This is a genomic window from Peribacillus sp. YIM B13481 (assembly GCF_042787985.1).
Classification (GTDB): Bacteria; Bacillota; Bacilli; order Bacillales; family DSM-1321; genus Peribacillus; species Peribacillus simplex_A.
Window position 1 is genome coordinate 57,672 of sequence record NZ_JBHZPE010000006.1, and the last position, 57,238, is coordinate 114,909.

At 41.1% G+C, this 57,238-nt stretch carries 60 protein-coding genes, 2 pseudogenes and 3 riboswitches (2 of these 65 only partly in view); of the genes and pseudogenes, 37 read left to right on the forward strand and 25 right to left on the reverse strand.

The genetic code is table 11. The annotated features are described in order from the left end of the window. From ACFX4X_RS06105 to paaX, 3 genes are all read left to right on the forward strand, one after another. Positions 1-834: the 3' portion of an acetyl-CoA C-acyltransferase gene (locus tag ACFX4X_RS06105; RefSeq protein WP_377382511.1), read on the forward strand. Its footprint begins 378 nt before the window's first position; only the last 834 of its 1,212 coding nucleotides appear in the window; its start codon lies beyond the left edge, outside the window; it ends in the stop codon at positions 832-834. 56 nt (positions 835-890) lie between these two features. Beyond that, on the forward strand, positions 891-1,667 hold the full coding sequence (locus tag ACFX4X_RS06110; RefSeq protein ID WP_377382514.1) for an enoyl-CoA hydratase-related protein: 777 nt from the start codon (positions 891-893) through the stop codon (positions 1,665-1,667). An 85-nt stretch (positions 1,668-1,752) separates the two neighbouring features. Then, positions 1,753-2,634 (forward strand): phenylacetic acid degradation operon negative regulatory protein PaaX, encoded by an 882-nt coding sequence (gene paaX, locus ACFX4X_RS06115; protein WP_377382587.1) that lies wholly within the window; start codon positions 1,753-1,755, stop codon positions 2,632-2,634. 98 nt (positions 2,635-2,732) lie between these two features. Here the strand turns inward: paaX and ACFX4X_RS06120 are convergent, their stop codons facing one another. After that, a complete protein-coding gene (locus ACFX4X_RS06120; RefSeq protein WP_289320894.1) occupies positions 2,733-3,245 on the reverse strand; it encodes a gamma carbonic anhydrase family protein in 513 nt (170 codons plus the stop codon). Positions 3,246-3,325: 80 nt separating this feature from the next. On the opposite strand from ACFX4X_RS06120, the gene ACFX4X_RS06125 reads away from it, so the two are divergent. Next, the gene (locus ACFX4X_RS06125; RefSeq protein ID WP_377382517.1) at positions 3,326-4,291 is read left to right on the forward strand and encodes an NAD(P)H-dependent flavin oxidoreductase; all 966 of its coding nucleotides are present in this window, start codon (positions 3,326-3,328) and stop codon (positions 4,289-4,291) included. Positions 4,292-4,482: 191 nt separating this feature from the next. Beyond that, positions 4,483-5,109: a DedA family protein gene (locus ACFX4X_RS06130; protein WP_061465984.1), complete on the forward strand. Its 627-nt coding sequence runs from the start codon at positions 4,483-4,485 to the stop codon at positions 5,107-5,109. Positions 5,110-5,136: 27 nt separating this feature from the next. Here ACFX4X_RS06130 and ACFX4X_RS06135 read toward each other — a convergent pair whose 3' ends face one another. Next, a complete protein-coding gene (locus ACFX4X_RS06135; protein ID WP_289320892.1) occupies positions 5,137-5,319 on the reverse strand; it encodes a YjcZ family sporulation protein in 183 nt (60 codons plus the stop codon). Between the two features lie 215 nt (positions 5,320-5,534). On the opposite strand from ACFX4X_RS06135, the gene ACFX4X_RS06140 reads away from it, so the two are divergent. From ACFX4X_RS06140 to ACFX4X_RS06160, 5 genes are all read left to right on the forward strand, one after another. Next, on the forward strand, positions 5,535-6,278 hold the full coding sequence (locus ACFX4X_RS06140) for a metallophosphoesterase family protein (RefSeq protein ID WP_377382521.1): 744 nt from the start codon (positions 5,535-5,537) through the stop codon (positions 6,276-6,278). 99 nt (positions 6,279-6,377) lie between these two features. Then, positions 6,378-6,506 carry a hypothetical protein gene (locus ACFX4X_RS06145; RefSeq protein WP_284471586.1) on the forward strand — a complete coding sequence of 43 codons (129 nt, stop codon included), beginning with the start codon at positions 6,378-6,380 and terminating at the stop codon, positions 6,504-6,506. A 208-nt stretch (positions 6,507-6,714) separates the two neighbouring features. After that, positions 6,715-7,641: a cation diffusion facilitator family transporter gene (locus tag ACFX4X_RS06150; RefSeq protein ID WP_284471585.1), complete on the forward strand. Its 927-nt coding sequence runs from the start codon at positions 6,715-6,717 to the stop codon at positions 7,639-7,641. Between the two features lie 294 nt (positions 7,642-7,935). Continuing rightward, complete coding sequence (locus ACFX4X_RS06155) at positions 7,936-8,625, forward strand: response regulator transcription factor (RefSeq protein WP_061461922.1); 690 nt, start codon at positions 7,936-7,938, stop codon at positions 8,623-8,625. After that, positions 8,615-10,042 carry a HAMP domain-containing sensor histidine kinase gene (locus ACFX4X_RS06160; RefSeq protein WP_377382589.1) on the forward strand — a complete coding sequence of 476 codons (1,428 nt, stop codon included), beginning with the start codon at positions 8,615-8,617 and terminating at the stop codon, positions 10,040-10,042. The genes ACFX4X_RS06155 and ACFX4X_RS06160 overlap by 11 nt, the downstream gene beginning before the upstream one ends. A gap of 60 nt (positions 10,043-10,102) precedes the next feature. On the opposite strand, the pseudogene ACFX4X_RS06165 reads toward ACFX4X_RS06160, so the two are convergent. After that, a pseudogene (locus ACFX4X_RS06165) lies at positions 10,103-10,255 on the reverse strand (ArsC/Spx/MgsR family protein); the annotation flags it as partial. A gap of 244 nt (positions 10,256-10,499) precedes the next feature. Here ACFX4X_RS06165 and modB point away from each other — a divergent pair. Beyond that, positions 10,500-11,153, forward strand: coding sequence for a molybdate ABC transporter permease subunit (gene modB, locus ACFX4X_RS06170; protein ID WP_284471582.1), 654 nt, complete (start codon positions 10,500-10,502; stop codon positions 11,151-11,153). On the opposite strand, the gene ACFX4X_RS06175 is transcribed toward modB, so the two are convergent. Further along, positions 11,115-11,594 (reverse strand): GNAT family N-acetyltransferase, encoded by a 480-nt coding sequence (locus ACFX4X_RS06175; protein WP_284472115.1) that lies wholly within the window; start codon positions 11,592-11,594, stop codon positions 11,115-11,117. The genes modB and ACFX4X_RS06175 overlap by 39 nt on opposite strands. A gap of 116 nt (positions 11,595-11,710) precedes the next feature. On the opposite strand from ACFX4X_RS06175, the gene ACFX4X_RS06180 reads away from it, so the two are divergent. Together ACFX4X_RS06180 and ACFX4X_RS06185 are read left to right on the forward strand one after the other, a co-directional pair. Beyond that, a complete protein-coding gene (locus ACFX4X_RS06180; protein ID WP_089363742.1) occupies positions 11,711-12,202 on the forward strand; it encodes a hypothetical protein in 492 nt (163 codons plus the stop codon). Between the two features lie 198 nt (positions 12,203-12,400). Continuing rightward, the gene (locus tag ACFX4X_RS06185; protein WP_028393295.1) at positions 12,401-12,598 is read left to right on the forward strand and encodes a cold-shock protein; all 198 of its coding nucleotides are present in this window, start codon (positions 12,401-12,403) and stop codon (positions 12,596-12,598) included. A gap of 68 nt (positions 12,599-12,666) precedes the next feature. On the opposite strand, the gene ACFX4X_RS06190 is transcribed toward ACFX4X_RS06185, so the two are convergent. The 4 genes from ACFX4X_RS06190 to ACFX4X_RS06205 form a co-directional block, all read right to left on the reverse strand. Next, positions 12,667-12,834, reverse strand: a complete 168-nt coding sequence (locus ACFX4X_RS06190) for a hypothetical protein (protein ID WP_284471581.1) — start codon at positions 12,832-12,834, stop codon at positions 12,667-12,669. A 119-nt stretch (positions 12,835-12,953) separates the two neighbouring features. After that, entirely contained in the window at positions 12,954-13,391 is a 438-nt protein-coding gene (locus ACFX4X_RS06195) for a flavodoxin domain-containing protein (RefSeq protein WP_289320889.1), read from the reverse strand. Next, positions 13,363-14,415 carry a ribonucleotide-diphosphate reductase subunit beta gene (locus ACFX4X_RS06200; protein WP_061461932.1) on the reverse strand — a complete coding sequence of 351 codons (1,053 nt, stop codon included), beginning with the start codon at positions 14,413-14,415 and terminating at the stop codon, positions 13,363-13,365. Before ACFX4X_RS06200 ends, ACFX4X_RS06195 begins: the two co-directional genes overlap by 29 nt. A 46-nt stretch (positions 14,416-14,461) precedes the next feature. Beyond that, positions 14,462-16,759 (reverse strand): ribonucleoside-diphosphate reductase subunit alpha, encoded by a 2,298-nt coding sequence (locus tag ACFX4X_RS06205; protein WP_377382525.1) that lies wholly within the window; start codon positions 16,757-16,759, stop codon positions 14,462-14,464. A 139-nt stretch (positions 16,760-16,898) separates the two neighbouring features. Then, positions 16,899-17,080: riboswitch (cobalamin riboswitch) on the reverse strand. A 293-nt stretch (positions 17,081-17,373) separates the two neighbouring features. Between ACFX4X_RS06205 and ACFX4X_RS06210 the strand changes: the two genes are divergently transcribed. Beyond that, positions 17,374-18,303 carry a manganese-dependent inorganic pyrophosphatase gene (locus tag ACFX4X_RS06210; protein WP_284471578.1) on the forward strand — a complete coding sequence of 310 codons (930 nt, stop codon included), beginning with the start codon at positions 17,374-17,376 and terminating at the stop codon, positions 18,301-18,303. A 98-nt stretch (positions 18,304-18,401) separates the two neighbouring features. Here ACFX4X_RS06210 and ACFX4X_RS06215 read toward each other — a convergent pair whose 3' ends face one another. Together ACFX4X_RS06215 and ACFX4X_RS06220 are read right to left on the reverse strand one after the other, a co-directional pair. Beyond that, positions 18,402-18,548, reverse strand: a complete 147-nt coding sequence (locus ACFX4X_RS06215; RefSeq protein ID WP_155727240.1) for a hypothetical protein — start codon at positions 18,546-18,548, stop codon at positions 18,402-18,404. An 85-nt stretch (positions 18,549-18,633) separates the two neighbouring features. Further along, the gene (locus tag ACFX4X_RS06220) at positions 18,634-20,091 is read right to left on the reverse strand and encodes a SulP family inorganic anion transporter (RefSeq protein WP_377382527.1); all 1,458 of its coding nucleotides are present in this window, start codon (positions 20,089-20,091) and stop codon (positions 18,634-18,636) included. Positions 20,092-20,413: 322 nt separating this feature from the next. Between ACFX4X_RS06220 and ACFX4X_RS06225 the strand changes: the two genes are divergently transcribed. Beyond that, positions 20,414-20,596 carry a hypothetical protein gene (locus ACFX4X_RS06225; protein ID WP_284471576.1) on the forward strand — a complete coding sequence of 61 codons (183 nt, stop codon included), beginning with the start codon at positions 20,414-20,416 and terminating at the stop codon, positions 20,594-20,596. 305 nt (positions 20,597-20,901) lie between these two features. Beyond that, entirely contained in the window at positions 20,902-21,057 is a 156-nt protein-coding gene (locus tag ACFX4X_RS06230; RefSeq protein ID WP_377382529.1) for a hypothetical protein, read from the forward strand. 483 nt (positions 21,058-21,540) lie between these two features. After that, positions 21,541-21,631: riboswitch (cyclic di-GMP riboswitch) on the reverse strand. A 397-nt stretch (positions 21,632-22,028) separates the two neighbouring features. Here ACFX4X_RS06230 and ACFX4X_RS06235 read toward each other — a convergent pair. Further along, entirely contained in the window at positions 22,029-23,240 is a 1,212-nt protein-coding gene (locus ACFX4X_RS06235) for an MFS transporter (RefSeq protein ID WP_089363747.1), read from the reverse strand. 213 nt (positions 23,241-23,453) lie between these two features. Here ACFX4X_RS06235 and ACFX4X_RS06240 point away from each other — a divergent pair, with 213 nt between their 5' ends. Both ACFX4X_RS06240 and ACFX4X_RS06245 read left to right on the forward strand, forming a co-directional pair. Further along, the gene (locus ACFX4X_RS06240; RefSeq protein ID WP_089363748.1) at positions 23,454-24,761 is read left to right on the forward strand and encodes a CitMHS family transporter; all 1,308 of its coding nucleotides are present in this window, start codon (positions 23,454-23,456) and stop codon (positions 24,759-24,761) included. Between the two features lie 169 nt (positions 24,762-24,930). Further along, positions 24,931-25,563 (forward strand): superoxide dismutase family protein, encoded by a 633-nt coding sequence (locus tag ACFX4X_RS06245; protein ID WP_377382531.1) that lies wholly within the window; start codon positions 24,931-24,933, stop codon positions 25,561-25,563. 266 nt (positions 25,564-25,829) lie between these two features. Here the strand turns inward: ACFX4X_RS06245 and trhO are convergent, their stop codons facing one another. Further along, positions 25,830-26,795 (reverse strand): oxygen-dependent tRNA uridine(34) hydroxylase TrhO, encoded by a 966-nt coding sequence (trhO, locus tag ACFX4X_RS06250; RefSeq protein ID WP_377382533.1) that lies wholly within the window; start codon positions 26,793-26,795, stop codon positions 25,830-25,832. 184 nt (positions 26,796-26,979) lie between these two features. On the opposite strand from trhO, the gene ACFX4X_RS06255 reads away from it, so the two are divergent. The 3 genes from ACFX4X_RS06255 to ACFX4X_RS06265 all read left to right on the forward strand — a co-directional run bounded on the left by ACFX4X_RS06255 (position 26,980) and on the right by ACFX4X_RS06265 (position 28,667). Then, a complete protein-coding gene (locus tag ACFX4X_RS06255) occupies positions 26,980-27,954 on the forward strand; it encodes a nitronate monooxygenase (RefSeq protein ID WP_377382592.1) in 975 nt (324 codons plus the stop codon). Between the two features lie 17 nt (positions 27,955-27,971). Further along, on the forward strand, positions 27,972-28,424 hold the full coding sequence (locus ACFX4X_RS06260) for a GNAT family N-acetyltransferase (protein ID WP_377382594.1): 453 nt from the start codon (positions 27,972-27,974) through the stop codon (positions 28,422-28,424). 90 nt (positions 28,425-28,514) lie between these two features. Further along, positions 28,515-28,667, forward strand: coding sequence for a hypothetical protein (locus ACFX4X_RS06265; RefSeq protein ID WP_377382534.1), 153 nt, complete (start codon positions 28,515-28,517; stop codon positions 28,665-28,667). Between the two features lie 105 nt (positions 28,668-28,772). Here ACFX4X_RS06265 and ACFX4X_RS06270 read toward each other — a convergent pair whose 3' ends face one another. After that, entirely contained in the window at positions 28,773-29,351 is a 579-nt protein-coding gene (locus ACFX4X_RS06270; RefSeq protein ID WP_377382536.1) for a GNAT family N-acetyltransferase, read from the reverse strand. A 104-nt stretch (positions 29,352-29,455) separates the two neighbouring features. On the opposite strand from ACFX4X_RS06270, the gene pdxR reads away from it, so the two are divergent. Continuing rightward, a complete protein-coding gene (pdxR, locus tag ACFX4X_RS06275; RefSeq protein ID WP_377382538.1) occupies positions 29,456-30,847 on the forward strand; it encodes a MocR-like pyridoxine biosynthesis transcription factor PdxR in 1,392 nt (463 codons plus the stop codon). 62 nt (positions 30,848-30,909) lie between these two features. Here pdxR and ACFX4X_RS06280 read toward each other — a convergent pair whose 3' ends face one another. Next, positions 30,910-31,329 carry a MarR family winged helix-turn-helix transcriptional regulator gene (locus tag ACFX4X_RS06280; RefSeq protein ID WP_377382540.1) on the reverse strand — a complete coding sequence of 140 codons (420 nt, stop codon included), beginning with the start codon at positions 31,327-31,329 and terminating at the stop codon, positions 30,910-30,912. Between the two features lie 344 nt (positions 31,330-31,673). On the opposite strand from ACFX4X_RS06280, the gene ACFX4X_RS06285 reads away from it, so the two are divergent. Beyond that, a complete protein-coding gene (locus tag ACFX4X_RS06285; protein WP_284471567.1) occupies positions 31,674-31,802 on the forward strand; it encodes a hypothetical protein in 129 nt (42 codons plus the stop codon). A gap of 15 nt (positions 31,803-31,817) precedes the next feature. Here the strand turns inward: ACFX4X_RS06285 and ACFX4X_RS06290 are convergent, their stop codons facing one another. Next, on the reverse strand, positions 31,818-32,021 hold the full coding sequence (locus tag ACFX4X_RS06290) for a hypothetical protein (RefSeq protein ID WP_081108978.1): 204 nt from the start codon (positions 32,019-32,021) through the stop codon (positions 31,818-31,820). Between the two features lie 128 nt (positions 32,022-32,149). Here ACFX4X_RS06290 and ytvI point away from each other — a divergent pair, with 128 nt between their 5' ends. Beyond that, positions 32,150-33,193, forward strand: coding sequence for a sporulation integral membrane protein YtvI (gene ytvI, locus ACFX4X_RS06295; RefSeq protein WP_318683862.1), 1,044 nt, complete (start codon positions 32,150-32,152; stop codon positions 33,191-33,193). 346 nt (positions 33,194-33,539) lie between these two features. Here the strand turns inward: ytvI and ACFX4X_RS06300 are convergent, their stop codons facing one another. Next, on the reverse strand, positions 33,540-34,892 hold the full coding sequence (locus tag ACFX4X_RS06300; protein ID WP_317777213.1) for a hemolysin family protein: 1,353 nt from the start codon (positions 34,890-34,892) through the stop codon (positions 33,540-33,542). A 615-nt stretch (positions 34,893-35,507) separates the two neighbouring features. Here ACFX4X_RS06300 and ACFX4X_RS06305 point away from each other — a divergent pair. From ACFX4X_RS06305 to uptA, 4 genes are all read left to right on the forward strand, one after another. Then, positions 35,508-36,080, forward strand: coding sequence for a YitT family protein (locus ACFX4X_RS06305; RefSeq protein ID WP_309145520.1), 573 nt, complete (start codon positions 35,508-35,510; stop codon positions 36,078-36,080). 93 nt (positions 36,081-36,173) lie between these two features. Next, on the forward strand, positions 36,174-36,887 hold the full coding sequence (locus ACFX4X_RS06310) for a FixH family protein (protein WP_061461946.1): 714 nt from the start codon (positions 36,174-36,176) through the stop codon (positions 36,885-36,887). A 105-nt stretch (positions 36,888-36,992) separates the two neighbouring features. Beyond that, positions 36,993-37,151 (forward strand): Lmo0850 family protein, encoded by a 159-nt coding sequence (locus ACFX4X_RS06315; RefSeq protein WP_284471564.1) that lies wholly within the window; start codon positions 36,993-36,995, stop codon positions 37,149-37,151. Positions 37,152-37,314: 163 nt separating this feature from the next. Next, positions 37,315-37,944 (forward strand): undecaprenyl phosphate transporter UptA, encoded by a 630-nt coding sequence (gene uptA, locus ACFX4X_RS06320; RefSeq protein ID WP_061465991.1) that lies wholly within the window; start codon positions 37,315-37,317, stop codon positions 37,942-37,944. Positions 37,945-37,992: 48 nt separating this feature from the next. On the opposite strand, the gene ACFX4X_RS06325 is transcribed toward uptA, so the two are convergent. From ACFX4X_RS06325 to ACFX4X_RS06335, 3 genes are all read right to left on the reverse strand, one after another. After that, positions 37,993-39,324 carry a hemolysin family protein gene (locus ACFX4X_RS06325; RefSeq protein ID WP_284471563.1) on the reverse strand — a complete coding sequence of 444 codons (1,332 nt, stop codon included), beginning with the start codon at positions 39,322-39,324 and terminating at the stop codon, positions 37,993-37,995. 279 nt (positions 39,325-39,603) lie between these two features. Further along, positions 39,604-40,713, reverse strand: a complete 1,110-nt coding sequence (locus ACFX4X_RS06330; protein ID WP_061461948.1) for a histidine kinase N-terminal domain-containing protein — start codon at positions 40,711-40,713, stop codon at positions 39,604-39,606. Between the two features lie 234 nt (positions 40,714-40,947). Continuing rightward, positions 40,948-41,835 carry a cation diffusion facilitator family transporter gene (locus ACFX4X_RS06335; RefSeq protein ID WP_377382544.1) on the reverse strand — a complete coding sequence of 296 codons (888 nt, stop codon included), beginning with the start codon at positions 41,833-41,835 and terminating at the stop codon, positions 40,948-40,950. 235 nt (positions 41,836-42,070) lie between these two features. After that, a riboswitch (TPP riboswitch) is annotated at positions 42,071-42,172 on the forward strand. 106 nt (positions 42,173-42,278) lie between these two features. Between ACFX4X_RS06335 and thiT the strand changes: the two genes are divergently transcribed. Then, positions 42,279-42,860: an energy-coupled thiamine transporter ThiT gene (thiT, locus tag ACFX4X_RS06340; protein ID WP_061461950.1), complete on the forward strand. Its 582-nt coding sequence runs from the start codon at positions 42,279-42,281 to the stop codon at positions 42,858-42,860. 84 nt (positions 42,861-42,944) lie between these two features. Here thiT and ACFX4X_RS06345 read toward each other — a convergent pair whose 3' ends face one another. Continuing rightward, positions 42,945-43,472, reverse strand: a complete 528-nt coding sequence (locus ACFX4X_RS06345) for a universal stress protein (RefSeq protein ID WP_061461951.1) — start codon at positions 43,470-43,472, stop codon at positions 42,945-42,947. Between the two features lie 299 nt (positions 43,473-43,771). Here ACFX4X_RS06345 and ACFX4X_RS06350 point away from each other — a divergent pair, with 299 nt between their 5' ends. Next, positions 43,772-45,808, forward strand: coding sequence for a transglycosylase domain-containing protein (locus ACFX4X_RS06350; protein WP_377382546.1), 2,037 nt, complete (start codon positions 43,772-43,774; stop codon positions 45,806-45,808). A gap of 198 nt (positions 45,809-46,006) precedes the next feature. Here ACFX4X_RS06350 and ACFX4X_RS06355 read toward each other — a convergent pair whose 3' ends face one another. Then, positions 46,007-46,315, reverse strand: coding sequence for a hypothetical protein (locus ACFX4X_RS06355; protein ID WP_377382548.1), 309 nt, complete (start codon positions 46,313-46,315; stop codon positions 46,007-46,009). Between the two features lie 195 nt (positions 46,316-46,510). Between ACFX4X_RS06355 and iadA the strand changes: the two genes are divergently transcribed. Further along, complete coding sequence (gene iadA / locus ACFX4X_RS06360; protein WP_377382550.1) at positions 46,511-47,695, forward strand: beta-aspartyl-peptidase; 1,185 nt, start codon at positions 46,511-46,513, stop codon at positions 47,693-47,695. 53 nt (positions 47,696-47,748) lie between these two features. Here the strand turns inward: iadA and ACFX4X_RS06365 are convergent. Beyond that, a pseudogene (locus ACFX4X_RS06365) lies at positions 47,749-47,915 on the reverse strand (transposase); the annotation flags it as partial. Between the two features lie 729 nt (positions 47,916-48,644). Here ACFX4X_RS06365 and pdhA point away from each other — a divergent pair. From pdhA to lpdA, 4 genes are read left to right on the forward strand one after another with little or no spacing between them, the layout of a single operon-like run. Beyond that, a complete protein-coding gene (pdhA, locus tag ACFX4X_RS06370) occupies positions 48,645-49,757 on the forward strand; it encodes a pyruvate dehydrogenase (acetyl-transferring) E1 component subunit alpha (RefSeq protein WP_061461956.1) in 1,113 nt (370 codons plus the stop codon). Then, positions 49,757-50,740 (forward strand): alpha-ketoacid dehydrogenase subunit beta, encoded by a 984-nt coding sequence (locus tag ACFX4X_RS06375; protein WP_284471557.1) that lies wholly within the window; start codon positions 49,757-49,759, stop codon positions 50,738-50,740. The genes pdhA and ACFX4X_RS06375 overlap by 1 nt, the downstream gene beginning before the upstream one ends. 30 nt (positions 50,741-50,770) lie before the next feature. Next, positions 50,771-52,051: a dihydrolipoamide acetyltransferase family protein gene (locus tag ACFX4X_RS06380; RefSeq protein ID WP_284471556.1), complete on the forward strand. Its 1,281-nt coding sequence runs from the start codon at positions 50,771-50,773 to the stop codon at positions 52,049-52,051. Further along, positions 52,052-53,476: a dihydrolipoyl dehydrogenase gene (gene lpdA / locus ACFX4X_RS06385; RefSeq protein ID WP_377382552.1), complete on the forward strand. Its 1,425-nt coding sequence runs from the start codon at positions 52,052-52,054 to the stop codon at positions 53,474-53,476. It abuts the gene before it with no gap. 58 nt (positions 53,477-53,534) lie between these two features. On the opposite strand, the gene ACFX4X_RS06390 is transcribed toward lpdA, so the two are convergent. Next, the gene (locus tag ACFX4X_RS06390) at positions 53,535-53,747 is read right to left on the reverse strand and encodes a hypothetical protein (RefSeq protein WP_377382554.1); all 213 of its coding nucleotides are present in this window, start codon (positions 53,745-53,747) and stop codon (positions 53,535-53,537) included. A 115-nt stretch (positions 53,748-53,862) separates the two neighbouring features. Between ACFX4X_RS06390 and ACFX4X_RS06395 the strand changes: the two genes are divergently transcribed. After that, positions 53,863-55,239: an amino acid permease gene (locus ACFX4X_RS06395; protein WP_377382556.1), complete on the forward strand. Its 1,377-nt coding sequence runs from the start codon at positions 53,863-53,865 to the stop codon at positions 55,237-55,239. 95 nt (positions 55,240-55,334) lie between these two features. Here the strand turns inward: ACFX4X_RS06395 and hisC are convergent, their stop codons facing one another. Beyond that, the gene (gene hisC / locus ACFX4X_RS06400) at positions 55,335-56,447 is read right to left on the reverse strand and encodes a histidinol-phosphate transaminase (RefSeq protein ID WP_289320872.1); all 1,113 of its coding nucleotides are present in this window, start codon (positions 56,445-56,447) and stop codon (positions 55,335-55,337) included. A 171-nt stretch (positions 56,448-56,618) separates the two neighbouring features. Here hisC and ACFX4X_RS06405 point away from each other — a divergent pair, with 171 nt between their 5' ends. Next, on the forward strand, positions 56,619-57,086 hold the full coding sequence (locus ACFX4X_RS06405; protein WP_061461963.1) for an Lrp/AsnC family transcriptional regulator: 468 nt from the start codon (positions 56,619-56,621) through the stop codon (positions 57,084-57,086). 113 nt (positions 57,087-57,199) lie between these two features. On the opposite strand, the gene ACFX4X_RS06410 is transcribed toward ACFX4X_RS06405, so the two are convergent. Beyond that, positions 57,200-57,238, reverse strand: partial view of a carboxymuconolactone decarboxylase family protein gene (locus ACFX4X_RS06410; protein ID WP_289320871.1) — the end only. 357 nt of this gene lie beyond the right edge of the window; only the last 39 of its 396 coding nucleotides appear in the window; the start codon falls outside the window, past its right edge; the stop codon is at positions 57,200-57,202.

A 57,238-nucleotide genomic window follows, 5' to 3' on the forward strand; every position in this document is an offset into this window, starting at 1 on the left:
ATGGCCAAACCTGAGAGTGAATTTCCGCGGGGGTCAATGGAGCTTCAGGATACAACGATCGGATGGCGCTTCACGAATGAGAAACTTAAAGAAATGTATGGCACGGATTCGATGCCTCAAACGGCTGAAAATGTCGCCCGGCGTTTTTCGGTTTCAAGGGAGGACCAAGATCAATTCGCGTATCAAAGCCAGCAAAAAGCGAAAAAAGCAGTGGAAAATGAGCGTTTCATTAATGAAATCGTACCTGTTCGATATACGGATCGTAAAGGGAATGAAGTCATTGTCGAGAAGGATGAACACCCTCGTCCTGACACGACCATCGAAAAGTTGGAAAAACTCAAACCGATCTTTAAAGACGGCACTATAACGGCCGGTAATGCTTCAGGAGTAAATGATGGAGCCTCGGCATTACTTTTGATGAGTGAAGAAAAAGCACGGGAGCTTGGATTGAAACCTCTGGCCAAATATGTTGTAGGGGCGGTAGCGGGATTAGAACCGTCCATTATGGGCCTTGGCCCGATTCATGCCACTAAAAAAGCATTGGGCAGGGCAAGCTTGACGATTGAAGACATCGGGCTAGTGGAATTGAATGAAGCATTCGCTTCCCAATCCTTGGAGTGCATCCGCCAATTGAAATTGGATCAGGAGAAAGTGAATGTCAACGGCGGGGCAATAGCGTTTGGCCATCCGCTCGGTGCAAGCGGGGCGCGTATTTTAACAACACTTGTTCATGAAATGAAAAAGCGGAATGTACGATATGGTCTTGCAACGATGTGTGTCGGTGTCGGCCAGGGGATATCCGCCATTATAGAAAATATTGAAAATGATGGATGATGGCCCTTATTAGTTGTGCTTGCATAAGGGGCATATTTAAAAAAGGGGGAAGACACATGGCAAATGTCATTTATAAAGTGGAAAATCAAATCGGCTATATAACAGTGAATCGACCCGACGTATTGAATTGCTTCGACTATGGGACACTTTCTGAACTGCAGGAAGTCATCGATGCAGTTTATGCCGACGACGATATCCGTGTCGTCATTTTCACGGGTGCAGGGGAAAAAGCATTCAGCGCAGGAGCGGATTTGAAGGAAAGGAAGACTTTGACTGATGCGGAGGTAAGAAGGAACGTTAAATCGATTCGGGATGTTTTTAATAGTATTGCAGGGCTACCGCAGCCAACGATAGCTGCCGTCAATGGATATGCATTGGGGGGAGGATTTGAATGGCTGCTTTCATGTGACTTTGCAATTGCTGCAGAAGGTGTTTCTTTGGGGCTCACTGAAACTAGCTGGGCCATTATTCCTGGAGCAGGCGGTACACAGCGGCTGCCTAGGTTGATTGGGGAAATGAAAGCGAAGGAATTAATATTCACTGCTAAAAAATTGACTGCAGAAGAGGCATGTCGATTAGGGATCCTTTTGAAGGTAGTGCCAAGGGATCAACTTATGTCAGTCTGTGTGGAATTGGCAGCCGATATCATGAAAAATGGGCCGATTGCAGTCAAACAAGCCAAATATGCGATTACCCAAGGAATGAATACAGACTTGCAAACTGGAATGGCCATAGAGGGAAAAGCCTATGAATTGACCATCCCGACTCAAGACAGATTGGAAGCACTCCAAGCATTTAGTGAACGAAGGAAAACGCATTTTACGGGTAAATAATATTGCGGTTTCATTTTAAAAAGATATAATAATAATTATGTCTTCCGTGTGAAATTAGTAACAATGTGGGAATGAGGTGAGAAAAATAGGAACTAATACGCAATCCATGATTTTTACGATTTACGGCGATTATATCCGTAACTATGGAAGTAAAATCTGGATAGGCAGTTTAATTCGGTTATTAAAGGAATTCGGTCATAATGAGCAGGGCGTACGTGTAGCCGTTTCACGAATGGTCAAGCAAGGGTGGATTCAGTCTGAGAAGCAGGGAAATAAAAGCTATTACTTTTTGACCGATCGCGGTGTACAGCGAATGGATGAAGCGGCCAATCGCATATATAAGATGAAACCAAATGATTGGGACGGAAAATGGCGTGTCTTAATGTACACGATTCCTGAAGATAAGCGGCAATTACGGGATGATTTCCGTAAAGAGTTAATATGGAGCGGGTTTGGCAGTTTTTCCAGTGGTTGTTGGATTTCCCCTAATAATTTGGAGAAACAAATCCATCGTTTGATCGAGAAATATGACATTAATGAGTATGTAGACTTTTTCATTTCGGAGTACAAGGGCCCAAAAGAAAACCAATCGCTTGTCGAGAAAAGCTGGCATTTAGAAGAGATTGAAAATAAATATGAAGAATTCATCGAGAAATACAGCAAACAATTCATCGTACATCAAAGCATCATTAGCAGGGGGGAAATGTCCGATGCTGATTGCTTTGTGGAACGAACGAACTTGGTGCATGAATACCGTAAGTTTTTATTTATCGATCCGGGCCTGCCAAAGGAACTGTTGCCTTCAAAGTGGAACGGGAATCATGCTGCTCTTTTATTTAGCCAGTATTATCAAGTCTTGGCTGAACCAGCTAGCCGTTTCTTTGAAAGCGTATTTCAGGAAAACAATGATATATGCCGGAAAGACGAAACCTATGATGCTAAAGATCATCCTCTTATCATCAAGTGAAAAAGAGCTTCAGCCAGTTGCTAATGACGACTTGCCGAAGCTCTTTTCTACATTATTATAGTCAACTAAAGACAACGGGGAAATTCCCTTTGTGATAATTATTCAAGTATCCCTTTGAAGTCCTTTCCTTTTTGAACATATGTATCAATCGAAAGTTGGATCAATTCAAGATCTTTATCATTCAATCTGCGAACCACTTTCCCTGGCGAGCCAACAACCAGCGAACGTGGAGGTATGCTTTTCCCGGAGGAAATCAATGTATTCGCCCCGACAATGCATTCCTCGCCGATTTCTACATTATCCAATATCGTTGAACCCATACCGATAATGGATCGTTTGCCAATTTTACAACCATGTAGGATAACGTTATGACCGACAGTGACTTCGTCTTCAATGACAACTGGGCATCCTTCAAATAAATGAATGGTGGAATTATCTTGAATACTGCATTTTTCTCCTATTGTGATTGAATCTTCATCACCGCGCAGAACGGAGTTAAACCAAATGGTTGATTCTTTCCCAATCGAAATATCACCGATTAAATGAGCGCCGGGTGCAATGAAAACGGTTTCGTGAATAGAGGGTTTCTTATTATTGTACGGAATTATCATAGTCTCGCTCCTTTTGGAAAAGTCAGAATTGTTTTTCTAATGAATATAGTATAACATTAATTGGACAGGGAGGGATTAAAGTGAAATATATTTGTGGACTTTTTTCAATAAAATACCCAATTATTCAAGGCGGCATGGGGAATATAAGCAATGCAAGCCTTGCGGCAGCAGTATCCAATGCAGGGGGCCTAGGGACAATAGGGTGCGGTACCATGAATCCCGAACAGGTAGAAGCCATCATTCTCGAAACCAAAGGTAAAACCAATAGCAATTTCTCATTGAACATTCCAATCAATGTTAGTCCATATACAGATGAGTTAATCAATCTTGTCTTTAAGCATGATATACCTGTAGTATCCTTATCTGCAGGAAATCCTGCCCCTTTCATTCCAATATTGCAAAAAAAGAATATAAAAGTGATAGCCATCGTTGCATCGGTCAAGCACGCGCAAAAAGCGCAAGCTGCAGGGGCCGATGTGTTGGTTGCAGAAGGGTTTGAAGCTGCCGGCATCAATTCGAACCTGGAATTGACGACCTTTACACTCATTCCGCAAATTAGCAAGCATGTGACGCTGCCAGTTTTGGCAGCTGGCGGAATCGGCAATGGACAGGGGGTGGCAGCTGCATTGATGCTTGGAGCTTCAGGGGTCCAGTTGGGAACCAGGCTGATCGCTACACAAGAGGCACCGTTCCATCCATCATATAAACAGAAATTAATCGATGCGATGGGGGATGATACGTTTATATTGGGCAGATCCGTTGGACAGGTCAGAAGAGTATTGAAGGACCCATACACGGAAAAAGTTCTGGATTTGGAAAAACAAGGACTGTCCCCTATGAATTATCGTGAAATGACCTCAGAAGTCCATCATATTAATGGTGCAATGAACGGGGATGTTAACAATGGTTTTATGAACAGCGGCCAGGTTGCCGGATTGATTGACAATATACCCACGGTTAAGGAATTACTTGATGGCATGATGAAAGATGCAAAAAAACAAATGGAGGATGGATTGAGCAGCCTTTCCACCCCCTTTATGATTTGAGAACTAGCGGAAGGGACTAATCTGATCATTATTGATTCCCATGGTAAACTACCGAAAACTTACATTATGGAAGATTGTGAGTGAATTTGTGATACAATGGAAAATGAACTTTTTGAAATCATGGGGTGCCGTATTCAATTTGGGAGTACCCCTTTTCATATGTAATAAAAGGTAGAAAAGGGGAAACCTCCATGGAAACTTTAATAATGGATATGATTGAAGCGTTTAAATCTTTATCCTATTTCGGTGTGCTGCTAGCTTTGACTTTTGAATTCATTCCTGCTGAAATAGTCTTGCCACTGGCCGGATACTGGGTTTATCAAGGTGATATGAATCTATATTTGACTATACTTGCCGGTTCGCTTGGTGGGGTAACGGGCCCTTTGACGCTTTATGCTTTAGGTAAGTATGGCGGGAGACCGCTTGTTTTAAAGTTTGGGAAATACTTTCTGATCAAAGATGAGCAGTTGAACAAGGCTGACCGCTTCTTTAAAAGGTACGGTGGGGGAATTGCCTTCTTTGGACGTTTTGTACCAGGAATTCGTACCGCTGTCTCGCTGCCATGCGGAATATTGAAAATGAGTATTTGGAAATTCATTTTATATACCTATATGGCGATGCTTCCTGTAACAAGCATTTATGTTTATCTAGGGTATAAGTTAGGGCCGAAATGGGAGCAGGCAGGAGCCATCTTTTCACAATATGCTAATTTCTTGCTTATCCCCATCGCAGTTATAGTCATTTGGTTCATTATGAAGACTCAAAATCAAAAGCAAAGACAAAAACTAAGTCAATCAATAACAAAGAAGGCGCCATGATCAGGCGCCTTTTTCATTATGTTATTATTAGCAGAATCCACCGTAGCCGCCACCATAGCCGCCACCGTAGCCGCCACCGTAGCCGCCGCCGCCGAATCCACAGCTGCATCCAATGATAATTAACAAGATAAATAATACGATCAGCAGTGCAAACCCGTTATCGAAACCGCCGCAACCGTCGTCACAACATTCATTTCTATGTCCACCCATTCAATTTCCTCCTCATACATATTATGGAATTACATACCTAGCAAAACATCTTACCGGGAATACTTCATACTATGTATTATAGGCCGAAGTGTTTGCTTATTCATAAAAAATGGGCGTTAGCAAATCAGGGGAATAAGCCCGAATATTTTTTTGATTTCGTTTAAAATGTTATAATATACCATGCAGATTATGGGGGAAGGGAGCTGAACTTAGTCATGAAAGTGGCCATTATAACGGATGTGCATGGTAATGCTTCAGCGTTAAAAGCCGTTTTAAGAGTTATTGATCAAAGGGACGATATAGATCATATCTATTGTTTAGGAGATATGGTTGGGATTGGCCCGGATACAAATGAAGTCCTTGAACTATTATTTGCACGAAATGATTTGTCGATGATAACTGGAAATCATGATGAAGCGGTCCTGGCCATCATTAACGGGGAGCCTCATCCGGACGGTCATATTCATGTAAAGGAGCATCACGAATGGATAGCTGAAAGAATGCATCGGAATTTCATAACCAAACTGGAGAAATTGCCTCGTACCATACAGCATATCATTAATGATCACTCCGTTTACTTCACACATTATCACATGGAATCGAAGAAATTGGATGAGCACATAAGCCATAATCCTTTTAGTAAAATCGTTGAACCGAATTTAAATAATTTAGAAATGCTTTTCAAAGATCATCATCACGATTTAATTGGATTTGGACATCATCACCCTACCCACCTTTTTAGAAATGACCGAACGATATTCCTTAACCCAGGGTCTCTTGGCTGTAATGATAAACCAATTGCTCCTTATGCCATTGTTACGATTGAAAGTACAGGTATACAGGTTAAGCTTGAAAAAGTAAACTATGATAATTCATCGTTCCTGTTATCGTATAAAAGCTTACAAGTTCCCGAGCATGAATTCATTATCCGGGCCTTCCATGGCGGACAACAGGCCTAATACGTTAATAATTGATGAAATATGGGGAAGTGTTGAGCATAAAGGTACATGCCTGGGGATACGATAATAGCAAAACATTGATGAAGCTGGAGGTAGGGTATGAAGGAAAAAGAACAGGTAAGTCAAGAGCAAGAAGTTAGGGAACGGCACGATCTTGTCTGTAATAATGAATTGTTTAATAAAGATTTACACGCCATTGTCGATGATACGATGCAAGAGGAAGGGTAAACTGGAAAAAACGCTGCAGAATTCTCTGTAGCGTTTATTTTTACTTTAAAATGGTTGATGGCAGATTCTTGATTTACGCAAAATGGTCACGGCCAACCTATTTTCAGCACTCTTATTACAGCAGTGAACCCGCGAACTGAATCATTTGAAACCATTCTGGATTTATCCCATACTATATATAAGTTTCAAATCCGAGAGGAGGAATGGCATGGGACATCATCATGGTCACTCCGATGAACATGGGCACGGACACCACCATCATTCTAATAATAAAAAAGCATTGTTGGCATCCTTCTTATTAATCTCCACATTTATGGTAGTCGAGGTTATTGGGGGATTCATGACAAATAGTCTGGCTTTACTGTCGGATGCAGGTCACATGCTTAGCGATGCGGCAGCTTTAGGACTTAGTTATACAGCGATAAGGTTGGGGGAAAGGAAAGCGACATCGTCGAAATCGTATGGATATAAACGTTTTGAAATAATTGCTGCTTGTTTGAATGGATTGACCTTGATCGTCATATCCGTATTCATTTTCATAGAGGCAATTAAGAGGTTCGTGGATCCTCCTGAGGTGCAAAGCTTGGGAATGCTAATGATTTCAATCATCGGCTTACTGGTCAATATCATTGCGGCTTGGATTTTAATGAGCGGAGATAAGGAAGACAATTTGAATGTACGAAGTGCTTTTTTACATGTAATTGGTGATATGCTTGGATCGGTGGGTGCAATTGCTGCCGCGCTCTTGATTTATTTTTTCGATTGGGGAATAGCAGATCCGATTGCGAGCGTCATAGTTGCGGTTTTAATTATTATCAGTGGTATTAGGGTAGTGAGGGATTCTTTCCATATTTTAATGGAGGGCACACCCGACCAAGTCGATATGGATGAAGTGAAAGCATCCTTGCTGGAATTGGCCAGTGTTTCCGAAGTCCATGATCTCCATATCTGGACGATCACCTCTGGTTTTTTGACAATGAGCTGCCATGTTGTCATAGATGCGAGCGGTAATCACGATGCAGTTTTAGCAGAAGCGCAAAAACTTCTTCACGATCAGTTTGGCATTGAACATAGCACGATTCAAGTGGAAAGACAGGAAGTAGGCTGTCCGAATCCACATGAGACATGTAATTGAAAAGGGCTGGCTCATGTTTGAGTCAGCCTCTTAAGAGTGGTTTGTACAAGCAACTTTATATCCCTTTCCATAAGGATTTTACAGAATATTTAGAAGCCAATCCTGTTAAAATGAATCGAGATGATTGTAGATAATAAGTTATGGAAAATACTAAGTAAAAACATTGGTGAATTGTACTGCGAACATAATCCTGACACATTAAAAGGGTAAGATTGAGGAAAAATGCTCTGATGATTTTAATAATTAGCATATACAAAATTGTTCAACTATAATTCAGGAAGGGGGAATCCTTATATGAAGAAAATTCTTGTAGTAGAAGATGAAATTGCCATATCCATGGTATTGAAAGCATATTTGGAGCGTGAAGGTTTTAATGTAGTCCAAGTATACGATGGACTAAAGGCCATTCCTGTTTTTGAAGAAACAGAGCCAGACCTTATCCTGCTTGATGTCATGCTGCCTGGTAAGGAAGGCTGGGATATATTGAAGGAAATACGGGAGGAAGATACATGTCCGGTTATCATGTTGACTGCACTTACCGATGTCGATTACAGATTATCTGGATTTAAGTCAGGTGCGGATGATTACATCTCCAAACCATTTGTTGCCGAAGAAGTCGTGGCCCGGGTGCATGCCGTTTTAAGAAGATCCTCATCGGTTGTTGCAGAAGGTGATCATGTACATGAGTTTGGGAGTTTAACCATCGATGATCAGTCTTATATGGTGCATTTGGATGGGGAAGAAATTAACTTGACGCCGCGTGATTTGTCGCTGCTCATTTTTTTCGCAAAGCACCCTAATCAAATTTTCACGAGAGAACAGCTGCTCGATCAAGTGTGGGGCATGGATTATGATGGCAGTGACCGTGCGGTGGACCTGGCTATCAAACGAATTAGGAAGGCGATAGATGCATGGCCTGTAACTGAGGGGGAAATAAAAACATTGCGTGGATTGGGGTATCAATTGAGTGTCTATGAAAACTAAAAAAAGAACCACTTTACAACGCTATTGGACTAAGAGATACGTATTGACCTTGATTTCAGGTTTGATATTATTGTCTGTTTTTTCCTTGTGGTGGATGGAAAAAACAGCTTTGGAATATAGGCTTAGCCTGCTTAAGTACTTAGCTGATGAAACATCCGATCGGGCGATAAAGGAAAATGGTCAGATTGTCGTTGGTCCGGTCCTTTCGGAGATTGTTGAGGAAAGGGAGAAAATCCTTCATCTGAACCAACAGCCAATCATCTATATTGTCGACCCTGAAGCCAGCATCATTTATACGATGCCTCAATTGTATATCGATCCGGATGATAATAAACTCCCAGACGTCATTATGAAAAATAAGGAGTTAGTCCAGAAGGTCAAGATTTCCGACAACAAAGTATATGTCGTCAAATCCCCCATTACGTTTAACAATGAGACGAGAGGTTGGGTCGTCATTGCACAGGAAGAAGGGGCATTGAAGGAAATCAACCAAGATCATGGCTTGTTGGCGATCATGATTGGAGGCCTTCTAATTCTGGGGACGGGAGTCATTTATTTTCTTTCCAGGCAGATTTCGCGGCCAATCCAAGATGTAGCTAACGCCGCTGTCCAGGTTCGAGAAGGCAACTATGATATCCATTTCAAAGAGGAAGAGGAAATCAAGGAAGAAGAAATTTATGAACTGATAGAATCGTTTAAGGAAATGACCAATCGATTGAAAGTCATGGAGAAGTTGCGGGCGGAATTGCTTGCAGGTGTAACCCATGATTTGAAAACGCCAGTCACTTCCATTAGCGGACTTATACAAGCGGTTAAGGATGATGTCGTTACGGGAGAGCAAAGTAAGGAATTCCTCGATATTTCTTTAAAGGAAACTCAACGTCTACAAGGTATGATAGAGGATTTACTTAATTATAATGCCATATCGGCAGGTGCTTTTAAAATTCGGGTGCAGAAAGAGAATATCAATATATTCATCAAGGAAATTGCCTATCGCTGGCAAGTGACCCAGGATGATCAAGCGTTCGCTTTTGATATAAAAGTTCCTGATGAACCGGTCTTTGGTCAAATTGACTCATTGCGGATGCAGCAAATCGTCATTAACCTTTTGAATAATGCCAGGCATGCACTTGATGGCAACGGGGAAATAGTGATTCACCTTTATGAAACGGGTGAAGAACGAATCTGCATTGATGTACTGGACAGTGGCCGGGGAATCCCAAAACATGAACAACAATATGTGTTCGAACCATTCTATCGAGGTGAAAACAAAAAGTTGAAGGTACGCGGTTTAGGTCTGGGACTGCCATTCAGTAAGATGCTTGCCAAAGCGCAAAAGGGAGATCTTGTGCTGAAAGAAAGTAATGAACAAGGGACGACGTTTACTATTAGTTTAGAGAAAGCAGATCAGATATAGAAAAAAGGGTTGTCCATTATAGGACAACCCTTTTTATGGAACTGTGTAAATGCTAACTGATTAAGCCAATTGGCTGATTGCATGCCATAACTGTACATGACGGACCTGCCTTGGAAGGAAACGTCCCATTTCTTCTTCGTTATATCCAGCATGCAAGTTCTTATAGTCGAAAATGATCGGACGGCGAAGTAAATCCGGGTTATCTTGAATAAGCTTGCAAAGATCANCAAAATTAAAAGTTTATTGGATGAAATTATTTTTATATTTGTGATACTCTTACTTTAACGTTCCTATGTGTCAGCAAGATGTCAAGAAAAATAAACTTAATAGTTATTTCAAAAGGAAAGGGAGAAAATGAAATGCAATCTGCCTTTAATGAAAAAAAAAACGATTCGGTGATATGGCCGATCAAGGACCTGCATAGGCTGATATTTTACATGGATGTGCGGATAATACCATGACAGGGGATTTTTGGTCACCTGTCAGGCTATCGATACAGGTGGCGGGACTAGCGGGTATCCTTGTTTTCATTTTAGGGATTATCCTGGCGCGAATGATGGCTAAAAAGCAATTCAGGGGAAGAGTCCTGTTGGAAACAGCATTTTTATTGCCGCTCGTTTTGCCACCTTCTGTCGTAGGTTTTTTATTGATTGTGATTTTTGGGAAGAATGGAATGCCAGGCCAATTCATCGAAAGGGTTTTTGATCAGCCCCTAATGTTCACTTGGTGGGCGGCGGTTATTGCATCCACCGTGGTAGCTTTTCCGCTTATGTACCAATCCGCTAAAACAGGCTTTGAAGGTATTGATGAAGAAATCGAAAATGCAGCAAGAGTTGACGGGGCGGGCGAGTGGAGATTGTTCCTATTTGTATCGCTTCCATTGGCAGTCAGATCCATCATCACAGGTGCCATATTGAGTTCTGCACGTGCATTGGGGGAATTCGGGGCGACACTAATGTTTGCCGGAAACATCCCCGGACAGACACAAACCATACCAACCGCGATATATGTCGCCATGGACTCCGGGAATATGACATTGGCCTGGCTATGGGTTGCTGTGATCATCGTCATCTCATTCATGATGCTTTTTGTCGTGACGTACATAAAATGAATGCTTTTTCTCAAATATGCTTATGAAAAGATTAGGTGCGGCCTCTATGTCTTCTTTATGGGTAAAGCCGTTTTTTTCATATAGCTTCCGTGCAGGCAGGTTCATTTTACCGGTCGAAACGGATATCTTTTCCCAGCCGCCTTGTAATTGAAGGTCATTCAAAAGGGCATCCGCAATACCCTGACGAAAATAAGCGGGATGGACGATCATTCTGCAAATCCGCATTAGTCTATTTTCTATTGTATAGGATATCGCTCCAGCTAAGGCATCACCTTCTAAAAAGCATATGAACGATTCATTACAATGAATGAATTGTTCATATGTTTCCAATAAAGGAGGGATATCGGGAAAGCCGATCAAATCCGCTTCCACCGTATAGGATTTTTTTTGAAGTTTAAAAAGCTGCTGGCCAAAATCGGAATCCAAGTCCCGAATTTTCATGATCAAATCATATCACTTCCTTTCATTACATTATAAAGGAAGAGGGAGATTATTGTTTCTTATCAGTCTGTGTTATAATCGACAAACAATATGAACTAATGAAATGAGGAAGAAATTTGTTAACATTTGAAGAAAAATTGAGCATCATTGAAACTTTTCCGGAATTACAGCGAAAAGACGTTTCATTGGGGCGTGTGAATTTCCATTACCCAGAAAGTGTCCAGGAGAAAAAGATAGTCGTTCAGCATTTGCATCCCAATGGAAATGGATTCGTTTACGCTGGCCATATGAGAAAAAAAGATACTGACCGTAAAGGATTTATCAATATACGTGACTATAATGAAGCGGAATTAAAAGAATTGATTCAAAAAAGCATGGATTATCTTTCTGAACCTCCTGTTGAAATCGAAGAAGAGGAAAACGAGTTCGCTAGGTTGGAAGGAACATGGATTGGCCGTGAAAAGCAAGAGCTTTCACTTGAAAGGGAAGATCAGCTTTGGAACGTGTATTCAGGCTCGAATCTTGAGGAGTGTTTCGAGAGTCCAGTAGAGGCGGAGCGCTACTTATTGGACGAAGGTTTCCGTCAAAGCAAGAAGCGGAAAATGTAGAATTTTAGGATAATTTGTCGGTGGAATTACTGCGATAATCTTGTTTTTTTTGGATTTTCCATGATATAATATGAGTAATTATTTTTGTTCGGAATAAGTTTGATAGAAGGATTTACTGTTATAGGATTCCTCTTGAAACATTATCCAGAACCAAAAATAGTAATAAAATGGATTTTTCCAAACACAGGAGGAACTATCATGGTACAAGGTAAAGTAAAATGGTTTAACGCAGAAAAAGGTTTCGGTTTCATCGAAGTTGAAGGCCAAGACGATGTATTCGTACATTTCTCAGCTATCCAAGGCGAAGGCTTCAAAACTCTTGAAGAAGGCCAAGAAGTTTCTTTCGAAATCGAGCAAGGCGCTCGTGGACCACAAGCAGCTAACGTTCAAAAATAATTGAACGCATATAAAAAAAGACTCCGATACTGGAGTCTTTTTATTTTCCCCTGTAAGGGAAACCACGTTTATTCTTCTTTTTTTTCGGCCATTTCCCTTAATACTTTGTCCAATTTTTCTTCGATCCGTTTAGAACGATTAAAATGCCCTGCCAGGTAAAAAACGATGAATATAACGAATACGACAAGCGCTAGCATAAACAGGATAGGCAGGAACTGGGTTAAATTTTCAGTCATTGGATATTATCCCCTTTTTATTCCATTATACTTCATGCTTACCGCTGCTATGATATAGGGAGCCAAATTTTTAAAAAAATACTAAAAGGTGATATGCGAAAACGCATATCACCTTTTAGTCAGTTCTGGAATAGCGAGGCGAACTTTTGAAGTCTGGGCAAGTCTGATTCTTGATACATCTGTTCTATCTTCAATGTCACCAATAACTGGCTTTTGGCAAATAACATGTCCCGGAAATGATCGACCGCTCCACAAAAATGATTATAGTTGGTTTCACCAGTGCCAAAGACTCCCGTTTTCAGATGAGCAATAGGCAACTGTTCCAGTTCTTTGTAAAGGGCTGCTGATTTGGCAGGAAGCTCCCCATTTCCCCATGTATAGGTACCGACGATCAATGCATCGTAATCGGGCAATGTACCTAAATCGAATTCATGCAGTTGATATAGTTCAGCTCCAGGTAATAGGGAAGCGATGGCTTCAGCAAGAGCTTTTGTATTTCCTCCAGCAGAATGATAGACAATGGCGATTTTATAGCTCATCGAATCCATTGCTGGCATTTACTTGACTGTAGGTCCTTGACTTCTGTTCGAAGAAATCGGTTTTGGTAAGGCCGATGGATTCATCATCGAACGTTTTGATCCAAGGCATCGGGTTTTCACTATACTCTTTATACAAGTTTTCAAGGCCTAGCATGCGAAGCCGTTTGTTGGCGATATATTCGATGTATTCATTGAACTCTTCCAAATCGAGATCGGCTTTGGTTTGGATATCTTCAAGCATATACTCAGACCATTCCTTTTCGAGTTCGACGGCTTTTTCAATCGTTTTATAGATGAATTTCGTGTTTTCTTCATTATTTAACTCTGGATATTCATACATCAAGATTTGAACGAGCATTCCAATGAAATCGAAATGGACCATTTCATCGCGATGGATATAGGATATCATCGTCGCCGAGCCGGTCATAAGGTTCTGGCGTCCTAAATTATAATAGAAGGCGAAAGCCAGATAGAAATAAATCCCTTCGAGGTTCGTTGAATGGATCAGTGCCTCGAATAAATGCTGAGGGCTTGGATCGTCCACAAACTTTTGGTAGGCATCCACGATCGGTTGATTACGCTTAATCACTTCCGGATGTTCTTTAATGCGGTCGAAAAGCTGTTTTTGCTTGCCTACCGGTATCAGGGAAGCAAGGATATAGGAATAGGATTCATTATGGATGGATTCCTGTTGGGCCATGTTTGCCAGGATAGCTTTTGCCGCAGGATCCTTTATATACCGAAGGATTTCTACTAAAGTAGGCGTTTGTAGACTGTCCATTCCAGCAATCATCGTAAGGATATCAAGAAAAGCGTCCTGGATATCTTCGTCCAATTCTCCCCACTGCTTTTTATCCTGAATCATGTTCACGCTTGAAGGCTTCCAAAAGTTATTGATGAGCTGTGTATAGGTATCATAGAATTTCTCATACTGAATATCGTTCCAAAGGAGAAAGCCTGAAGCTTCTCCTTTGAAAACACCGGTCGCTTTAGTTGGATGCGTTGGTTCCAGCATCCGGATCTTTTTTATATGATTGGTCATTCGTGAAAACTCCTTTAAGAATAGATTACTAAGGGTTTGATCGTCGTTAACTAGAACAGCTTTCGCAGGCATTGTCATATTCGGAAGAAGTCGAACGAACATAATACGTTGATTTCAACCCGGATTCCCACGCCGTTAAATGGATATCCAATAGGACCTTCGCTTTGATTGTGTTGTGTACATACAGATTAAAGCTGATTGCTTGGTCAATATGGCGTTGGCGGGCTGCATTTTGCCTGATGCTCTCCAGTTGGTCCAAATTAAAGCGGGTCTTTTTATAATATTCATACGTATTTGGCGTCAATCCTGGTGCGGTCACCTTGAATTTGAAGTTTTTCTTTTCCTCGTAAAATTCAATTTCATACAAAGGATCGATTCCATCCGTTGAATTACCGATTTTAGCAGTCGATGAATTGGGGGCAATAGCCATTAAATATCCATTACGGGTACCGTGCTCCTGCACATCTGCTTTTAAATCCATCCATTTTTGATCTGTATAGTCACGAAGTTCGAAATATTCCCCTGTATGCCAATCCGATCCTTCGAAATATGGGTATGATCCTTTTTCCTTGGCCAACTCGTTGGATGCTTTGATTGTTAAGTAAGCGATCTTTTCGTATAAAGCATCGGCATAGTGAACAGCCTCATCCGATTCCCAATAAATATTCTGAGTGGCAAGTAAATGATGCCATCCAAACGTTCCTAGACCAATTGCCCGGTAACGTTTGTTCGAGATGGATGCTTGCTTGACCGGAAGATTATTGACATCAATGACGTTATCCAGCATCCGGACCTGAATGGGAATTAACCTCTCCAAAACATCGCTGCTCACCGCACGGGGCAAGTTAATGGATGATAGGTTGCAGACAACGAAATCGCCGCTTTTACGGACCACAACGACATCTCCATCTTCTGTTTCATATTCATCCGTAATCGTCGAAGGGCTTAAGTTTTGAGCAATCTCCGTACAAAGGTTAGAACAGTAAATCATGCCTTTATGTTTATTCGGATTCTTCCGGTTCACTTCATCGCGGTAGAACATATATGGTACGCCTTCTTCTAATTGAGAAATCATGATGCTTTTCATGATGTCCATCGCATTGATTTTTTCAAAGCTATAGTTTGGAAGTGTACCGTTTTCTGCGGCCTCGACAGCAAGTGCATAATGATTCCTGAAGCTTCCTTCGCCTTTCTTCTCGTCATAAAGATCTTCAAGTGAGAATCCAAGGGTTTGCTTGACGGTGTGTGGATCGAAAAGATACCATTCTTTTCTGTCGCGTACAGCCTCCATGAACAAATCAGGAATACATACACCTGTAAAAATATCATGGGCTTTTAATCTGTCATCCCCGTTTTGCGTCTTCAAATCAAGAAAGCTCATAATATCTTTATGCCAGGCATCCAAGTAAATCGCGATGGCACCTTTACGTTGCCCCAATTGATCGACACTGACAGCTGTCTGGTTGAATAGCCGGATCCAGGGAGTCGTGCCGGAACTGTTTCCAGAGAAACCTCGGATATCAGAACCAAGCGAACGAATCTTACCAACGTAAAGACCTACACCGCCGCCGAATTTTGATACTTTTGCAGCATCGTAGTTAGATAGATAGATGCCGTCAATGGAATCTTCAATTGCGTCGATAAAACAAGAGCTTAACTGTCCATGCGTTTTACCTGCATTGGATAGAGTAGGCGTCGCAACAGTCATATAAAGGTTGGACATGGCCCAGTAAGCTTCTTTTATTAGTTGAAGACGATGCTCCGTTTTTTCCATTCGCATGATTTCCATCGCGATGATCATGAAGCGCTCTTGAGGCAGTTCGTAGACCTTGTCTTTTTTTGGGCGGGCTAGGTAGCGATCGTTTAATAAGTAGATGCCTATGTAAGAAAATAATTTATCCTTTTCCGGGTCGATCACCGAACCCAATTCCTCAATTTCTGCTTTCGTATAAGAAGCTAGCAGTTCTGATTTATAAATGGGATAACGCTGGCCTTCTGAAAGTTGCGAGAGTTCCGTGATCAGTTCATAGAATGGGCCATAACTCATGCCTTCATAACCTCGATTTGCCTGTGCATCCCTATACATCGTATTCAATAGTTCTGCTGCAGCAACGAACGTCCAATCGGGAGCATCTATATCCACACTTTCAAGAGCGAGCTGAATCAGTTTTTTTGATGCCTGTTCATCGGTTGAGTCACTTTTGCGATCAAGCCATTTTATAAAACGCTTTTTGAACTTTTCCATATCGAGACGGCCTTCGAATTCCTTTGATAACATCTCAAGCTGGATTGAATTCGTTTCGGTGTCATTTTCGCTTATGGTAGAGTTATATGTTTGAGTCATTAATAATCCTCCTTGTAAACTTCCGCTAAAATAAAAAAACCGCCCAAATGGATTGAGCGGATCAAACGATAGAATAAAAGAACCATGAAAAAATAGCCATTATACTATCGTTTCATCATCTCAATCCCCGAAGAATAAGAAACATGAAAAAATCAAGGCAGGTCTCCTGACTCATGATCATCCTACTTTGAGTCCTTCCCGTATAGAGAGAGCTATACAGTGGTTTCTCATTTCGTCACATTTACAGTTGCGGGGACAGTTCCGGGTTTACACCGGATTCCCTTTTCAGCCATCACTGGCACCTTTGATTATAAAATATTCTATATATAGTTATTAGTATTGTTTGTGTAATCAATATCTAGTATTTCTGCTTATATTATCGTAAGCCATATACGATGATAATTCAACTAATATATTTGAGAAAAACCAACCCTTATCTATTGACAAAGTGAAGGTAGAGGGATTGAGAATGAAAGATTTTATTGGGGAATGGGTAATTCGAGCACTGAATTTACGGGATTTTGTGTTAAAATAAAGTGTATAGTAAAGGTGGGTCTCCCTTATTGCGATGAGGGGATTCGCGGAAAAATATTTATGAAAAAGGGGTTAAAATCTTGGAAAAAGTATTAGTTTTTGGACATAAAAACCCGGATACAGACACAATCTGTTCAGCAATCGCTTATGCAGATCTTAAAAAGCAACTAGGTATCAACGCTGAACCAGTTCGTCTGGGTGAAGTGAATGGTGAAACTCAATATGCGTTGGACCAATTCAAATTCGAAGCTCCCCGCCTTGTGGAAAAAGTGGCAGGGGAAGCGGATGGCGTGATCCTGGTCGACCACAACGAACGCCAGCAAAGTGCAGAAGATATTGACCAAGTCCGTGTGTTGGAAGTTATTGACCATCACCGTATCGCTAACTTTGAAACAAGCGATCCTTTATATTACCGTGCGGAGCCAGTTGGCTGTACGGCAACCATTTTAAATAAAATCTATAAAGAAAACGGCATTGAAGTCCCTAAAACGATCGCCGGACTTATGCTATCTGCCATAATTTCCGATTCTTTATTGTTCAAATCCCCGACATGCACAGAGCAAGACGTTGCAGCAGCTATGGAACTGGCTGATATTGCGGGAGTAAACGCTGAAACATATGGCTTGGAAATGTTGAAGGCGGGAGCTGACTTGAGCGACAAGACGATTGCCCAGCTAATCACTCTTGATGCAAAAGAATTCTCCATGGGAATGGCTAAAGTTGAGATAGCTCAGGTCAATGCTGTAGATCCGAACGAAGTTCTTGCTAAGCAAGCTGAAATAGAAGCAGCCATTGAATCGGTCATCGCTGTGAAGGAATTGGATTTATTCCTATTCGTCGTAACGGATATCTTGACCAATGATTCTGTGGCCTTGGCTCTTGGAAAAGCGGCTGATGCAGTGGAAAAGGCATATGACGTTTCATTAAACAATAACATTGCCGTCTTAGAGGGCGTTGTATCGCGTAAAAAACAAATCGTTCCGGTTTTAACGGACGTATTCAGTAAATAATATTGGAAAAGGGGTGCCCATTTAATACTTTGGGGCCCCTTTTCTGTACATCAAAAAAAGACTCAACCATCCATTTAAAGGTGTTTGAGTCTTTTTTTTTAATTTAAGGTTTCCTTTTCTTTTTCATAGGCGATGACAATCAGTTCTTTATTGGCTTCCTCGCCAAGTTTGCTTTCAAAGCTTTTCAGTTCATTCAATAAATCTGGTGACAGATTCGCTGCTGTATAATCCTGATCGGATGTCATGCTTTTCGCTCCTTTCAAAAGGAAATATTTCATGTTATCTATTTTGTCGGTTTGAAAAGTTTCTATTCAGCAGAATTATACTTTTTCAAGATATTTTACTTTCTGAGGTGGCGAGTTTTTCAAGCAATAACGAACTCTCCTCGTCCAGGCCTTGCACCTGGACAGGTGTACCTTGAAACTGATATTTAAGGACAACCGTATCAACAGCACCGACTGCAGAAGCATCCCATATTTTAGAATGGGAAAAATCGATGATGACCGTTTCGGCTTTTTCCTTGAAATCGAACTTAGAAACAAAGTCCTGAACCGAAGCGAAAAATATTTGTCCGCTGATACGATAAATGATTTTCTTGGCATGGATGTCTTCCGTTTTCTCAACAGCCACTTTAGAAATTTTAGCCGAGAAGAAAATCATGCTCAAGAGCACTCCAGCAAATACCCCTTTAGATAAGTCATGTGTATAAAGAACAATGAGGACCGTCACGATCATCACTGCTGCATCCGTCTTTGGAGCTTTAGTGAGCCGCTTTAGGGAAGACCAGTCAAAGGTCCCGATTGAAACCATGATCATGACTGCGACAAGGGCAGCCATCGGTATTTTAACAAGGACATCATTCAATACCACGATTAATACCATAAGAAATGCGCCAGCTACAAAAGTGGAAAGCCGGCCCCTTCCTCCCGATTTAATGTTGATACCGGATTGGCCGATCATCGCACATCCTGCCATTCCGCCAAAACATCCGGCAATGATATTCGAAATCCCTTGGCCTTTGGCTTCTTTATTTTTATTACTGTCCGTGTCAGTCATCTCATCGACAATTTGAGCGGTCAATAATGATTCAAGCAACCCGACAAACGCAAGGGCTATGGAATAAGGGAAAATGATCGCCAAAGTTTCGAAGGTCAAAGGGATGTCAGGAAGCATGAACATCGGAAGGGCTTCAGTCAATTGCCCCATATCCCCAACCGTACGCACCGTAGCTCCCGTGGTAACTGCAACGATTGTCATGAATATGATGGCGACAAGTGGTGAAGGTATGACTTTCGTGATCAGCGGAAAAAGATAAATGATAGCTAATGAAATGGCTGTCATGAGATACATGATCCATGATTCGCCCACGAAATGGGTAAGCTGTGCCGTGAAAATCAAGATGGCTAGAGAATTCACAAAACCAGTCATGACCGGCTTCGGGATGAACTTCATTAATTTCCCGATTTTTAAAACCCCTAGTAAAATTTGCAGCAAACCAGTCAATATAGTTGCAGCAAGTAAATAGTTCAAGCCGTGATCTTTAACAAGATCGACCATTACGAGTGCCATTGCTCCAGTGGCAGCCGATATCATTCCCGGCCTTCCGCCGAAAAACGAGATGGCGATGGCAATGCAGAATGAGGCATATAGACCTACCATTGGGTCAACACCAGCAATGATCGAAAAGGCAATCGCCTCTGGAATCAATGCCAAGGCAACGACAATTCCGGAAAGAACATCCTCCCGAACGTTACCGAACCATTCCTGTTTGTATGCTGATGTATTCAAAGAAACACTCCTTCTTTTCTTTATATATGTGTGTTACTTTCATTGTTAACGCACTAAATTATAGCATGTGACCTTCTTTCTATCTATATGGATATTTCTAGGGCTATTCATGCCTAAAGAAGGAAAAAAGTGCTTGAGCTATCATGTGGGGGGACCAGGGCTGAAGATGCCTCCATTTATCTATACGAAGGATCGGTAAACTATGTTTGTTTACAAAGTCCTTCGATAGGATCCTCAAAACTTTAGTAAACGATTACGGTAATGGGGGGAGAATGAATTACATGCCTATTTCCCTTTTACTGAAAAATCGGGTGGGTTTCAGTTGTTGGTTCTGTTGGTAGTGTTTCTCAAGACTGCGGAAGCGATTTACATTGGGGCTGTGGAACTGGAAGTGGAGTCACTGCCTAACCATCCGAACCTGATTGTAAGGCAGGCAGAAAAAGCCTTGGAATGGGATCATATGAAAGAACAACTGTATCTTAATAAAGAAATCATCATGACTTAAAGCGATGATATGATGGTATCCGTGGAAGGGAAAGTGAACTCGCAACCCCGTATAGGAGGAGATATATCATTATCTTAATGGACAGCTATTTTCAATAAGCTTTCCTTGGCGCTACATATTGGGATGGGCACCACCATTAAGATGGAGGATTATTATTAGGTCTATAAACAGGGCATGCATGCTTATAAATTCAGCAGAATTGGATTTCCAAAAAAATAGCTTGGCCATTTTTGACGAATTGGGCTCTTACAAGCTCTTGGATAATTTGAAAGACCCTGCACATGCTGAAGGGGGGAGCAAATCTGATGGGTACATTAAGTGTCTACCTATTCAATAACGGAAATTCAAAAATACTATGGATTTCATTTTTCAAACACCGCAGTGCATTGCGTTACCGAATGGAACGGATCCATGACATTCCGGACATGGTTTTAGAAGATGCAGAAAACACGATTGAATGATTATTGCTGATAAACTGCACGGTTTATACCAATCGAGCCAACTATAGTCCGACCGTACACCTTTTAAGACAATGATAAAAGTCCTTGAAGGATCTTTTTTTATGTCGATTTTGTGCCTTAACTTGATTGGCATAAGGTAAGGAAGCTTTACTTAACGGAACGATATTTTCCCTTTCACCTACTTCGTAGAGGGCAGTGTTAAGTGGCTATTCCTTATCAAGGATACTGGATTTACATTTTGGACATGTCACTTCTTTATAATGCTTGAACCTGATCTTTCGAAGGTCGCTTCTTGTCAACATTGCGAATACATTATATCTTGTGCCGCATGCACATGTATTTTTATCTTTAACTATGTGTCTCTCATCCGTAGCAGCTGAATAAATGGTTGGAAAAAACATATATAACCCTCTTTTTTCAAATTTTTAGGCAAATTAAAAAGGGGCACGAAATAAATGATTAAGCGATTTAATCAAGATAAATCATGGCGGCCCGGCTGCCATGACAACTAAGTTGTTGGTTTAGGCCCGTGGCTTTGCGTCTTTTACTTTCATAAAATTTGCCTAAAATAATCTTAACATAAAATTGAAGTGCAGAAAAAATACTTATCAGTTTATGGGTGGGTATGATGATATTAAAGTGGTTAGCCTAAAGCTATGACCTTCAGGAAGTTTGATTCATTTCTTTTGAACCTATCTTTACAAAGCATGTTATTTAACTGATAGGCTTGAAAGTGCACTCGCTTCAAATCCTTTTCTGGTTTCCTTCGATGATTCCGCATTCACAATAACTCTGATGCTTGATGATATGTATTTTTGAATAAAGTAGTCGATCTCGGCATCACTGCCTTAATCGGGATCCGACCGAAACAAGATCCAGCTTCAGATGTATCTGGCAATACGGCTGTATGTGCGTTAAACAGATAAAAACCTGACTTCCATCTGGAAGCAGGTTTTCTCGCCCGAATTTGATTAATGTGATCTGGCCAACTCCGGATTGCGGTGCATCGCGTAATAGAGGACCAGGCCAGCGATAAGGAGCAAGGTACTGGTCGTGATGAAAACAGCGGAGAATCCATAGAAACCAGCTACCATACCGCCCATAGCAGGTCCGATGATATTGCCTAAAAAGCGCAGGCTCGTATTGTACCCAAGTACTTCCCCCTGCATTGCGACCGGCGCTTCTTGGCGAATGTAGGCAATCCTTACAGGGATGATGCCACCTATTGCCATGCCCAGTATGAAACGTACAAAAACAAGCTGCCAAAAGTGATTGATGAAGGCACCAGGCAAGTAGACAGTGGCAGTCAGAAAAAGAAGCAGCACAAGAATCTTCACATGTCCATGCCGATCACCTATCTTGCCCCAGTGACGCGCCATCAATAAATTCCCTAGGCCTGCCGCAGAAAAGGCGATACCTGAATAAAATCCAAGATTGGAAGTTCCATGCAGCTCGCCGACGTATAAAGAAAGAATGGGCTGGATGCTGAAGTGGGCTACTTGAACAAGTGTCGAAATGAGCATGACATTCACTAGGATCGGATTCCGCATGATATGCGAGAGAACCTCCTTGCTTGTATAGCTCGACTTTGTTCCCTTTTGCCGTTCCATTTGATACTCCTTGGTTGCAAAAACAAGAAGTCCAGAGATGAAAATGGTGATAGAGGTGAATTTAAAGGCGGTTGAATAGCCGAGTGTGTCTGCAAGAATGCCGCCAAGCAATGGTCCGAAAAGTGAACCAGTTATATTTCCCGTTTGCAGTGTTCCCAGTACGCGTCCGGCAATCTCTTTCGGAGTCTGCGTTGATATGAAGGCCTGTGACATGGATATGAAGCCAGTGAATATTCCCGTGAACATCCTTAAGACGAAAAGCTGCCAAACATTTTCAACGAATCCCATCAAGAAAATGGACAGTCCCATCCCAAAGGCACAGGCAATCAAGATTTTCTTTCTGCCATACCGGTCGCCAATCCGTCCCCAAATAGGAGAAAATAAAAAGGCAGTCACAAAGGTGATACCAAATGTCCATCCGGACCAATGCTGGATATATTGGGTCGAATAATCCCCGAATGTACCAATGTATAAAGATATGAATGGAAGAACCATCGTCATGCTTCCGCCTATGAAGAAGTTGGCGAACCACATGATGAAAAGATTCCGTTTAGCTATTTTATGAGCATTCATTTTACATACAACACTTCTTTCCTTCGAAAAAAACTTCGGGTTCCTAAATAATAGTATACAGAAATTAACTAATTTATTAAATGAATTTGATTTTTGCTTATAAAAACTGGTTTTTTAATGAATGTGCAAATGGTATAATTTGAAAATATTGATTTTTCGGAAAAATTAGATAAAAGGAAAGGCGTTCATTTTCAAATTAAAGGAGTTTTTTACATGTTAACTATTTTAGGATTTAGCATGATTTTAACGTTTTTGGTATTAGTCATCACAAAGCGTCTATCCGTAGTCGTCGCTTTTATCCTCACGGCGATTGCTTTTGGTGTGATTGGCGGGTTTGCATCTGAAATGGGAGATATGATGGTGGCAGGTATTTTAAAGGTGACACCAACAGCAGTCATGATCGTTTTTGCTATTTTATATTTTGGATTAATGATTGACGTTGGTTTATTCGAGCCCATGATCGCTAAAATACTGAGTTTTGTAAAAGGCGACCCGCTAAAGGTTGTCATGGCAACTGCCATAATAACCATGTTGGTAGGTTTGGATGGGGATGGTTCTTCTACATTCATGATCACCGTTTCCGCCATGCTACCGCTTTATATGAAATTAGGAATGAATAGACTCGTATTGGCCTGTGTCGTTGGTTTAGGTGCGGGGGTCATGAATATGATTCCTTGGGGAGGACCTTTGGTGAGAGCGGCCGCGAGCCTTCAAGTTCAAGTATCGGAGTTATTCATTCCTCTCATTCCAGTCATGATTTGCGGGCTTTTATGGACACTTTTTTCGGCATATGTACTTGGCAAAAAGGAAAGAGAGAGATTAGGAGTCAGGTCGATGGGAAGGACCATGCCACCTGGTATGAGTGAACAGGCTGCAGCCGCTGAAACCACACCTGAAGGAACATCCAAGTTATTTTGGTTTAATTGGCTCTTGACGATTTTACTGATGGTATTGCTGGTGATGGAATTGCTGCCAATCCAAATCCTATTTGCCTCCGCTTTTGCTATTGCGTTATTGGTTAACTTTCCGAACCCACAAGAACAGCAGGAAAGGATTTTAAGTCATGCCAATAGTTTCGTAATGATCTGTACACTCATTTTTGCTGCAGGGATATTTACGGGTGTATTCACTGAAACGAAGATGATGGACTCGATGGCCGCTTCAATCGTAACCATCATTCCGGATTGGCTTGGGGCACATTTGCCACTGGTCGTAGCGCTTTCGAGCATTCCGATGGGGTTCATTTTTTCACCTGATGCCTATTACTTTGGCATTCTGCCGATTATCAGTGAAACGGCATCGAACTTCGGTATTGCCCCTGTTGAAATCGGAAGGGCGGCTTTATTAGGTCATTCGACCACAGGATTCCCATTATCGCCATTGGTGCCTGCCACATTCATATTGATTGGTCTTGTAGGGGTGGATTTTGGGGATCACCAAAAATTCCTGTTTAAATGGGCGTTTGGGACAACCATCATCATGACGATTGCAGCCATTGCTTTCGGTGTCATCACTTTGTAAAATGTGAGCCCATTAAGCTATAATATAAGATCCTTGTCTGTGAATTTAGTAAGAGGTTCTACTCGCTGGTGTAATCTATTTTCCTATTTATCCCGCTTTCTGTTTATTTTTCCATAATAGTGGTAAATAATAAGAGGAATATACATATAAGAGAGTGAGGGGATTTATCATGAACTATAAGCAAAAATTTGTGCTGCCTATGTGTGCTGCCTTTTTACTGTATGGATGTAATTCAGCGGATGATTCAAATCAGGGCGACAAAAATGCCGAAGATATGAATACAGTGGGACAAGGAACAGATACAGAGATGGATCCGCAGGTGAAAGCAGAAGTTAAAGATATAAAAGGTAAACCCCTTGGTACTGTAAACTTTTCCGCGGAAGAGAATGCTGTGGTGATCGAGACCACTTTGGAAGGCCTTGAGCCAGGCTATCATGGATTCCATATTCACGAAAACGCGGCATGTGACGCACGTGCTAAGGAAGGCCCTTTCACTACAGCGGGAGGACACTTCAATCCAACTGATGAAACGCACTCGAATCATGCAGGGGACATGCCCCCTCTCTATGTAAAAGAAGATGGGACAGCAAAATATACGGCAACATTGGATAACATGACAATAGACCAACTGAAGAAAGAAGAGTTGGCTGTCATCGTTCATGCAAATCCAGACAACTTTGCCAATATTCCTGATCGTTATGAAGCCAGTGGAGAAAAAGGATCTGATGGAGATACCTTGAAAACTGGTGATGCGGGCGATAGACAAGCTTGCGGAATTGTTGTGAGTGCAGAGGCAAACTGAAATTATTGATGCAGGAGCGATTCTTTTTAAGAGGAATCGCTTTTTTCATGAAGGGACAATCATGAAAAAGCTTTAGAAGTTAGCGGATTGATTCTTTCTTTTGCTTTTAAAGAAGGTTTTTTCTATTTTGATATAGAAGTAGGAATGTAAGAAATATTCCGGTTTGGGCAGTTTTGAAAGTTAACAAGTGTAATCTTCGGAAAATTGGATATAGGCTATAAAAAAACCCGAATAGGGATCATGTCCACTGATTCGGGTTTGCTTAATCATTTTGCCGTGAAGGTTTCTTCGATTTGCTGTAATCTCTCAGATACTTCTTCTTCAGAAAGGTTATGCTCGGCTACATAGCGGTTACGCGGATGCACTCGGCATTCGTGAGTGCAGCTGCGCATATGTTTGTGTTCGTTCTCTTCACTGCATAGGATTTTCTTGTTGCATTCAGGGTTAGCGCAATTGACATAGCGTTCACAAGGCTCGCCGGAATAAATATCGCGTCCGACAATGACGTGTTCCTTTTGGTTGATGGGTACGGCAATTCTTTCATCGAATACATACATTTGTCCATCCCAAAGGTCACCTTGGACTTCGGGATCCTTCCCGTATGTTGCGATGCCGCCATGCAGCTGGCTAACATCCTCAAAGCCTTCTTCGACAAGCCAGCCTGAGAATTTCTCACAGCGGATACCGCCTGTGCAATACGTAAGGATTTTTTTGCCTTCGAACATTTGTTTATTTTCACGGACCCAATCCGGAAGTTCGCGGAAATTCGTGATTTCCGGCTTGATTGCACCCCTGAAATGTCCTAAATCAAATTCATAGTCATTTCTGGCATCAAGGACGATAGTGTTTTCATCTTGCATTTGCTCGAAGAATTCCTTCGGGCTCAAGTATTGGCCTGTCGTCCGGTTCGGGTTGATGTCATCTTCCAGACGAAGCGTGACAAGTTCATTTTTCGGACGAACATGCATTTTTTTGAAAGCATGTCCATCAGCTTCATCTATTTTAAACACGATATCGGCAAAGCGGGAATCGCTTTTCATCATTTCCATATATTGGTTGGTTTGCTCGATCGTACCTGAAACCGTTCCGTTGATACCTTCTGAGGCCACCAGGATACGACCTTTCAATTCAAGTGCTTTACATGCCGCAAGATGCTCGGCTGCAAATTCTTCGTGATTCTCGATAGGTACATACAAATAATAAAGTAATACTCTATATGGTTTTGTTTCCATTTTTTATTTACCACCTATGTTTTATATTTGCAAGATATAAAGGGTGATCATTTAGACACTTATCTCTTACAGATAATCATTATATCAAGAAAACGTAAAAATGATAAGGGTATGAGTAAAAATCAAAAGGGAGTTGTGTGGATTGTTCAAAGATTTACTGAGATATCCAATCATTCAAGCACCGATGGCAGGAGGAGCCTCCACTCCACGGCTTGCGGCTTCAGTATCCAATGCGGGAGGATTGGGATTTCTTGCCGCTGGCTATAAGAGTGCAGAACAGATGAAAGACGAGATTGGGCAGACTCGTAACTTGACCCAGCGCCCATTTGGCGTGAATGTATTTGTTCCAGGTAACGAAGTGGTGGATGAAACTTTATTATTTGCCTATCGTGAAAAAATTGAAAAGGAGGCCGAGAATGTAGGGGTTGAGATTGGAAAAGCCGATAGTGATGATGATGATTGGGAAAATAAACTAACTGCATTAAAAGAGGCTCGGGTCGATGTCGTCAGCTTTACGTTTGGTTGTCCTGCGGAAGATGTAATAAGGGAGCTCCAAAGCGCCGGTTCTCTTATTGTCGTGACAGTAACCAACCTTCAGGAAGCAAAAAGGGCAGCTGGTGCAGGTGCGGATGTTCTATGTGTACAGGGGATTGAGGCAGGGGGGCATCGAGCCAGCTTCGAGAACGGCACGGAAGACGATTACGGTCTTTTAGTATTAATACGGATGGTTGAAAATGAACTGAAGTTACCAATCATTGCAGCGGGTGGACTGATGCATGGAAAGGATATCGCTGCCGTGCTTGCAGCGGGAGCGACAGCCGCACAATTGGGAACAGCTTTCCTTCGCTGTCCCGAAAGCGGGGCAAGTCCCGTCCATAAGGCAGCTCTCGGAAATCCCCGTTTTACCCAGACCTCAGTTACCCGCGCCTTCAGCGGCCGGAGGGCACGCGGGTTGGTGAATCACTTTTTAAGGGAATATGATAGCATTGCACCCGTCGCATATCCTTATGTCCATCACATGACCAAGCTAATGCGAAAAGCGGCGGGACAAAAAAACAATCCTGAATTGATGGCTTTGTGGGCAGGGCAAGGGTATAAGTTGAGCAGGGAACTTCCGGCATCAGAATTGATGGAACTTCTAGTAGAAGAACTAAAATGAGAAGGGTTTGTATGGGGATGAAGATAAGGGGATTATTGGTGGATGAGTCACCGCCGATGCATTTGTTGCTTTTGGCTGATCCTTCAAGGAAATTGGTAAAAGCATACTTGGGAAGTGGGACGTGCTTTGTTGCCGAGATGGATAAGCGAATCATCGGGGTTTATGTTTTGCTGAAAAAAGGTCCTGAATTGATAGAGATAATGAACATCGCAGTGGATGAACGGCATCATGGAAGAGGAATCGGAAAGCAATTGATTGAACACGCCATAAGCCATGCAAGGGAACAAGGTTATAAAACGATTGAAATCGGCACGGGAAATTCGGGGATAGGGCAGCTTGCCCTTTACCAAAAATGCGGTTTTAGAATAACTGGGGTCGATCGCGACTTTTTTAATAGAAACTATTCCGTGGCCATTTATGAAAATGGGATTCAGTGTCAGGATATGATTCGATTGTCACAAAGTATTTGAAGGAACCGGGAGACTAAGCAGTGATCATCCAGTTTGACGGAAAAGCTTTACGGACAAAAGTGCGGATCGAAATGCTTAGGGGGAATGAACTTGTTCATTGGAGATACGATTTACCTTCTATTTGCTTTACTAATGCCGCTTTTATTTGCGATTGTCGTTTGCATATTCATTCGATCCACGAAAAGGCAAAAGGATTCATTAACTAAAATTGAATCGGGTCATAAAGACTCACCTGAAAAATAGCCCCGGTACAATACCGGGACCACATATTAGCCGCTTAGGCGCTTTTTTTATACTGTCCGTAAAATGGGGCACAGTTCAAATAAGCGGCACTTTTTTTCTCCATCTTCACCTTGCCAAAAAAGCTTCCAAGTTCTTTTTCACACAGGACCATTCGTGCTCGAGAATGCTGTAGACCACCGTATTCCTTATCCTTCCACCTTGCAGTTTTTTCTCCATCCGTAAAATGCCTTCTTCAAGGGCACCGAGCCTGACTATTGCTGCACGCGACCTTTTGTTCAATTCGTCCGTCCTGAATTCAACCCGGGTCATGTGCCACTTTTCAAAAGCATGCTGCAATAGCAGGTACTTACATTCTGTGTTAATGGCTGTCCGCCATTTATCGGGATGATACCAAGTCGAACCGATTTCCAGGGACTGATTATGAAATTGAATATTTCTGAAGCTAGTGCTGCCAACTATCGTATCATTTGTTTGATCGATAACGACAAATGGATGATGAAGTTCCTGCTCCCTTGCTCGGATGCCTTCCTTTACATAGGAAATCGCCTCTTCATATGACAAGATCTTTGTTGCGCTCCATTTCCATATTTCAGGTGGCAGGGAAGCAGCGTAAAGCGGTTCGATATGATGCTCCATCATTGGGGTTAGTATCACGTGTTTCCCGAGTAATTCGATATGTTCCATAATCTCCTCCTCTTGATTGATATTTTCATTATAAAAATATCCTGGTCCTATAATAAGGACCAAGGCTGATATAATTTATGGAACCAGTTTTTTAGGAGGACCAAATGTTTGAAATCACTCTAACCTTAGATAAGACGAATAAAGAAGCTTTATATGTCCAATTGTATAAATACTTTAAAACGGAAATCGAGAATGGGCAAATAAAGGCAGGAATGAAACTGCCTTCTAAAAGAAAACTAGCCATGCATTTAGGAATAGGCCTTAATACAGTAGATACTGCTTATCAGCAGTTGATGGCAGAAGGGTATGTGGAAAGTCAATTAAGGAAAGGTTTTTACGTAGCTGATTTAGAACCGATCTCACCTTTGAATGAACCGTTGCATGTTACCGAAGAGAAGATGGGCCCTAAGGATGAAAGGAATATGATCGATTACAATCATGGCCGGGTGGACATGGATTCTTTCCCGCATGCTGTGTGGAAAAAATGCTTAAACAATACTTTGTATCTACAGGAAAGAAAAATGTTCATGAGTGGTGATCCCCAAGGGGAATGGGGGCTCCGGGCTGAGATCTCTTCCTATCTATTTCAATCGAGAGGAGTTCGCTGTGGCGCTGATCAAATCATCATTGGGGCAGGTACACAGTATTTCATCCATCTTCTGCGGTTGCTTCTTGGAAATGAGCGAATTTTTGGGTTGGAAGACCCTGGATTTCATCGGGTTAGGGAGGTACTGAGGTTGGAGGGAGCCAATATGGCTTTCATTCCATTAGATGAAGGTGGAATTAGTGTGGACTCTTTGAAAGCGAGTGCAGCGAATGTTGCCTATGTCACTCCTTCCCATCAATTTCCTTCCGGCATGATCATGCCGATAACTAGAAGGGTGGAATTATTGAATTGGGCAGTAGAAAAAGAGGGTTATATTATTGAAGATGATTATGACGGCGAATTCCGTCATGCAGGTAAACCGATTCCATCCTTGCAGGGGTTGGACACAAATGGAAAGGTCATCTATCTTGGCACGTTTTCAAAGTCGCTAATCCCGTCAATCAGGGTGGGCTATATGGTTTTACCCAAGGAGTTGGCTTACGACTATCAGCAGAAGTTAATAGGATACAAACAGACCGTTTCCAGAATTATTCAGGAAACGCTCTGTCTTTTTATGATAAATGGACATTGGGAACGCCACCTGAATAAAATGCGTACGATTTATCGTAAAAAGAATAAGGTGTTGCTGAATGCAATTGAAGAGAACTTCCATGATCATGTAGCCGTAATCGGTGAAAAGTCAGGATTACACGTTCTTTTAAAAGTAAAAAACGGCATAAGTGAGTCAGAGCTCATTCAAAAGGCTGCCAATGTTGGGGTTACAGTCCATCCAACTTCGGTTTATCACTCAAAAAACGTAAAAGGGCCGACTATTTTGATTGGGTACGGTGGTTTATCCGAAAGGGAAATCGAAGAAGGAATCCGACTTTTAAAAAAGGTATGGCTATAGCTTGATTCGTACAGGAAAATGGAAAGGCCGTGATTCTCTCAACAATAATATAAGACACCCATTCAGTTTCTTATATTATTGAGGATTTTAAGGACCGTCTGGAAAAACATATCCTGTTCTTCTTCAGTAATGCCATCCAGGGCTTTTCCTTCAATTTTCTCTGCAATTTTAAGGCATTTTGTATGTACCTCTTTGCCCCGGGGAGTCAGCTCGATCCGTTTTTCCTGTTCATCTTTTCCAGGGACCTGTTTAATCATATTATTCTGTTCCATGCTGTTGACCGAACGTGTGATAATAACATTATCTACATCCAAGTAATTACAGATATCTGGGATTGTGGAATATCCACAGTTTTTTAAATAATTCAGGATTGTCCACTGATTATGATAAATTTCAAGGGCTGTAATTTGTTCATTCATTTTGCTGACTAATGATCTGGATACTTGTAAATATTGATGAAATAATTGAGTAGGGTTCGTCATAGGATTCTCCTTTATAATGGTCGACCAGTCCATTATATTCTTTAATTCTTAAAAGTCTATTGTAATGAATCATTTATTTCAGTCAATGTTTATTTTTGGAAACACTTCAGGAATGGGAAAGATAATGGCTGAATGAATAGAATTAATAGAATTAATCGAGAACCCAGACTCGCAAAATCCTCACAATGGGGGAAGGATATACAAGCTGACAAGAGGAAGCTTAATAATAGATGGCGCATATTTTTTTCCATGTAAATGATTTTTTTTGCCCGTAACCTGATGGAAAACAGACTTGTTTCCCATGAAAAGCAGATACGATAAAAAAATCAATGGTGGAAACGGGGATGGAAAACACCATCATTCAAAAGGTGCCCATATCGGTAACTGTATTTCTTCAAGAAAAGGGCAGCCAAATAGCACACTTTGAAGCTGAATGCAAAGATATCCCGCAAACAAAAAACCAGCCTCTTTAGTGGCTGGTTTTTGCTTTAAAACCTGTCGCTGGTGGAGCGGTGTTTTGTTTCCTTTTTATTTCTTTCTTCTTGTCGTTCATATTTAATTTCATCAATTGGTAAATCTTCAATGGGCATGACTACTTGATCACGTTCCAGCTGTTTTTCCTGATTTTTTTTGAACGCCTTGGATTTATCATTGCGCTCTTCAAGATACTTTTCTTTATCTTTATTATCCAATGTCAATCCCTCCATCTCTTTGTGACTCTTTTTCCCTTTATTGAGAAAATAAAACGTATAAGCGAAATATATGTGACCCCGTTTCATAAATATAAGGAGAACAAGAAAGTGCAAGGAGGGTTTGTTCAGTGAATGTCGCTGTCTTTTTCCGCTGGTTTTGGAGGGGTATTTTCCTTTTAGGCATATTAATCGTCATTCCCTATTCATGGGCTTTGATTTTAGCATTACTCACAGCCATTCTATTGGATGGATTGGTCCGCATGATTGGTGAAACGGCAAAACTGCATCGGCTTTGGGCAGTATTGATTTCATTTGTTTTATATGTAGGCGGGCTTATGAGCATCACTTATTTTTCCTTTTCGGTTTTAATCAAGAAGATCATTGTCTATTCTGAAGAATTTCCTGGATTCATACGTGAAATGTATTTGACGGCGATATTGCCAGTCATAAGGCAGTGGGAACGATATTCCCAAACATTGCCGCCAAATCTCATTCTGTCAATAGAACAAACGATGGAAAAGGGGGTCAAGGCTCTAGAGGGGTTCACAGAGGGCTTTGTTCAGGATATGGTGCAATTCGTTACGCTTATTCCGGGATTTTTCATTGATTTTTTAATTTATTTAATCGCTTTATTCTTAATTAGTCTTGAATTGCCAAAGTTAAGAAAAAAGGCATTCCTTTATTTGAAGATATCCACCTATCAAAAGATATCGCTAGTTTATCAAGATTTAAGTATAGCAGCAGTTGGCTTCATCAAGGCACAAATCCTATTGAGTTTAATTACGTTCATCATGGCTTATGGAGGACTATGGTTGTTAAATGTGAAGTATACGATTCCATTGGCACTGTTAATAGTTGTTGTGGACATTCTTCCTATCTTGGGGACGGGGTCTGTACTGGTTCCTTGGGCAATAATTGTTTGGGCGCAAGGAAACCATCATCTAGGGATTGGCCTCGTTATCCTGTTCCTGGTCATTACCATTATAAGAAGGACCATCGAACCAAAAATTTATTCAGCAAATATGGGATTGAGCCCATTGGCATCGTTGGTCAGTCTTTATTTAGGGTTTAAAATGCTTGGTTTCATTGGGCTTTTCCTTGGACCTTCGATATTGATCGTTTATGATACGTTAAAAAAAACTGGTGTCATTAAATCCAACTTCAAAATATGAAAGATTATTAGAGGTTTTTTGCCTGGTTTCTTAAATTTGACATATCTTTTATCGCTTTACCTTGACCCTTGCAATGATTGCAGTCCCGGGAAAAGAATTGTAGAAAACGGGTTTTCCCTTTCCCTTTGCAGTGTTGGCAAATGGTTATGAGTTTCATAATTCCTCACTCCTTCAAAAAGTATCGCTTTTCTAACAGTATGAAACAATAAAGGTAGAACTATACTTAATTATTATCATTCAATCTAAATGCAGCAGGTTTTATATAATATGTATTTATATTATTTCATGTACCGGTTGAAAAAAAATAACCCCCTTTCCTGATGTCAATTAGGAAAGGGGGTTATTATCATGAAACGATTTCAGTTTGTGATATCATCGGAAATTCTTTTACTTCGCTTACGACTTTAGCTGGTTTATATATTTCAATATAACAGATATGGTGATCTTTCATTTCTTTTATCTTAAAGTTATAGGGACCATAAGTCAGGATATCACCTTGTTTGGCTTCGTAATTCTCGGTAAGGATCCATCCGCCCATCGTATCAATATCCTCATCGTTGATATCCAATCCAAGTAAATCATTCACTTCACTGATTAATACCTTGGCATCGATGATATAGTGATCTTCTTTTAATTTGCGGACATCCGGCACTTCATCCAGGTCGAACTCATCGCGGATATCGCCGACGATTTCCTCAAGGATATCTTCAACGGTCACCAAACCTGATGTACCGCCGTATTCATCCATGAGGATAGCCATGTGAATGCGTTCCTTTTGCATTTTTAAAAGTAAATCATGAATAGGGATACTGTCAATGACACGTATGATCGGACGAACATATCGGTTGATCACTGATGCGGCCTGGTTGTTCTTGTCGATCATTTCTGTGAATAGCTCTTTGATATTGACCATTCCGATGACATGATCTTTATCCCCATCGATGACAGGATATCGTGTAAAGTTCTCTTCCGCCATAACGGTGAAAAACTGTTGGATCGTATCATCTTTGGATACCGTTGCTATTTCTGTACGTGGAACCATGATTTCTTTTGCAATCCGATCATCGAATTCAAAAATTTTATTCACATATTTAAACTCTGATTGGTTAATTTCGCCACTTTTGTAGCTTTCAGAAACAATGATACGTAGCTCTTCTTCTGTATGAGCCAAATCATGTTCGGAAACTGCTTTTAATCCTAGCATTTTTGTAAGCGTCCTTGCAGAGCCGTTCAGTACCCAGATGAAAGGATACATGACCTTGTTAAAACCAATTAAAGGTTTGGAAACCAATAAAGTTACTTGCTCCGCTTTTTGAATCGCCAATGTTTTCGGTGCCAATTCCCCTACAACCACATGTATGAAGGTAATGGAAAAAAAGGCAATTGCAACTGAGAGTGCATGTGAAGCGGAATCTGGAAGATTCAATTGATTTAAGAGCGGGTGCAAAATGGTTTCAACTGTCGGTTCCCCAAGCACCCCAAGCCCTAAAGCGGTAACTGTAATCCCGAGCTGGCATGTTGAGAGGTATTCATCCAGGTTGGATATTACCTTCTTTGCTGAAAGTGCATTCGGCTTTCCTTCTTCAATTAATTGATCGACCCTCGTGCTTCTCACTTTAACAATCGCAAACTCCGTAGCTACAAAAAATGCTGTTAAAGCAATTAAAATGGCAATAAGAACCAAGTTTATTATGTCCAAATAGTCTCCCTTAACTCGCCTACGAGACGAATAAGGAGTCCACCTCCTACATTTTTAAAATATACAAGTATATTTTTTTTGCCTTGCTGAATATTTTCGGGAATCATTCAAACTAGCTATGGTAAATGGATGTGCAGCTGTTTGAACTCCCATTTTTTTAAGTGATGAAGAGAATAAAAGTATATGCCGATAAGCGATGCGTAGACGGGAAATAGAAGAATTTCTGTATGAAGGAGTGCAGCTATTTTTCAAGAATATGCACATATCCGTTACGCAAGGCAGCGTCCGTCCGTCAAAACGAACATTCTTTAATGCCCCATCAAATCACCTCAATTTAATTAATTTAAATACTTTCATTATAGAAAGAGTTAATGATTCAGTCAAATAGCTTACGGCTCCTTAAATCCGGTAAATTGCTTGTAAAGGATCAATTTGAGCTAATATTTAGCGATATTTGACTGTTTTCTTTACTTTATTGCATTCTATTATAGAATATTCAGAAAACCGAGGACCTGCTTCATAAAAAATTGGTCAGTTGCATTATTTTTTGGACGGTATAAACATATTCTATAGAAACTGGACAGGTTTTAATGCAGATTAATGGGGGTGGCGGCCATGAAAATCATGGAAAGGATGGCAGCGATCATTGCCGGCAGCATGCTAGTGGGTGTGGGTATCAATTTTTTTCTGATACCTTTTCATTTATTGGATGGGGGCATGATAGGTATTGGCCTGATTTTTCATTACTATTTTGGACTGCCAACAGGCCTTGGTGTGATTTTGAGCAGCATTCCATTATATATATATGCTTGGTACTTTGAAAAACAACTATTTCTGAACAGCTTGCATGGCTTGCTTTTTTCCTCTTTATGCATCGATATTTTTTCCGACGCCGTCACCGGATGGGATCTCCCCATTTATGTAAGTGCGATAATTGGGGGAGGGTTGATTGGCCTTGGAATAGGCTTGATGCTTCGGTATGGGACCTCTACAGGCGGAACGGATATGTTGGCACAGATCCTTTCCAGGAAGAGTGGGCTCAATGTCGGTTTGCTGATTTTTATCATTGATGGATGCGTACTGCTTTGCGGACTGAGCGTTGTAGGGACTTCAATTTTTTTATATTCATTTTTAACCATCATCGCGGTAGCCATGCTGACTTCAGTTACCGTGATGAGAAGTGGTTGATGTGGATGATGTATAAAAATCCGAAAAAAGGAAAGGATGGGGAATATGGAAAGAGTAGATTTCTAGTCAAATAAATTGTAAGGGGAAGTTATTATGAAAAAATTCTATATGTGTTCTGCGTTGTTATTCATGCTGGCTGGGTGCCAAGAGTCTGAAATGCCAGAGGATAAAGAAGTGAACAGCGCTGTTCCAGAATCGATGGATGCATCGATCGTCATTAAAGGGAAATTGGAGCCTGGAAAAGAAGTCATTCTTGAAACGACAGTAAAACAAGGAAGCCAATTGGTGAATGAAGCTGATGAGGTAATGTTTGAAGTGAGAAAGTCCGGACAGGATAAACGGACAATGCTGGAATCGAAGAGTACTGGAAGTGGCAAGTATCAAGTGATGCATACATTTGATGAACAAGGCAAATATATTGTGGTTTCCCATGTAACTGCCAAAGGCCTTCATGTGATGCCGGCAAAAGAAGTGGTCGTTCCAGAACATGAAAGTGAAGGTGCATCAGCTCATCCGAGTACGGATGTATCAATCGAGTTTCAAAGTAACCCTGTAAAGGCAGGAAACAGTTCGAACTTTGAAGCAAACGTAGAATTGGATGGAAAGCCACTGACAAATGCAGATGTGAATTTCGAGGTGTGGAAGGAAGGCAGTGAGGAGAGTCATTTTACCAAAGCAGAAGAAGATGGAAATGGGACATATCAAAATAAGGTATCATTTGAAGAATCGGGAACATATAAGGTGCAGGTACATGTAGAAAAAGATGAAGTGCATGAACATCAACTGCAAACCATTCAAGTAAATTGACTCCGTGTAAAATGTTTTTTTTTAAAGGAATGTTTTAAATAGGTTTTATCCTTTCGTTAAATGGGAAGTTAATGGATAACGATACAGATGAAAGGGAGGGTAAGCATGAATAATCAAATGATCAACAAGTATAAAAATCTCGGGATTCATATTGAAAAAACGAAATCACGCCAGGAGATTTTCACTAATGTTTCACAAAATGATTCATCCTTACTCACCACTTTTCCTCAATTTTCCCAAAAACGGGAGCTAAAAGAATATTGATGCAATGAGACCGGAGCACATATCAGCTGGTCTTTTTTTGTGCATTCCTAAAAGTGATATAAAGTGAAGCAGGATATGAAAAATCGAATAGAACCTTATAAGCTGAAATAGGATAGAAGGACAAACAATTTGAAATCAGCGGTAAGGGGAGTCCGATTGCATGATATCACAGCTTATTATGACTATATTGAATTGGTTTGCAGAAATGGGGTATATGGGGATTTTATTGGGGCTGATGGTTGAAATCATCCCGAGTGAGCTTGTTCTCGGATACGGTGGTTATTTGGTTGGCCTGGGGAAAATGACTTTTTGGGGAGCTGTCCTTGCAGGTGTGGTAGGTGGGACGATGGCACAATTATTTCTCTATTGGGCTGGTTATTATGGCGGACGGCCCTTTCTCTTAAAGTATGGAAAATATATTTTAATTAAAGAAAATCATATCGTAATGGCTGAAGAGTGGTTTCAACGTTATGGGGTAGGCGTGATTTTTACGGCTCGATTCATTCCTGTGGTTCGCCATGCCATTTCCATCCCTGCGGGAATTGCAAGGATGTCTGTATGGAAGTTTATATTTTATACGGTTGCCGCTGTCATCCCTTGGACCATTTTGTTTCTATCCTTAGGACGGATCCTCGGCGAAAACTGGCAGCAAATCAGGGAAATAACTGCACCTTATATAATTCCGGGAGCTGGTTTTTCCGTTGTCCTTATTATGCTTTATATCATATGGAAAAAAAATACTACGCCTCCAATCGTAACGGTCAAAAAAATGGGACGGTTATCCGATAAGTGAACACAAAAAGCCACGTAAAATGACTTTATACGTGGCTTTTCTTAATAATTATCCTTGGGGAAGGTCCTCTTCCAAAGGAAGCTTTACGACCTTTTTTGTTACCTCGATGGAACGAATGGCGTGGTCTTCCATTTCAATCACTTTAAAGCAGAATCCGTCTTTTTCCATGATGTCCCCTACATTCACATCATAATTTTCAGTAAGGACCCATCCTCCTATAGTATCGACATCATCTTCATCTAAGTGAATGCCAAGTAAATCATTCACTTCCTTTACAAGAAGTTTAGAGTCTAATATATAGTGTCCATCCTTAATTTTCCTGATCGATGCAACTTCATCGATATCGAATTCATCACGAATTTCCCCAACGATTTCCTCTAGGATGTCTTCAACTGTGACAAGGCCCGAAGTTCCGCCGTATTCATCCATCAAAATAGCCATATGAATGCGTTCTTTTTGCATTTTCAAAAGCAAATCGTGGATGGGTATATTCTCCATGACTCGAATGATCGGACGAGCGTAATTTTCAATCGCTTTGATGTGGATTTCACGATTCTTTATAAGATCCGAGAAGACTTCCTTTAAGTTCACTAAGCCGATGACATGGTCTTTATCACCTTCGACAACAGGATATCGAGTGTATTTCTCCAATTTGGCCACATCGACGAATTCCTGTACCGTTTCATCTTTTGATATGGTCATGATTTCTGTCCTGGGAACCATGATTTCCTTAGCAACACGGTCATCGAATTCAAAAATGTTGCTGACATATTTAAATTCCGATTGGTTAATCTCTCCGCTTTTATAGCTATCAGATAGGATGAAACGCAATTCTTCTTCCGTATGTGCTATTTCACTTTCGGATGCAGGCTTGAAGCCAAATAATCCGACAACGAAACGAGAAGAATGATTCAATATCCAGATGAAGGGAAAGGCAATTTTATGGAAAAAAATCAGAGGGCTGGCAATAGCCAAGGCTACTTGCTCGGCCTTTTGGATGGCAACGGTCTTTGGAGCCAATTCACCTACAACCACATTCAGGAACGTTATCAGGGAAAACGAAATGACAAATGTCAGAATGCTTGTGACTTCTTGCGGGATGTTCAAGGCATTGAATAAAGGCCCAACCAATTTGAGGATGGTCGGTTGTCCTAGCCACCCCAATCCTAGAGCGGTAACGGTGATTCCAAGCTGTGTGGCGGATAGGTATTCATCCAGATCGGATGTAACCTTCTTGGCCGCAATGGCTTTTTTGTTTCCCTCTTCAATCAATTGATCTATCCTAGAGCTGCGAACCCTTATGATCGAAAATTCCGAAGCTACAAAAAAGGCAGTTAAAGCGATTAAAATAATGACTAATAAAAAACTTAATATGTCCAATTAGTGTGGGACTTAATTGAATCGCCTGATGTACCGAACGACTTAATTATCCCAGTCACCTCCCAAAACCAATAATGAATGAACTGATGGTAGTGTATTAAATGTTAGAAGAAAAATAAGTATCGTTTATCTTGTATGAAATTATGATGGTTTTTATTTTCAATCTATTGGTCATTCACCTCGATTAGTAGTGGAACCTAACTATTAGTATAAGTAACTGGACGTCAATCAGTCAAAAATTTCAAACTGAAAACCCAAGGAAATAAGGATATTTATCCATTATTTAGTTTTCAATTGTATGGAAAAGGTCGTCAGGAAATCGGTAGAGTGGCAGGATAAGGTTCCTTGATGTTTTAAAACGATTTCTTTACAGACGAATAGTCCCAATCCCGTTCCCCTTTTTTTTGTGGTGATGAATGGTTCAAAAATATTCGGCAGGACTTCGTCCGGTATTCTTGGCCCATTGTTGGAAATGTTTAAAGTAAGAATGCCGGGTGGTGATTCAGAGCCTGATATATAAATGGACGGGGATGGCATTCCGGCGACCACATCAAGAGCATTTAAAATAATATTAAGTAAAACTTGGCGAAACTCTTCTTTAGAACCGGAAATGACGGCATCATCGGCAATATTACATGTTATCGAAGCATTTACTTCCAAAATGCTGGGATATAAAAATTCGATTACCTCATTCACTAGCTGAGCAATCGAAAATAGATCAGTTTGTGCTTCTGAAGTTTCTTTTTTGGAAATATTAAGAAATTGTGTGATCCGGTAATTGAGCTGATCCAATTCCTTTGAAATGATATCAAGATATTTTATCTGCGGTTGCTCTGCCTGTAACAATTGTATGAATCCCATTATGGAAGTCAGTGGATTTCGGAATTCATGGACGAAGCTTGAGGTCATTTGGCCAAGGAGCGTCAAACGGTCTTTATGGTTTGGGCTAATGAATTGATAGCGTTCTTTAAGTTCCATCGTTTTCAATTCGGTATAACAGGATAATGCAAAATGAATTAGTTTATCGAAGTAAACGTTTATTTGCTTAATTAAATCGGATACTTCTTCTTTCGTTGCCTCGGAATTCAAAACGTGCTCAACGATGGTGGATCTGCCGATGGTTGCAGTGGAAAAGAAATTTTCCATATCCAATTGTTTATTAACTCGATCACACGCAATTTTTTCACCTACGACCTTCAGTACATCGTCTATGTCAGTATCCGATTTCCCAAGCTGATCCATTAGCAGATTGAAAATATTTTCCACTTCCCCTTTAAAATACCCCATATATCCGTCCGATAAATGGAGCAACTGATCTTTCCATTTGGAAATGATGCTGTTTTTTTGAGAAGATAAAAAGTGAATGGTCATTTCTCGATTAGATACCATTTTGCCCTCCATAATGTAGGAAAATGAATTTTACTTTCGACCCAGAAATTAATTTATTTGAATAAAATACAAAATATTAAAATAATTATTTTGCTTTTATGATAACAGATTAATGTTTTTTACACATGTGTCAATTGGATAAATATTCGGCAATTAATCGATAAATACCTTTTTTTGACACAGTTTTATTAAAGGAATTGCAGGATTTAATAATAAAAAAAGGTATCCGCAAAGTTAATGACGGTTACCTTTTTTATTAAATGCATATGGTTCAATGTGAACGATCACATGCTGGATGTTATATTCCTTCAAAAGATTCTCTTCGATTTTAACCGTAATATCGTGACCTTGGATGACGGTCAAAAGAGGGTTAACATGTACGGTAGTTTCGAGCAGGATTTCACTTCCGTGCATACGGGCTTTAATTTCACTCATGTCCTTAACACCTTCTGTCAGTATAATGGTTTGTCCGATCTTTTGCAGGAGCTGCTCGTCGAAACCATCGGTTAAAGAGATGGATGCATCACGGAAGATATCCCAGGCCGTTTTGCAGATGATGATCCCTACTACAGCAGCAGCTATCGCATCCAGCCAAGGGATTCCCATCTTAGTACCGATGATTCCTATAAAAGCACCAACACTGACAAGGGCATCGGAACGATTATCCTGTGCAACGGCGTAGATGGAAGAGCTGTTGATCTTTTTACTTAACGCTAAGTTATAACGGTAGATTCCGTACATGAAGATTGCAGAGAAAAGAGCGACATAACCGGTCGGCATATTTGGAACGGTTGTTGAATCTTGCTGGAAGAAGGATTCTATAGCACTGTAAACAACCTGGATGCCCACGGTAATCATGATGAAGGCAGCTACCAGCGAGGCTATGGTTTCCGCCCGTAAATGACCATATGAATGATTATCATCAGGAGGTCTCTTCGAAATTTTCAAACCAATCAATACGGCTATGGAAGCGATGATGTCGGTCGTATTATTTAAACCATCTGCCCAAAGCCCTTTAGAATCACCGAAATAACCGAATGACAATTTAAGAGCAGACAAGAATATGTAAGCGGCAATGCTTATGTATGCGCCTTTTTCAGCTGAAATCGAATGTTTATCCATGTCTAATCCCTCCCCGGTGTAAATTAAAAGATATCAAAACAAACCTTAGTGAGTCTATAGAAAAGTTGTTGCATTTAGCCATCTAACCTGGTTAATTGCAGGTGTATTGAAGTTGGTTAAAAGAAAGGATACCCCCATAAATATGGGAGTGGTAAGTTTTTATGATATGACATTTTCTTTAAGTTGTCTTTTATAGAAACTAGTAGTATATTCTAACCGAGGATCGAAAATTAAATACTTCCACAAGGGGAGCCAAAAGGCTGAGAGTGAACGGTTGAGTTCAGACCCTATGAACCTGATAGTTAACACTTGCGTAGGGATGTGGTTTTGGATACAAGCAATACTGGGCATCCACTACCGCCCCGGTGTTGCTTTTTTGTTTGTGCAAAATCTGGCAGGGAGGGAACTCATGGACACTTTTCATTTTTGGAGAAGGGAGAGACATGATGAAAAATAAAACGTTATTCATGACAGAGGTTGCCATTTTTGCTTCACTGGCTTTATTACTGGATTTGGTTTCTGGATTCATTTTTTCAAGAATCTGGCCGCAAGGAGGCTCGATTTCAATAGCCATGGTACCGATTTTTCTGATGGCATATCGGTGGGGCATCAAAGGTGGTATGTTAACCGGATTGTTACTTGGGCTTTTGCAGATCGTCAGTGGTACAGCATGGATCAGCACGCCGATTCAAGGCTTCATTGATTATTATCTTGCCTTTACGGTTGTCGGGATATCCGGTGTATTCATGAATAAGTTTGTAAATAGCTATAAAGAGGAAAAGCGTTCCAAAGCGAAGTGGTATGGGATTGGCGGCATGTTTTTGGGCAGTTTTCTGAGGTTTCTGTGTCATTTCATATCCGGAATCGTGTTTTTTGGCTCTGCAGCTCCAAAAGGACAGCCAGTAGTGATTTATTCATTCATTTATAATGGGACTTATATGCTGATCAGTTTTATTTTATCGGCCCTTGTGGTGATGATGTTATATTCGGCTGCTTCAAGTGTATTACTGAAAAAAGCCTATTAACAAAAAAAGCCGGATTCTATAAAGAATTCGGCTTTTTTCGGAGATTAAGCAAATTGAGTCTTACAGGGCGAAACGGCTCAATCCTCATTTTGCAATGAATACCGAACAGGGTGCGTTTTTCGCAATGGAGCTGCTTGTACTGCCAAGAAAGAATTTTTCCAAACCGCTTTTAGCGCTATTGCCTACAACGATGAGGTCGGCAGCAGTTCTTGCCGCATATTCACATACGCTATCTGGCGCATGTCCTTCCAATATCTCGAATTTCCCCTTGACTTGACATTCACTTAGCAATCTCAACGTATTACTTTCTGCGTTCTGAACACTACTCTCAACGGCGGAAGGGGTGTCATTGACCATTTGAATTTCTGGTTGTTCGACTTCAACGACGGGGTGTGTCTGGACGGGATCCACATAAAATCCAGCAGCCGGTACAAACCCCGGCGCCGAGGCGTTTCCCATGATACGCTGCTCAACCTTATCAAATAGGACATGAACTACGGTCAGCTCGGCCTCAGGAAAGGCCTTTTTCAATGTTGCTCCATATTCCACGGCACGTTTACTTTCTTCATTTCCATCAAAAGCGACGACAATATGTTTTAAATTTTTTTTCATGCCATCTCTCCCCTTTTATAAGTATTTAAAGTGTTATACCCACTTTTTAAGGGTTTCACGCCATTAATCGGTATATTGATCGCAAATTACGGGTAAAGGATAGATACGGTCATTATTAAAAATGGTAGGATGAAATCCTGGTCCTTCAATTAGTGGCGGGCTTATTTTTCATTCGGTGAAGGGGGTATCATCGGCAAGGAAACCGATACCCGGGTATAGTGCTAAAGAAAAGGCGACTTAGCTTAGGCCTTTTAGTCAATCGACGAGTTTTCTTTAATAAAAGGGGTAAAATATTTTTAATGAAACATGTCGCAGATTGGAAAATGGGGGTACAAATGAGAGGGTTAGTGAAATTAGGTCTAATTATTATATTGGTGATTGTGGTTTTAGGCGCCGGTTCACTTTTTTATTTCAGACAGGTTGCAGATATAAGCCATCTTCAAAATATTCTTCAGCAACCAACAGGAATCTATGATCGGGATGGAAATCTTGCCAGCACGATCACGGCAAATAAATCCGAAGGTGTTTCGATAGATGAAATACCGGAACATATGAAACAAGCGGTGGTTTCCATTGAGGATCACCGTTTTTATGAACATCACGGCATAGATTATCAAGGGATTTTGCGAGCGCTGATTAAAAATGCGAAGGCCGGAAGTGTTGTTGAAGGAGGGAGCACACTTACCCAGCAGCTTGTGAAGATTACGATGCTGGAGTCGAATCGAACACTGAAGAGGAAGATTGAAGAGTTTTTTCTGGCCCAGGAAGTTGAAGATAAATATACAAAAGATGAAATTCTGGATATGTATTTGAATCAAGTTTATTTTGGCCATGGGGCATGGGGAATTAAAAAGGCCGCAAATATTTACTTTTCCAAAGAGGTCTCTGAATTGACCGTTGCCGAGGGAGCCTTGCTGGCAGGTGTCATTAACTTGCCATCCAAACTTGATCCATATAAGAACTTAGACGGGGCAGTGAAGCGGCGTAATTTGGTTCTTTCTAAAATGGCGGAACATGGTTATTTGACGAAGGATGAAGCAGCGGCTGCAAAAAAAGATACAGTGACACTTCTCATGGGGGAGAAGGAAACCGATCCATTAAAAGGGAAGTACCCTTATTATGTGGATCATGTTTTATCGGAAGCATCAAGCAAATATGGAATAAAGCTTGAGGACCTGCTTTCAAAGGGCTATAAAATATACACGACACTGGACCAATCCATGCAGCAGGCTACAGAATCCGTGTATGCGAATGAAGCCAATTTTCCAGTTGGAACGAGTACAGGAGAAATGGTTCAAAGTGGATCAGTCCTCCTTGATCCTAAAACAGGAGGGATAAGGGCAATTGTCGGTGGGAGAGGAAAGCATCAATTTATGGGATATAACCGGGCAACCCAGCTGACAAGATCTCCAGGTTCATCCATTAAACCACTTGTCGTTTATACTCCAGCGGTTGAAGAGGGATACGGTATCACTGCCCCTTTGAAGGATGAAAAAATGAGCTTTGGGGAATATGAGCCAACAAACCTGAGCGGTGTATATAAAGGAGAAGTACCCATGTATGAAGCGGTGATGAATTCCTTGAATGTACCAACGGTTTGGCTTTTGAATGAGATTGGCATCGATAAGGGGCTGGATTCTCTTAAACGGTTTGGGATTCCTTATGAAAAGGATGATCGAAATCTTTCGCTTGCTTTAGGAGGGATGAAGAAAGGTGTGTCCCCGCTTCAGATGGCAGGAGCCTTTTCAGCATTCGCCAACAGCGGGGAACGTATGGAAACCCATGCCATTGTAAAAATAGAAAATAATGATGGAAAAGAGGTAGCCGCCTGGAAAAAGGAAAGCACCAAAGTAACCTCTAAAGGCGTCGTCGATAAAATGAATTCCATGTTGCTTGGTACAGTGGAATATGGCACAGGGAAAAACGCAGCTGTGTCGGGTTATGAAATAGCAGGTAAAACAGGTTCAACACAAGTTCCCATCGAAGGAATATCAGGGGTTAAAGATCAATGGTTCATCGGTTATTCACCTTCGTTGGTCGGTGCAGTATGGGCTGGATATGATAAAACGGATGAAAAGCATTATTTAACGACACACAGCAGTCAGGGAACTGCAATCATCTTTCAAAAAATAATGTCGAGAGCATTACAGAATCAAGCATCTCAATCTTTTAATACTCAAGATATCGGACCGCTTATAGCTAAACAACAGGCAGTTATAGCTGAGCAACAGGTAAAGAAAGAAGAGGAGGACAAAAGGAAGCAATATTGGATTGATAAAGGAAAAGAAATTCGGAATGGTTTGAAAAAATGGAGGGATTGGGATGTGCCGTGGTAATTTTCATGAAATGGGAGCATGGCACGCTCGTACTTTCCAATAAATTAGCATAAAAAAAAAGACTGTCAATCATTGACAGTCTTTCATCATTCATTAAAAAATGAGATTTGCTATTATGCCGATTACGACGATTGCGCCTATCACCATTAAAATGGTTCTCACTTCTATACACCCTCTTCATGACGTAGTTGGAATCATTTAAATATTAACGGTTTGGTTCAATTGGAATCCAAATGCACTTTTATGATTTTCTTTACAAATAGCCTGTACTTTTTCTAGCATGGCATGTACATTCTCGCCTTCAAGTATGACTTTCATGGTTGCACATTCTTGAAGAATGAGCACAAAGGATACGAAAGTCGAAAGTTTCTTGGCATCGACCAATTTATGGTTGCAGATAAAATATATATTCCCTTTAAATTCTTTTGTAACTTGATATAGGTTCATGATTTGTCGCATGGATAATCTTTTATTTGTTTTAATATCAGAAGAAATCACTTTATTCATGTCGTTTACTCCTTTTGTTTTTATACTTTTGGAAAAGCATAATCAAGATGTCAATTCAGCTACAACACTTTTTAAAATGAACAAGTATGTTTGGTCCTTTTTATGTAATTGTTAGCGGGTCATGTTGTATATTTACCCGAGTGAAAGATTTTGAAACCTATTTGAAAATTTCAATTTTTGGAGGGGGAACGAACTATGTTAACACTTATTAAAAATGGGGAGCTTTATGGTCCGGAATATATGGGCCAAAAAGATATTCTCTTGGTTGGAAAGCAAATTGGTTTCATTGAGGACAAGATTGATGTCCCTGCAGAGTTCGTTGAAATGAAAGTGATTGATGCGAGTGGCCAAATTGTGGTTCCGGGTTTTATAGATGCTCACGTACATATTATCGGCGGAGGTGGGGAAGGGGGCTTTAAAACGAGGACACCAGAAATCCAATTAACAGATGCCACTTTAGCGGGTATAACGACATTGGTAGGGGTCATCGGAACAGATGGGACGACAAGGACCATGCCAGCACTGCTCGCTAAAGCGAGAGCGCTTGAAGAAGAAGGTATTAGCTGCTTCGTTCAGACTGGTTCCTATCAAGTTCCAGTCAAGACGTTAACCGGTAAGATCGAAGATGATTTGATTCTTGTGGATAAAATTATCGGTGTTGGCGAAATTGCCATTGCCGATCATCGTTCTTCACAGCCGACTGTAGCTGAACTGGCTAAATTGGCCTCTCAAGCGCGTAATGGAGGTCTGTTGTCCGGGAAAAGCGGTATCGTCAACATTCATGTCGGCGACAGTCAAAACCATTTGCAGGTAATTGAAGAAGTTGTCGAGACAACGGAAATACCGATCACACAGTTTTACCCTACACATATAAATCGAAATCCGCATTTATTCAAAGCAGGGATGGAATATGCAAAAAAAGGGGGTTTTATTGATTTTACGACAAGTACGATCAAGAAGTTCCTTGAAGAAGGGGAGGTCAAAGCAAGTACAGCAATAAAGAGAGCACTAGAAGAAGGGGTAGATATCAGGCAGATCACCTTAACTTCAGATGGGCAAGCAAGCCTGCCTGACTTCGATGGCAGTGGCAACCTGCGCGGTTTGAACATTGGTACATGCATGTCCTTATATGATTCTGTCGTAGATGCGGTCATCGAGGATGGAGTATCAATTGCCGATGCCATACGAGTTGTGACGGAAAATCCGGCAAATATTTTAAACCTCACTAAGAAGGGCCGGCTTGAGGTAGGGAATGACGCCGATATCATCATATTGAAGAAACAAACGTTAGAAATAAATAGGGTTATCGCGATGGGGCAAATCATGGTCAAAGATGGTGAAGCGGTCGTGAAAGGCACATTTGAAAATAGATCTTTCTAATACCCGTGTAGTGGGGTAAGGAAAAATGAAATCTTGTTGGTAAAGTAAACCTCGATCGAGCGAATATCTAAGGTATATTGAATAAATGTCAGTTTAACTAAAATAACTGGATTAGTACTTGGGCGTCTACCTCTGAATACATATCTTTCACCAAGTCATATATGAATGCGAAGTCAATGGCGGCCTCCACTTTTCGAACCAAATGGTTCGCTGGCACCAGTTAATCTAAAGTAATCATTTCAAGTTGATTTCGCTGATTAGAATCATGTTTGGAAGCATCCTTATCACCCCAAGTTTTTATGCTTCTATTTTAAACAATAAAGACTGTAGGCAAAAGATTTTAATTTTATAACAAAGTTGATGAAACGGAAGGTGCGAGACCCCGCAGGCGCAAGCCGAGGGAGGAGCGCCCACGGAAAGGGAGTGCCCTACGTTCCAATCAACGTTCAAATTGTACAAGCCATAAAAAAACGTAGACAAACTCAATTATTTATCGAGTTTGTCAACAGTCTGAGACCCATGATTATTATGGGTCTTTTTGTGCTCGATCCTGATTTTGATGATAGTGGATGTACTTGTTTTATTTAGGCAGCCCTTGAATGGATGCTAGCTAACAAGTGACTTGAAAAGGTCGGAGCTTATCCCCAAACTTGCCGGTAACCCGCTGGTTTTACATTGGATTTTTCCATAATCGGGATTATTTTCAAAATGAAGGTGAGATATAAGAAAACACATTCTAAATAAAGGTAATATACGAAAAATTCATTCTATTTAACATATTATTAAAATCTTGGATGTATTATCCTTTTATATAAGCAAATGTAGTTTATGAAACAGTAATTATTCACAGACATAAAAGACCAATGAAAACTTTTTGGGCTGTTATTTCATGACTGTTCAAATCCTTGGTAAGTTTGCGAAACAAATCTATCTTAAGGGGAGAAATGAAATGGAAAAGACGGGAAACCCAATAATGAAAGCGTATTCAAATGAAGGTGAGCCGGAAATGTTTCGTGTATTGACACCTGACGGAGAAATAGTTGGAACGATTGATGGGAAAATCGATAAATCATTGATGTTAAAGATGTATGAGAGCATGCTACTGCTCAGAACATTTGACCGTAAATCAATTAATCTCCAGCGCCAAGGCAGAATGGGAACTTATGCACCTTTCGAAGGACAGGAGGCATCCCAGGCAGGAAGCGCTTTAGCGTTGTCGGCAGGTGATTGGATGTTTCCCACATACCGTGATCATGGAGCGGCAATCATTCATGGACAGGAATTGTATCGTGTTTTCCTATACTGGATGGCACATTTTGAGGGTTCAATTTGTCCGGAAGGTAAAAGGATATTACCTCCTAGTGTTCCCATTGCCACTCAAATGGTTCATGCGGTAGGAACGGCTTGGGCAAGTAAAATTAAAGGGGAAAAGAATGTAAGCATTGCTTATTTTGGTGATGGTGCCACTTCTGAAGGGGACTTTCATGAGGCACTGAATTTTGCAGGTGTTTATAAAACCCCGACAATCTTTTTCTGCCAAAATAATGGCTATGCGATCAGTGTGCCTTTTGAAAAGCAATCAGCATCTAAAACTATATCCCAGCGTGCTGCTGCTTATGACATACATGGGGTTCGAGTGGATGGAAATGATATCTTTGCAGTATGGCTGACTGTAAAAGAGGCTGTCGAAAGGGCGCTTAAAGGTGAAGGACCTACTTTAATCGAAGCCATAACCTTTCGCTATGGTGCCCATACTACTGCAGACAATCCGAACATATATCGCGATCAGGACGAAGTTTCAACGTTCTGGAGGGAAAATCGTGATCCGATAACGCGTCTTAAAAAGTATTTGAATAAAGAGGGTTACTGGAATGAAGAACAGGAAGGAATGGTGTTAAAACAATTCAACGAACTGATAGATGCTCACCTCCAAAAGGCGGAAGGTTATCCGAAATCCAATCCGCTCGAAATGTTTAAACATGTATATGCTGAGGAGTCATGGCACCTAAAGGAACAGAAGCAGGAATTGAACCAAATCTTAAAGAAAGGTGTGAAGAAATAATGGGCAAAAGTTTAACGATGCTCCAGGCTATTACGGAAGCGCAGGACCAAATGCTGGGTCATGATGATCGTGTGTTGATCTTGGGTGAGGATATTGGAGTGAACGGCGGAGTTTTCCGATCGACGGAAGGGCTTTATGAAAAGTATGGAAAAGATCGAGTTGTGGATACGCCATTAGCTGAATCCGGAATCATCGGCTCTGCCATTGGTTTAGCCCTTAACGGACTGCTGCCCATAGTGGAGATTCAATTCCTCGCCTTTATTTATCCGGGATTCGAGCAACTCGTTTCCCATGCTGCCCGTATGAGATACCGGACTCGTGGGCAATTTAGCGTGCCCCTCGTAATCCGTACGCCATATGGTGCTGGAATCAGAGGACCTGAACTTCATTCCGAAAGTGTCGAAACCTTCTTTGCCCATACTCCGGGTTTAAAGGTAGTTGCACCCAGTAATCCATACGACGCAAAAGGGCTTCTCATTGCCGCAATTGAAGATCCTGATCCGGTAATCTTTTTGGAACCGACTAAATTGTATCGTGCTTTTAAGGAAGAAGTTCCCGAAGAAATGTATCGTATACCAATTGGTCAAGCAAAAGTGGTCCAGGAGGGAAGCGATCTGACGATTTTTGCATGGGGGGCTATGTTAAGGGAGGCATTGAATGCCGCGAAAAAGATTGAAAGCGAAAAAGGCTGGAAGTGTGAAGTGGTTGATCTTCGAACATTATACCCTTTAGATAGGGATACCATCGTGCAATCCATTAAAAAGACAGGTCGTGCATTAATCGTCCATGAAGCCCATAAGACTGCCGGATTAGGTGCGGAGATTATTTCCATCATTAATGATGAAGCTCTTATTTACCTGAAAGCTCCGATTAAGCGTGTAACAGGATTTGATGTTCCGGTTCCGCCGTTTTCAATAGAAGATCATTATCTACCGACTGTTGACCGGGTAAAACAAGGAATAGTGGAGACGATTTCATTTTAATTGATAATTAAGGGAAAAGGAGGAAGACGCATGATGGAATTTAAACTTCCTGATGTAGGGGAAGGGATGCATGAAGGAGAAATTATCCAATGGCTGATCAAGGAAGGGGATGCGGTGACGCAGGACCAACCCATTGTTGAGGTGCAAACGGATAAAGTTAATGCGGAATTGACTGCCCCAGCAACGGGAGTGGTCAAGAAAATATTCTTTTCCGAAGGGGATATCGTGGAAGTGGGAACCACTATATTCACAATTCAAGAAGGGAACGATATGCCTGCTCCGGAAACAGGCATTAGTGAAGGAGATATCCAAGTCATTCAATCTGATGATGTAAAAGTAGATGGAGAGCATGTTACAAGCAAACCGCATCTTGATGCAGTGCGTGTGTTGGCTACCCCATTCGTGCGTCAAATGGCAAGGGAAATGAAGGTTGATATCGAGCAGGTTAAAGGCTCCGGTCCTGCTGGGCGAATAATCGAAAGTGACTTGAAGCAGTTTAAAGAAAATAATTCGATAATAAGGGAAAATGCCAATAACAATGATGACAAGATTCTTCAAGATATGTCCCCAATGAAGTATGCCGTCCAGGCAAAAGGATTGGAAAAAGAGTGGGAGGAGCGGATTCTCCTTAAGGGCATTCGTAAAAAGATCGCTGAACATATGGTAAAGTCGGTTTCGACCATTCCTCATGTAACCCATGTAGATGAATTGGAAATGGATCGATTGAAGGAATTGAAAGATCAATTAAAGGCGTATTCCGATGATAAGGATATTAAATTGACCTTTTTGCCATTTTTCGTAAAAGCCATTGTCATCGCTTTAAAGGAGTTTAAAACTTTAAACGCTTCAATTGATGAAAAAACCAATGAAATCATCTTGAAAAATTATTATCATATTGGGATTGCAACGAATACAAAAGAGGGTCTCATTGTTCCTGTCATAAAGCATGCAGATCAAAAAACCATTTTCCAACTGGCTGATGAAATCAGGCAATTGGCAAACCAAGCCCGGGAAGGGAAGTTGGGCATAGATCAAATCACAGGCAGTACATTTACCATAAGCAATGTAGGACCGATCGGTGGGATGCATGCGACCCCGATCATTAACTATCCGGAAGCGGCCATATTAGCGTTGCATAAAATGGAACAACGAATGGTCGTCCGAGATTTGGAAGGTGTAATCCGTTTAATGATGAATATGTCTTTATCTTTCGATCACCGTTTAATAGATGGTGTTACAGCGGTGCATTTTACAAATAGAATCAAGGAACTGCTGGAAAATCCAATTCGTTTAGTTGTGGAGATGAGATAAATGGTAGTAGGGGAAGTTGCTGTAGAGACGGATGTTATCATCATGGGAGGAGGTCCGGGGGGATATGCTGCGGCGATCCGTCTCGGACAGTTAGGGAAATCGGTCGTGCTTGTTGAAAAGGATAAGCTGGGCGGGGCTTGTCTTAATCGGGGCTGCATACCTTCGAAGGCTTTAATTCACGCAGCCGATCAATACCAAAAGCTTAACGATTTAGGGAAAATGGGGATCAGGCTGTCTCAAGAAAGAACCACAATGGACTTGGGAATTTGGCAGGATTGGAAAGAGGGCATCACTTCCCAGTTGAACCAAGGTATTGCCCATCTATGTAAAGAAAATGGAGTGACGGTGGTTAAAGGTCAAGCCTTCTTTTTATCTGATGATCGTATCGGAGTCGAAACCGATGGAGATTTTGAAACCTACAAGTTTGAACAGGCAATTATTGCGACGGGATCCAGACCTTTCATTCCATCATTCATTAAAGTCGATGGAGAGTATATTTTGGATTCAACAGCAAGTTTGCAGCTGCATGAAGTCCCATCTAGTTTGTCGATCATAGGCGGAGGCTATATCGGAATCGAATTGGGTATGGCATTTGCAAAGTTAGGTACTAAAGTGACCATCATTGAGATGGCCAACCGCATTCTCCCCCAGGTTGCCGAGAACCTTGTCAAGGAAGTTACCCGTAATGCCAAGAAGCTTGGCATGGATATTAAAACATCGGCGCGGGTAGAAAAGGCGAGTGTAGTGGATGGCCAAGTACACCTTCATGTTTCCTCGGAAAACCAGGGGGCGGAAGTGGTAGTGAGCGAAAAGACCCTGGTTACAATTGGCAGGATTCCTAACACAGAAGAGATTGGCCTGAATCAGGCAGGCGTTACGGTTGGTGAAAAGGGCCATATAGCTGTAGATATGGAATGCCGTACAAATGTGCCGCACATCTTTGCCATCGGTGACATTACACCTGGTCCAGCTCTTGCACACCGAGCGTCCAAACAGGGTATCGTGGCAGCGGAAGTAATAGGGGGGCTGCCAAGTGCCATTGACTCCCCCTATGTCCCATATGTAATCTTCTCGGAACCACAAATAGCAGGGGTTGGTTTAAGCAGTGAAGAAGCAGAACAACAGGGATACAGAGTCAAGACCGGGAAGTTCCCGTTCAGTGCCAATGGAAGGGCGCTTGCAACGAATGAAACAGAGGGATTTGCTGAAGTGATTGTGGATGCAAAAAGCCACATATTGCTTGGAATGCACATGGTTGGTGCAGATGCCTCCAACCTTATAGGTGAAGGGGTCCTTGCACTTGAGTTGGCAGCTCGGGTCGAAGATATAGCCCTCAGCATGCATCCTCATCCAACTTTGACTGAGGGGTGGATGGAAGCGGCGGAGGCAGTTTTGGGACATGCGATTCACATCGTAAATAAATAAGATAACTGGAAGATGTAAATTAATGGGGATTACCAATGTAGTCCCCGGTTGGAGGGTTTCATTTTAATTGATTTAGAAACCTGGTCATTGGTCCCCCATAAGGCAAGACTATCAGGGAATTTACTCCATATTGAAGGATCAGGCCCGGATAACGGCGTTTGACCAACAGGAGCAGTATTAGCTTGCAATCATACTCTTGTAAAACTAACGGCATATTGATATCATTTTTATTTGGTGAAGTATGAGGTGATTTTTCAAGAAGGCTTTGCATCCTTCCACTCCTAAACCATAAGGATTGATGAAATAACTTATCTATTCGCCTTTCAACGATTGAAATGGGTTTTGATTTTAATAAGAAAAATTATGGGAAAAAGGAGGCAGATGTAATGGAATCAAATGGTGGGTCACTGCAAAAGAGGTTGTTGCCGCGGCATATTAGCATGATGGCAATGGGAGGGGCAATAGGTACTGGGATTTTTAAAGGAAGTGCCGAAACCATAATGTTAGCAGGGCCAGGAGTCATTTTCACTTATATTTTTGCAGGATTATTACTTCTTGTAGTCATGGGAGCTATAGCGGAAATGGCAATCGCCTATCCCAATACGAATATGAAAGGTTTCGTACAGAAAGCATTCGGTAAGCGAAGTTCCTTCATTATAGGCTGGATGTATTGTTTCATGTGGCTGTCCGTATGTGTCATTGAGGTAGTGGTGGCAGGAAGCTTTTTGCAGTATTGGCTCCCAACAATCCCGCTATGGATATTGAGTTTAGGGTGTGCTGCTTTAATCATTGGGGTTAACATGATGAATGTTAAAAATTATGGTGAATTCGAATTTTGGTTTGCCGGCATTAAGATTACAATGATCATTCTATTCATTATCTTGGGAGCCTGTATTTTATTTGGGGCCATCCCAAGCGGCGGATCTAATTACCTGCAAAACTTCACAGGGCACGGAGGATTTTTCCCAAATGGGTGGATGTCCATCTTTTCAGCATTACTGATCGTTATGTTCTCATATGGCGGTTCCGAGTTAATAGGCCTGACGGTAACGGAAGCAAAAGATGCTGAACGAATTTTACCGAAGGTCATTAAAAGTTATATTTGGAGAGTCGTATTATTTTTCACCTTACCAATACTTGTAATCTGCGGTCTGATTCCTTGGAACGAAATTAGCGACCAAGCAAGTCCGTTTGTACAAGTTTTGTCAATGTCCGGTTTTCAAGGATCTGCCCACATCATGAACTTCATTTTAATTACGGCCGTCTTATCTGCCGCTAACTCCGGAATATATGGGTGTACTCGGATGCTGCATTCTTTAGCTGCAGAAGGGGAGGCTCCCAGGTCATTCTCTTATGTATCAAAGAATGGCGTTCCCTTGTATAGTTTAATCCTAAGTGCCGCTGCATTGGTCGTCGGCTCCATGATTACCTACGTTGCCCAGGATCGGGCATTTACTTTATTAATGGCGTTTCCGGGTTTTGTAGTATCACTTGTATGGATCAGCATTTGTTTAGCGCAGCTAAAACTTCGCAATTCATATCCTAAAGCTCCGAGTTTTAAATTGTGGGGCTTTCCATATGTAACCTTATTTGCAGTAATCGCCTTAAGCATCATTTGTGTCACGTTCGTGTTCAGTGAACAGAATCGGATCAGCATCGTTGCCTGCCTTATTGTGTTGGCTACATTGATTTCCATCTCGATCTTTAAATTTAAAAGTGTGGATGAACAGGAAACTACTATAATAGAAAAGGAATCTTGTTAAATAAATCCACGTAAAAGATACGACATGGGCAAAGGCGTCTATGTCGTATCTTTTATCTATTAATCATCAATCATACTGCAACTTCATTTCGTAGTTCAAGTACTGGACGTTTTTTTGATTGCATGTTGTAAGGAGGTTATGAATCTCTCATTTTCAAGCGGAGTGCCGATGGTCACGCGGATCGTATTTTCATAGCCTAGCAAATGACCAGAACGGATGATGACACCAGAAATCAATAGCTTCTCGAAAATGTCCCTGCCAGGATGGTTCAGTTTGACCATCAAGAAGTTGGCATGTGAAGGGAAGAATGTTAAACCCATCTCGCTTAGTTCGTTTTCTAAATATCTTCTTCCTTCCTCATTCTTACGAGCACATTGCTCTACAAATGTATGGTCATCGAGGGAAGCGAAGGCCGCAGCCTGTGCTAAACGGTTGGTATTGAAGGGTTCTTTCACTTTAACTAGCTCTTGTATGATGGAAGCATCCATTAAACCGTATCCAATCCTTAATGCAGCCAATCCATAAATCTTTGAAAAAGTGCGTAAGATGACCAGATTTGAATGGGTATTTAGAAGCGGCAAAGTTTCTAAATAATCTTCATCATCGACATATTCATAGTATGCTTCGTCAACGACCAGTAAAATATGTTTCGGCACCTTCTCGATAAAAGATTTTAATTTTTCTTTTTGGACGATCGTTCCTGTCGGATTATTGGGGTTACAGACAAAAATCATTCTTGTTTTTTCAGTTATGGCATCATACATACCCTGCAGGTCATGTACACCATTAATAAGAGGTATCTTTACAGGTGTACCGCCGTCAATCAATACATTCGTTTCATACCGTGGAAATGTAACATCAGCCATGATGACTTCATCATTTTGTTGGATGTAGGTTCTTGTTAACAAACGTATCACTTCATCAGACCCATTTCCTAGGATGATTTGATCTTGATTGATATTCAATTTCCTTGCCAGCTTTTCAGCTAATGACGGTGCCATTCCTTCTGGATAAAAGGAGATTTGCTCCATTTCGTTAAGCATGGCTTCTTTTGCTAGAGTTGAGTAACCGAATGGATTCTCATTGGAAGCCAATTTAACGATCGTTTCAAGTCCCAGTTCGCGTTGGACTTCTTCAATTGGCTTACCGGAAACATATGGGCTTATGTCTTCAATGTTTTTTCGAACCGGGATTTTCGTAAAGGTCAATACAGGTTCCTCCTTTAGTTGAATTCTGAATTTTCTTTTTCATTTACTAATTTTAATGATAGAATATTAACTGTTAAAATTACATACAAAAAAGAATGTTTTTTCACTTTCCATACAACATTTTAAAGATATATTAGCTAATATTCCTTCATTATGAAAGGCGGTTGCTTCATGGATGAAATAGATGTTTGTTTACTGGAACTTTTACAGTTGAATGGACGCATTACGATTAGTGAACTATCGAAGAAATTGGCTCTCAGTCGGCCCAGTATTTCTGAACGTATGTATCGCCTGCAAGAAAAGGGAATCATTGAGGGGTTCAGTGCAAGGGTTTCACCACTGGCAATAGGAAGAGGTGTACTTGTGTTCATTCAGGTAAGTGAACTTAAGGTTTCCGTTTCCGATTTCGAGCAGTTAGTTAAAAATGATTTAGACATTATCGAATGCCATCGTGTAACAGGAACAGTTGGATATTTTTTGAAAGCGGCTTTAGCTGATATGGACAGCATGAGATTACTTATAGATCGATTAATACCCTATGGACATCTGAATACTTCCGTAGTTTTGACATCCCCGGTGCCTTCCCGCTCCATTCTTCCAAGGATCAATGAAATGGATGATCATGGTGCGAAAACCTAGCTGGAATTCAATTTATGCTGGTATATGACCCGAATGGACGTTCAAACTACTGAAGGGTTTATAGGCTTTTTGCAAAAAGGAACGAGGCGAGATGCCTGTTCCTTTATTTGCGTTTATAAATCCATCATAGCCCCGAAATATTGCTGGGCCGT

Coding starts and splice junctions, on each gene's coding strand:
- ACFX4X_RS06345 (WP_061461951.1), bottom strand. CDS start 43,472: ATGAAAAAAAATTTAAAACATATTGTCGTCGCTTTTGATGGAAATGAA.
- ACFX4X_RS06375 (WP_284471557.1), top strand. CDS start 49,757: ATGGGCAAAAGTTTAACGATGCTCCAGGCTATTACGGAAGCGCAGGAC.
- ACFX4X_RS06190 (WP_284471581.1), bottom strand. CDS start 12,834: ATGACTGAAAATTTAACCCAGTTCCTGCCTATCCTGTTTATGCTAGCG.
- ACFX4X_RS06200 (WP_061461932.1), bottom strand. CDS start 14,415: ATGACCAATCATATAAAAAAGATCCGGATGCTGGAACCAACGCATCCA.
- ACFX4X_RS06390 (WP_377382554.1), bottom strand. CDS start 53,747: ATGCAAAGCCTTCTTGAAAAATCACCTCATACTTCACCAAATAAAAAT.
- ACFX4X_RS06230 (WP_377382529.1), top strand. CDS start 20,902: ATGGGTACATTAAGTGTCTACCTATTCAATAACGGAAATTCAAAAATA.
- iadA (WP_377382550.1), top strand. CDS start 46,511: ATGTTAACACTTATTAAAAATGGGGAGCTTTATGGTCCGGAATATATG.
- ACFX4X_RS06120 (WP_289320894.1), bottom strand. CDS start 3,245: ATGATAATTCCGTACAATAATAAGAAACCCTCTATTCACGAAACCGTT.
- ACFX4X_RS06245 (WP_377382531.1), top strand. CDS start 24,931: ATGAACTATAAGCAAAAATTTGTGCTGCCTATGTGTGCTGCCTTTTTA.
- trhO (WP_377382533.1), bottom strand. CDS start 26,795: ATGGAAACAAAACCATATAGAGTATTACTTTATTATTTGTATGTACCT.
- modB (WP_284471582.1), top strand. CDS start 10,500: ATGACAGGGGATTTTTGGTCACCTGTCAGGCTATCGATACAGGTGGCG.
- ACFX4X_RS06260 (WP_377382594.1), top strand. CDS start 27,972: ATGAAGATAAGGGGATTATTGGTGGATGAGTCACCGCCGATGCATTTG.
- ACFX4X_RS06160 (WP_377382589.1), top strand. CDS start 8,615: ATGAAAACTAAAAAAAGAACCACTTTACAACGCTATTGGACTAAGAGA.
- ACFX4X_RS06140 (WP_377382521.1), top strand. CDS start 5,535: ATGAAAGTGGCCATTATAACGGATGTGCATGGTAATGCTTCAGCGTTA.
- ACFX4X_RS06215 (WP_155727240.1), bottom strand. CDS start 18,548: ATGACATCCGATCAGGATTATACAGCAGCGAATCTGTCACCAGATTTA.
- ACFX4X_RS06195 (WP_289320889.1), bottom strand. CDS start 13,391: ATGCCAGCAATGGATTCGATGAGCTATAAAATCGCCATTGTCTATCAT.
- ACFX4X_RS06335 (WP_377382544.1), bottom strand. CDS start 41,835: ATGGATAAACATTCGATTTCAGCTGAAAAAGGCGCATACATAAGCATT.
- ACFX4X_RS06185 (WP_028393295.1), top strand. CDS start 12,401: ATGGTACAAGGTAAAGTAAAATGGTTTAACGCAGAAAAAGGTTTCGGT.
- ACFX4X_RS06270 (WP_377382536.1), bottom strand. CDS start 29,351: ATGGAACATATCGAATTACTCGGGAAACACGTGATACTAACCCCAATG.
- thiT (WP_061461950.1), top strand. CDS start 42,279: ATGATGAAAAATAAAACGTTATTCATGACAGAGGTTGCCATTTTTGCT.
- ACFX4X_RS06255 (WP_377382592.1), top strand. CDS start 26,980: ATGGCAGGAGGAGCCTCCACTCCACGGCTTGCGGCTTCAGTATCCAAT.
- ACFX4X_RS06380 (WP_284471556.1), top strand. CDS start 50,771: ATGATGGAATTTAAACTTCCTGATGTAGGGGAAGGGATGCATGAAGGA.
- ACFX4X_RS06110 (WP_377382514.1), top strand. CDS start 891: ATGGCAAATGTCATTTATAAAGTGGAAAATCAAATCGGCTATATAACA.
- pdhA (WP_061461956.1), top strand. CDS start 48,645: ATGGAAAAGACGGGAAACCCAATAATGAAAGCGTATTCAAATGAAGGT.
- ACFX4X_RS06405 (WP_061461963.1), top strand. CDS start 56,619: ATGGATGAAATAGATGTTTGTTTACTGGAACTTTTACAGTTGAATGGA.
- ACFX4X_RS06150 (WP_284471585.1), top strand. CDS start 6,715: ATGGGACATCATCATGGTCACTCCGATGAACATGGGCACGGACACCAC.
- ACFX4X_RS06350 (WP_377382546.1), top strand. CDS start 43,772: ATGAAACATGTCGCAGATTGGAAAATGGGGGTACAAATGAGAGGGTTA.
- ACFX4X_RS06175 (WP_284472115.1), bottom strand. CDS start 11,594: ATGAAAATTCGGGACTTGGATTCCGATTTTGGCCAGCAGCTTTTTAAA.
- pdxR (WP_377382538.1), top strand. CDS start 29,456: ATGTTTGAAATCACTCTAACCTTAGATAAGACGAATAAAGAAGCTTTA.
- ACFX4X_RS06285 (WP_284471567.1), top strand. CDS start 31,674: ATGGAAAACACCATCATTCAAAAGGTGCCCATATCGGTAACTGTATTT.
- ACFX4X_RS06145 (WP_284471586.1), top strand. CDS start 6,378: ATGAAGGAAAAAGAACAGGTAAGTCAAGAGCAAGAAGTTAGGGAACGG.
- ACFX4X_RS06355 (WP_377382548.1), bottom strand. CDS start 46,315: ATGAATAAAGTGATTTCTTCTGATATTAAAACAAATAAAAGATTATCC.
- ACFX4X_RS06135 (WP_289320892.1), bottom strand. CDS start 5,319: ATGGGTGGACATAGAAATGAATGTTGTGACGACGGTTGCGGCGGTTTC.
- ACFX4X_RS06315 (WP_284471564.1), top strand. CDS start 36,993: ATGAATAATCAAATGATCAACAAGTATAAAAATCTCGGGATTCATATT.
- ACFX4X_RS06240 (WP_089363748.1), top strand. CDS start 23,454: ATGTTAACTATTTTAGGATTTAGCATGATTTTAACGTTTTTGGTATTA.
- ACFX4X_RS06305 (WP_309145520.1), top strand. CDS start 35,508: ATGAAAATCATGGAAAGGATGGCAGCGATCATTGCCGGCAGCATGCTA.
- ACFX4X_RS06205 (WP_377382525.1), bottom strand. CDS start 16,759: ATGACTCAAACATATAACTCTACCATAAGCGAAAATGACACCGAAACG.
- ACFX4X_RS06310 (WP_061461946.1), top strand. CDS start 36,174: ATGAAAAAATTCTATATGTGTTCTGCGTTGTTATTCATGCTGGCTGGG.
- ACFX4X_RS06330 (WP_061461948.1), bottom strand. CDS start 40,713: ATGGTATCTAATCGAGAAATGACCATTCACTTTTTATCTTCTCAAAAA.
- ACFX4X_RS06130 (WP_061465984.1), top strand. CDS start 4,483: ATGGAAACTTTAATAATGGATATGATTGAAGCGTTTAAATCTTTATCC.
- lpdA (WP_377382552.1), top strand. CDS start 52,052: ATGGTAGTAGGGGAAGTTGCTGTAGAGACGGATGTTATCATCATGGGA.
- ACFX4X_RS06235 (WP_089363747.1), bottom strand. CDS start 23,240: ATGAATGCTCATAAAATAGCTAAACGGAATCTTTTCATCATGTGGTTC.
- ACFX4X_RS06280 (WP_377382540.1), bottom strand. CDS start 31,329: ATGACGAACCCTACTCAATTATTTCATCAATATTTACAAGTATCCAGA.
- ACFX4X_RS06155 (WP_061461922.1), top strand. CDS start 7,936: ATGAAGAAAATTCTTGTAGTAGAAGATGAAATTGCCATATCCATGGTA.
- ACFX4X_RS06395 (WP_377382556.1), top strand. CDS start 53,863: ATGGAATCAAATGGTGGGTCACTGCAAAAGAGGTTGTTGCCGCGGCAT.